Source organism: Nocardioides mangrovi (assembly GCF_020073815.1).
GTDB lineage: Bacteria > Actinomycetota > Actinomycetes > Propionibacteriales > Nocardioidaceae > Nocardioides > Nocardioides mangrovi.
In genome coordinates this window covers 1-55,438 of sequence record NZ_JAIQZJ010000017.1, presented here as the reverse complement: position 1 = coordinate 55,438, position 55,438 = coordinate 1, and the positions used below count along the sequence as shown (strand labels likewise).

Genomic DNA, 55,438 nt, shown 5'->3' with positions numbered 1-55,438 from the left:
TCGACCTGGGACCCGCGGCTGCAGCGGCGCGTGGGCCGGGCGATCGGCGAGGAGGCGCACCAGAAGGGCATCAACGTGATGCTCGGGCCGGGCATGAACATCGCACGGACGCCCTACAACGGCCGCAACTTCGAGTACTTCGGCGAGGACCCCTACCTCACCTCACAGATGACGGTGCCCTTCATCGAGGGCATCCAGGACAACCCGGTCATCGCGGACGCCAAGCACTACGCGCTCAACGACCAGGAGACCGACCGGATGACCGTCGACGTGCGCGCCGACGAGCGCACCATGCGGGAGATCTACCTGCCGCCGTTCGAGGCCGCGGTGAAGAAGGCCGACGTCGGGTCGGTGATGTGCTCCTACAACCAGGTGGGTGGCGCCTACGCGTGCGAGAACCCCGGCCTGCTCACCGGCATCCTGCGCGACGACTGGGGCTTCGACGGCTTCGTCGTCTCCGACTGGGGCGCCGTGCACTCGACCGCGCCGAGCGCGATGGCCGGGCTCGACCTGGAGATGCACGCCGTGCCGTTCTCCGCGCCGAGCACCCCCGTGTACGGCGGGGGCGGGCGCTACTTCGGCGCCTCCGACATGCAGGCCGCGCTCGACGACGGCTCGCTGACCCGAGCGCGCCTCGACGAGATGGTGCGCAACATCGTGCGGCCGATGTTCCGGCTCGGTCTCTTCGACGACCCCGTCGACCCGAGCGCCACGTCGTACCTCTCCGACGCCTCGACGGACGCCCACCTCGCCACCGCCCGCCGGGTCGCGAGCGAGGCGACGGTGCTGCTGAAGAACCGGGACGATCTGCTGCCGCTCGGCGACCCGCCCGGCTCGGTCCCGACGGGCCGCACCATCGCGGTGATCGGCTACGCCGCCAACCCGGTCGGCGCCGCGAGCACGACCGGCGGGGGCGGCTCCTCGCACGGCTCCGGCCTGCCGCCGAGCGTCGTCTCGCCGCTCCAGGGGATGCTCGACGAGGCCGCTGCCCGCGGCGACACGGTCGTCTACACCGAGGGCTCCTCGGTCGCCGACGCGCGGGCCGCCGCGGCCGCGGCCGACGTCGCGATCGTGGTCGCCTCCGACGGCTCCAGCGAGGGCTCGGACCGCACCGACCTGGACATGGAGCCCAACGCCTGCGCCACCCTCCTGTGCACCCGGCTGCCGCTCCAGCAGGAGCAGATGGTCTCCGCGGTGACCGCCGCCAACCCCGACTCGGTGGTCGTCCTCGACGTCGGCGGGCCGGTCCGGATGCCGTGGCTCGACGACGCCGGCGCCGTGCTCGTGACCTGGTACGCCGGCCTCCAGCACGGCGCGTCGCTGGCCCGGATCGTCTACGGCGAGGACGAGCCCAGCGGGCGCCTCCCCCAGACGTTCCCGGTCGACGAGGAGCAGGTCGCGATGAAGCCGGCGCAGTACCCCGGCGTCGACGGCACGGTCACCTACTCCGAGGGACTCGAGGTCGGCTACCGCTGGTACGACGCTCACGGCCAGAAGCCGCTCTTCCCCTTCGGCTTCGGCCTCGGCTACACCACCTTCGACCTCCGCGACCTGGCCGTCCGCCGTACCGGCGCGGGCGCCGTCGTGCGCCTCACCGTGCAGAACACCGGCGACCGCGCCGGCTCGGCCGTTCCCCAGGTCTACGTCGGCGCACCGGCGGCCGCAGGCGAGCCTCCGTGGCAGCTCAAGGGCTTCGACAAGGTCCGCCTGCGCCCCGGCGAGAGCACCCGGGTCACGCTCCGGCTCGACCGCCGCGCCTTCAGCCGGTGGAGCACTGCGCGCCACGGCTGGGTGGTCACGCCGGGCACCTACCGGATCGCGGTCGGCCGGTCCTCGCGCGACCTGCCGCTGCGGGACACCGTGACCATGCGGTGACCATGGGCGGCTGAGCGCCGGAGCCCTATGCTGGCACGGGTGATCAGGACGACGCCGTTCCACCCGCGCCTGAGCGAGCTCAACTCCCAGCAGCTCTACACCCACTGGCAGGGCACCCTGTCGCCGCTGCGCTACAGCCACGCCCCGAAGCACGAGTACTTCGCGGTCCGCAACGGCGTCGGCGTCTTCGACACCTCGCCGCTCTACAAGTACGCCGTACGCGGCCCGGACGCGGAGCGCCTGCTCTCGCGCACGCTCGTGCGCGACGTCCGGACCTGCCGACCGGGCCAGGCCCACTACACCGCGTGGTGCGACGACCGCGGCTACGTCATGCACGACGGCGTCGTCTTCCGGCACTCCGCCGACGAGTTCCTGCTCACCGCTGGCCGGCCGGCGCTGTCGTGGTTCCAGGAGCTCGGTTCGAGCCTGCGGGTGGAGCTCGAGGACGTCACCGACGCCTACGGCATGCTCGCCGTCCAGGGCCCGCGCTCGCGCGCGGTGCTCGCCGCGCTGGCGCCCGAGGCGGAGACGCTCGGCTACTTCGACCACGTGCCCGCCAAGGTCGCGGACGCTGCAGTCACCCTGTCGCGCACCGGCTACACCGGCGACCTCGGCTTCGAGCTGACCGTCGCCGCCGACGACGCCGTCGCGGTCCTCGACGCGGTCCTCGACGCCGGCCGGCCGCACAGCATCCGCCCCTTCGGTGAGGAGGCGCTGATGACGCTGCGCATCGAGGCCGGCCTGCCGCTCGTCGACATCGAGTGGCACGACGCCCGCCTCGCCTTCACCGAGGCCGACTGCGTCACCCCGAAGGAGCTCGGGCTCGGCTGGATGCTCCGCGGCGTCCGCGACGGGTCGCGCCGCTTCGTCGGCTCGGAGGCGATCCGCCGCGAGCTCGTGGACGGCACGTCGCGCTGGGCGACCACTGGCATCGTCGTCGACCCCGACGACTGGGACCGCCTCTACCGCCGGGCCGGCCTCTTCCCGCCGAAGTCCGAGCACCCGCTGCCCTACGAGTCGATGCTGCTCGACGACGACCCCCAGGGCGGGCACACCGAGATCGGCTACTGCACGAGCTTCGTCTACTCCCCCGCGCTCCAGCGCCACATCGGCATCGCCCGGGTCCGCCCCGACCTCGCCGCCCCGGGGACCGGGCTGCGGCTCGAGCTCGCGATCAACCACCACAACACGACGGTCCGGGTCGCGACGACGCCGATGCCGTTCTTCGAGCCCGACAGGAAGAAGTCATGAGCTCCCACGAGTACGACGCGATCGTCGTCGGCGGCGGTCACAACGGCCTCACCCACGCGGCATACCTCGCCAAGGCGGGGCTGCGCACGGTCGTGCTGGAGAAGAACGACCTCGTCGGCGGCGCGGCCATCACCGAGGAGCTCGGTGTCGACGAAGCCGGCCCGGGCTTCTCGTTCACCACGTTCTCCTACGCGCTCAGCCTCCTGCGGCCGGAGATCATCCACGAGCTCGACCTCGTGAAGCACGGCTTCCTGCCGCTGATGATGCCGTCGTCCTTCCACCCCACCGGCGACGGCGACTACCTGCTCTTCGGCGACGACCACGCGCAGAACCTCCAGGAGGTGCGCCGGCACTCGCCGCGCGACGCGGACGCCTACGAGCGCTACCACCACGACCTCGACCGGGTCTGCCAGGCGATCCGGCCGCTCTTCGACAACGCCCCGCCGAACGTCTTCGGCCACGACCCCGACGACGCGGCCGACGTGAAGTGGCTGGTCGACCACCTCGGGGGCGTCGACCGCAAGACGATGCACGACACCGTCCGGCTGCTGACCGGGTCGGCCGCCGACTGGATCGGCGACTACTTCCAGCACCCGGCGATCCAGGGCTACCACGCGTCGTCGTCGGTGATCGGCTCCAAGGTCGGGCCGATGTCGCCCGGCTCCGGGCTGGTGCTGCTCTTCCACAAGATGGGCGAGCACGACGGCCACCTCGGCTCGTGGGCCTTCCACAAGGGCGGCAACGGCGGCTTCACGCAGGTGCTCGCCCGCGCGGCCACGGCGTACGGCGCGGAGATCCGGCTCGGCGCGCCGGTCTCGTCGGTGCTCACCGACAACGGCCGCGCGGTCGGCGTCGTGCTCGAGGACGGCACCGAGCTCCGCGCGCCCACGGTGGTGTCGGCGCTCGACCCCCGGCGTACCTTCCTCGACCTCGTCGACGCCGCCGAGCTGCCGCTGGACCTGGTCGACAACGTCCGGCGGATGAAGTTCCGCGGGGTCTCCGCCAAGGTCAACTTCGCCCTGGACGGGCTGCCGGTCTTCCCGGCGCTGCCCGACTCCGTCGACCACTACGGCGGCTTCCTCAACATCGGCCCGACCATCGAGTACGTCGAACGCGCCTTCGACGCGTCCAAGTACGGCTGGTACAGCGAGCAGCCCTACATCGACGGCGCGATCCAGTCGGTCGTCGACCCCGACATGGCGCCCCCGGGCAAGCACGTCATGTCCTGCTTCGTGCAGTACGCGCCGTACGAGCTGCGCGAGTCGTCGTGGGAGGCCGAGCGGGAGCGTTTCGGCGACAAGGCGCAGGCGGTGCTGGAGTCCCACTTCCCGGGCTTCGGCGACCTGGTGCTGCACCGCGAGGTGGTCACGCCGGTCGACATCGAGACCCGCACCGGGCTGACCGAGGGCAACATCTTCGCGGGCGAGTTCCTGGCCCCGCAGATGTACTTCTTCCGGCCGGCGCCGGGCTGGAGCCAGTACGCCACCCCGATCGACGGCTACTACCAGTGCGGCTCGGGCACCCATCCCGGCGGCTGCGTGATCGGCTCCCCCGGCCGGCTCGCCAGCCAGCGGGTGCTGCGCGACCTGAAGCGCTGACGCAGGCCTGACGCCTGCCGGGCGCCTGCCTGTCGGAGCCCCGTGGCAGGCTCGACACGTGCCCGATCCCGACACCACGGCGGTCTACGCCGCCGAGGACCTCTACGCCGACTGGCTCGACCGCGCCCGCCGCACCCCCGGCGAGCCGCTGCAGGTCCGGGTCGGCGAGGAGGTGCGCTCCTTCGAGCCCGAGGTCGAGCCGCGCTTCACCGACCCCGACCACGTGCAGGCCTACGTGGACCGGGTGCTGGCCCACCTCACGTCGACCGGTGCGACGTACGACGACGCGGAGGGTCGGGACCTGACCGCGATCCCGGTGCGGGTCCGCGCCCGCCGTGGCCGCCGCCAGGCGGAGTACGACGGCGACGGCGTCATCGCGATCCCGCCCCGCGAGGTCGGCGGCGCGTGGTCGCTGCGCGCGGCCGTGGTCCTCCACGAGGTCGCCCACCACCTGACCGGCGCGGGCGGCCACGGCGCCGACTTCCGCGGCACCCACCTGCGCCTGCTCGAGGACCTCGGCCTCCCGGTCCAGGCCGAGCTGCTCCACACCGCCTACCGGCTGCAGTCGCTCGAGACGGGCGTCGACGGCGACGACCGCACCCTGCTACGGATCGGCAAGCTGCTGCGTCAGGCCGAGCGCACCACCAACGCCGCCGAGCGCGACGCGTTCTTCGCCAAGGCGCAGGCGCTGGCCACCCGCCACCAGATCGCGCTGGCGGTCGCTCGGGCCAGCGCGCAGGACGAGGAGCGGCGCGAGGACCCGACGTACGAGACCGTCCAGGTCGGCGAGCGCGGCAAGCGCTCGCTGGCGCGCTTCGTGCGGCTGCTGCTGGAGGTCGCCCGGGCCAACGACCTCAAGGCGGCGATCTACTCCGACAACACCCGGGTCACGCTCTACGGCTTCCCGAGTGACATCACCATCGTGAAGGCGCTCTACGCGACGCTGGTCACGCAGATGGTCGCCGACGGCGACGCGCACCTGCGCTCGGGCGCCCACAAGGCCGACGTCCAGGAGGTCTGGGACGCCCGGCGCCGGCGCTGGGCGTCCCGCCCGGTCCACGGGTCGACGGCCCGGACCGCCTTCTACGAGGCCTGGACGGCCCACGTCGCCGAGCGCCTGACGGAGGCCCGCACCCGCGCCCGTCGGCAGGTCGAGGCCGAGCAGCCTCCCTCGGCGTCGACCGAGGTGGCCCTGCGGGCCAAGGAGATCGAGGTCGTCGACTACTTCGACAAGATGACCACCGAGCACGGCGTCCGCGGCACCTGGCGGGGCGCGGCCTACGCCGGCGCCGCGGCGCCGTCCTCGTGGGGCGCCGGCACGTCGGCGGCGGCCCGGGCCCGGCTCGGCAGCGAGCCGGGACTGCCCTCCGGCGCCTAGCTCCGATCGATCATCGCCTGCATGGCGGCCGGGTAGCGGTCCCCGTCGACGCTCACGCTGTCGGCGGCCGCGGTGAGCTCGGCGACGTCCGCGTCACTGAGCGCGAGATCGGCGGCGCCGAGGTTCTCCTCGAGCCGGGCGAGCCTGCGGGTGCCCGGGATCGGCACGATCCACGGTCGCTGCGCGAGCAGCCACGCGAGCGCGACCTGGCCGGGCGTGGCGCCGAGGCGCTCGGCGATCGCGGTGACCCGGTCGACGAGGTCGAGGTTGGTCGCCAGCGCGTCGGGGGCGAAGCGCGGCAGGTTGGCGCGGATGTCGCCCTCGCCGAACGTCGACTCCCGCGTCACCTGCCCGGTCAGCAGGCCGCGACCCAGCGGGCTGAACGGCACGAACCCGATGCCCAGCTCCTCCAGCGTCCCGAGCACCGACTCCTCCGGCTCGCGCCAGAAGAGGGAGTACTCGCTCTGCAGGGCCGTCACCGGCTGTACGGCGTGCGCGCGGCGGATGGTGGTCGGCCCGGCCTCGGACATGCCGAAGTGCCGGACCTTGCCCTCGGCGATCAGGTCCCGCACGGTGCCGGCGACGTCCTCGATCGGCACGTCGGGGTCGACACGGTGCTGGTAGAGCAGGTCGATGACGTCGGTGCGCAGCCGCCGCAGGGACCCGTCGACCGCCTCCCTGATGTGGTCGGGCCGGCTGTTGACGCCGTGCTGGCGGCCGTCGCCGTCGAGGTCGAAGCCGAACTTCGTGGCGATCACGACCTCGTCGCGCACCGGCTCGAGAGCCTCGCCGACGACCTCCTCGTTGGCGAAGGGGCCGTAGACCTCCGCGGTGTCGAAGAAGGTGACACCGTGCTCGACCGCCTCACGGAGGAAGGCGACCATCTCCGGCCTGTCGGGCGAGGGTCCGAAGGACTGGCTGATCCCCATGCAGCCCAGACCGATCGCGGAGACCTCCAGGCCCTGCCCGAGCGTGCGTGTCGTCATGGTTCGACCCTAGGCCTGGGTCACAACTCCGGTCGGGCACGATGGGCGCATGACGGCGTACTGGATCAGCACCTACGTGGAGGTCACCGACGAGGCGAAGCTGGCGGCGTACGCCGAGCTCGCAGGCCCGGCCCTCACCGGTGCCGGCGGCACCTTCCTCGCCCGCGGCCTCCCCGAGCAGGTCTACGAGGCCGGCCGGACGACGCGCTCGGTGCTCATCGAGTTCGACTCGGTCGAGCAGGCGGTCGCCGCCCACGACAGCGCGGCCTACCAGGAGGCGCTGGCCGCGCTCGACGGCGGCGCCGTCCGTGACCTGCGGATCGTCCCGGGGGCCTAGCCCCGGGACCGGATCAGATCTGGCTCAGGCCGCGGTCGGGCGGTCGTGCGCCGAGATCCGGCACTCGAGCGCCATCGTGATCTCGATCGGCGCCCCGACGATGCCGTGCGCCCGCGCGGCGTGCTGGGTCACCTCCGCGATCAGTCGAGCCCGGTCGGTCCCCTCGAACCGCGCCGCGCACTCCGGCATCACGTCACCGCACACGAGTCGGTACATGGCATCCCCCTCAGGTCGATACCAAGAGGATCGGCCGCACTGCGCGTGACTTGAGACACGTGCGCGCTCGTCGCTTATCGTCAGTCCCCATGAGCAAGCAGCAGCAGGCCGGCGGCACCCTCTTCGGCCTCGCCCTCGGCGCGGTCGTCGTCGCGATCGTCAGCTCGCTCGTGGCCGCGGCCCAGTGGCCCGACGAGGCCGCTGGCACGGGCAACGAGCTCATCGCCTACCTCGCGTACGGCGTCGCCGTCCTGGCCTTCCTCGCGCTGCTGGTCGTCGTGGTCGCCTGCGGCGTCCGCCTCGGCATCGACTGGTCGGGGCTCGCCGACCGGCCGAGCACCACGGCGGACTCGCCCACTGCGACCGGCGTCGTCGGCGCACCACCGGTGCGCCGACGCCGCGCCGACGGACTGGCCGGCGTGGACCCGCTCGACGACGACCGTCCCTGAGATGAAGAAAGGGCCTCTCGCCCACGTCTCCGCAGGCGAGAGGCCCTTCGATCGGTCGGGCTGACAGGATTTGAACCTGCGACCCCTTGGAGGACTTTGGACCCTCGTCAGCGACTACCGAAAAGCACGGCGAAGTGCGGATCATCCTTATTTAGAGCGGGATTCTCTTCCCGCCGTCCTGTGACGATATCCGACCGGTACCGAGAAGTCACGGCCCAAAGTGGACACTAAGTGGACGCATTTCGAGGTCGCGGATCGCGCTCGCAGAAGCGCGCCAAGACCACGCGACCACGTGTTGAAACCGGACAGGGCTTTGAGCCGGTCACCGTGGTCGTCACTCGAACATGCGGGCGGTGATGATCATCCGACGACTCTCAGACTTGCGACGAACATCCCCGTATCACTGCGTGAACCTCGCGAACCCGGGTACGGGCGGCGCATGACGTTCTTCGTCTACACCCTGATGATCGAGCAGAGCGCATCGCGCCAGCAGGTCCGGTACGCCGCCACCGAGGACGTCGGGGTCGACTTCGCGGGCGGTGAGCTACCGCCACTCCCCTGGCGCACCGAGCAGAGGCGCGCGCCGCTCGCCTGGACCAAGCCGGGTGCGGTCCCTCAAGCGACCGAGCGGTTCGTACTGATGACCGACGGGCCCCTGCTCGAACGAGTGCGGGGGGCCGCTGAATGACAGACGCCGTCCTCCTTGACATCGACGGGACACTGATCGACTCGACCTACCACCACGCGCTCGCATGGCACCGCGCGTGGGCAGCGTCGAACGCCGCCGTCCCGCCCCTGTGGCGGATCCACCGCGCCATCGGCATGGGCGGTGACCGGCTTGTCGCGCATGTGACGGACGACGCGACGGAGCAGAGCTATGGCGACCGGCTCCGGCAGCAGTGGCGCCAGGAGTACCTCCCCCTCAGGAAGGAGGTACTCCCGCTCCCCGGCGCCGCGGACCTCGTCCACCGACTGCGCGACCGGGGAAACGTTGTGGCCCTCGCATCGTCGGGCGACCCGCAGTTCGCCCAGGAGGCCGTCGGCCTGCTCGGCATCGCCGACAACCTCGCCGCCCTACTCACCTCGGACGACGTCGACAGTTCCAAGCCCGACCCGGATCTCATCGGCGAGACCCTGAAGGCGGTCGGGCCCGTGGACCGGGCGGTCTTTGTCGGCGACACCGTCCACGACGTCGAGTCCGCCCGTCGCGCCGGCATCGGCTGCATTGCCCTGTTGTCCGGCGGCTATGGCCGCGCCGAGCTCGAGGAGGCCGGTGCCGTACTCGTCGTCGAGACCCCGGGGGATCTCCTGGAGGTCGACCTCCCAGCCCTTCTCAGCGCAGTGCGCTAGCAACTTGACGGACCCGTCAAAGCCTCCCTCCGCGGTGCCCGTACGAAGGCGGCGGGTGGTGTCGGCCAGTCCTCGGCACGTCATGGTGAAGCGGGAGCGGAGCGGCACTCACGCCAGGGTAGGACGGAGCGACTACGGCGCCGACCGTTCGACCGAGTCGACCGCTCGATTGAAGGCCGTCATGCCTCGTAGCACCGCGCTCAACTCTTGCTGAGATAGGTACTCGATCGCGCTGCGGAGATCTCGCCGCCTGGTCGCGGCCACTTCGTGCAGCAGACTCCGCCCAGCATCGGTGAGCACCACCTCGATCGAGCGACGGTCCGACTCTGAGCGGACCCGGTCGACCATGCCCGCACCGTTCAGACGTTGGCAGTGTCGGCCCGCGTTCGACGCGTCCACCCCTAGATGGTCTGCGATCTGATTCACCGTGAGGACGCCGTGGTCGGCGAGGATGACGAGCACTCGGTGCTGAGCGACCGTGATCTCGGTCGATGCGTTCAGGACCGACCGCACGGAGATCGCCATCAAGTTCTTGCTCGCGCGCAGCAGCACGTCGGCCGCACCATCGAGCTCTTGGTCGGCCGCCCGACGCTGATCCCGTTCCACTCCGACCTCCCGGTAAGTGCGAATCCGTCAATAAAAAATTACCTGCGGATACGCATGTATTTGGCGATCACGGTAACTGTCTCATCAGGACGGAGGGAGATCGACATGGCGCAGATGCCGGACCATAACGAAGGCGGGAAGGGCCACCGGGTCCGCCCGCGGTGGACCTGGGGAGCCCTGCTGGTGATGCTCGCCGGTGCAGCAATTGCCGGCTGGGGCGCGTGGGCGATGTCGTGGGCGTGGTCGATCGCGGGGGTGCTTGTGCTGATCGGCGGTACGGCGGCCGCGTGGTACGGCGGACTGTTGTATGACATCCATTCGAGCGCCGGCGCACGGGCCGAGCTCCACGACCTCGTCTCGGGTCAGTCCCACCTCGGCCCAGACCCCCATGCGCGAGTCGACCAGCGGAACGCGAAGGAGATCGCTCGGCGGGAAGCCCAGCAGCTGCGACGACGCCAGGCAGCGACGGCAGCGAGCAAGCCTCGTCTGTTCGGTCGGCGCCATCGCGGCGCCCGATGAGCGAGCCCGGTCACGACATCGCGGTGCTGCCCGAGACGCTGCGGGACTACGCGCTCGTCGCTGACGGGGAGCGGGGCGCCCTGGTCGGCCCACGAGGAGACATCGCTTTCCTGTGCGCACCGCGATGGCACGACGATGCGGTCTTCTGTCAGCTTCTCGGTGGCGCCGGTAGCTATGCGATTCAGCCTGATGATCCGCGCTTCGTCTGGGGAGGTGCCTATGAGGCCGGCACCTTGATCTGGCGCAGCCGATGGCTCGTCGGAGGATCGGTGGTGGAGTGCCGCGATGCCTTGGCGTTCCCTGGCGATCCCGACCGTGTCACGCTGTTGCGGCGCGTCGAGGCCGTGCGCGGCGACGCGTCCATCCGGGTCTTCCTCAGCTGCCGAGCCGGTTTCGGGAGCGAGGCCATGCGTCTGCGCCCGACAACCAACAACTGTTGGAGCGGCAGGACCGGCGATCTGCACCTGCGGTGGACCGGCGCGCCCGTCTCCAGCGCCCGGAGTGGTGCCGCGGATGGCGCGGTCGAGCTCAGCATGGCCGTCGCTGAAGGTACCTCGCACGACCTGGTCCTGGAGATCTCCCGCCAGCGGTTCGAGGATCCTCCGGTCGCGCCTGCTCGGCTGTGGACCCGGACCGAGCGAGCGTGGCGCGACGCGGTTGGTCCCGACCAGGGATCGGTGGCACCTCGAGATGCCACCCACGCCCGGGCGGTGCTTCGGGGCCTCAGCAGTCGAAGCGGAGCTCTCGTGGCAGCGGCGACCACCAGCCTGCCCGAGCGCGCTGATCGGGGCCGTGACTACGACTACCGCTTCGCCTGGATACGCGACCAGTGCATCGTGGGGCAGGCAGCCGCCACGGCCGGCGACGATGGGCTGACGCGCAGTGCCGTTGCCTTCGTCGGCGCCCGACTGCGCGAAGACGGCGACCGGCTGGTGCCGGCATACACCGTCGACGGCGACCCGATCGCGCGGCAGCGACGCCTCGACCTGCCCGGCTACCCCGGAGCACCGCGAGTCCTCTCCGGCAACCGGGTGCGCAGCCAGTTCCAGCTCGACGCCTTCGGTGAGGCGCTGCTGCTGTTCGCGGCGGCCGACCGCCGGGACCTTCTGGACGCGGACGGCTGGCGCGCCGCCGAGCAGGCGGTCGCGGCGATCACGGCGCGGCACCGCGAGCCAGGCGCCGGAATCTGGGAGGTCGAGCCCCGACGATGGGCCCACTCCCGGCTGATCTGCGCCGCGGGGCTGCGAGCAGTCGCCGACCGTCGAGAGACCCGGGCCGACGAGTGGCGCCGGCTCGCGGACCATCTCGTGACCGAGACCGAGCGGGAGTGTGGACATCCCGACGGCCGGTGGCAACGCTCACCCGACGACCGGAACGTCGACGCCGCCCTGCTGCTTCCCGGGCTGCGGGGTGCCGTGCCGGTCGACCACCCGGCCTACGTCGCGACGTGGCGAGCCATCGACGAGGCGCTCAGCGAGGACGGCTACGTCTACCGGTTCCGCCAACAGCCTGGCCCCCTGCACGAGGCCGAGGGCGCGTTCCTGCTCTGTGGCTTCCTGATGGCCCAGGCGACCCACCAGCAGGGCCACCCGTTAGCCGCCGCGCGGTGGTTCGAGCGCTCCCGCGCCGCGGTGGGGCCGCCCGGGCTGTTCACGGAGGAGTTCGACGTCGAGCGGCGCCAGCTGCGCGGCAACCTCCCCCAGGCGTTCGTCCACGCCGCGCTCCTGGAGACGGCCCACGCCCTGACCGACTGACACCTACTCGAGGAGAGTCATCATGAGGACCACCGTCACCGAGAACACCACCGACCGAGCCGCACGCGTGGTCGCGATCACCGGAGCCTCCGGTGGTATCGGGCGGGCGGCCGCCCGCGCCTTCGCCGAACGCGGTGACACCGTCGCCCTGATCGCGCGCGGCGAACGAGGGCTCGACGGCGCTCGGCACGACGTCGAGGAGCTGGGCGGTACAGCACGGGCCTACGCCGTCGACGTCGCCGACGCCACAGCGCTCGACGAGGTCTCCGAGCGCATCGAAGCAGACCTGGGGCCGATCGACGTCTGGGTCAACGTCGCCTTCACCTCGGTTTTCGCCCGCTTCGTCGACATCGAGCCCGAGGAGTTCCGTCGCGTGACCGAAGTGAACTATCTGGGCTACGTCAACGGCACACGTTCCGCGCTGCGACGGATGTCAACCCGTGACCGGGGCACGATCGTGCAGGTCGGATCCACCCTGGCCCACCGCGGAATTCCCCTGCAGAGTGCCTACTGCGGCTCCAAGCACGCGCTCCAGGGATTCCACGAGTCACTGCGCACCGAGCTCCTCCACGATCGCAGCGGGATCCGGACCACGATGGTGCAGATGCCGGCGGTCAACACGCCCCAGTTCTCGTGGGTCCTCTCCCGCCTCCCGGATCAAGCACAACCGGTGCCGCCGATCTATCAGCCCGAGGTCGCTGCGCAAGCGGTGGTCTTCGCCGCCGACCATCCGCGCCGTCGGGAGTACTGGGTCGGCGAAAGCACGATGCTGACCCTGCTCGCCAACGCGGTCGCACCCGGGCTCCTCGACCGCTATCTGGCCCGCACCGGCTTTTCCTCCCAGCAGACCGGCGATCGCAAGCCCTCGGACCAGCCGGCGAATCTGTGGAAGCCGGCCGACGGACCCGCCGGACGCGACTTCGGACCCCATGGGGTCTTCGATGATCGCGCTCTCGCCTCTTCACCGCAGGTGTGGGCCTCCCAGCACCACGCGACGGTCATCGGAGGTGCCGCCATCGCCGCGCTGGCCGGCCTCACCCTCATCGCACGTCGTCGAGGACGCCGGTGACGGCAGCGCGCCTGGCGAGGTTGGCCGTGGGTGCGGCGCTGGTCCTCGCCCCGACTCGAGTTCTCCGCCTCGTCGGCGCGGCTGATGCTTCCGACCTCGTCGTTCGTGCGATCGCGCGCGCCCTGGGTGCCCGCTATCTGGCCCAAGGTACGGCGGGTGCCCCTTCCGGTCGTACCGCAGCCGCCGTTGAGTCCATCCACGCCGCGAGCATGCTGCCGATCGGCGCGTGGAGTTCGCGACACCGTCGCGCTGCACTGACGAGCGCCGGGGTCGCGACCCTGATCGCCGCAGCCGACCTGGTGGAGGGGCACCGATGAGTGCCCTGCACGCCGTGGCCGATGCACTCGCCACGTCAGGCACCATGGCCTGGCAGATCGGGTGGTCCCTCATCCTCGGATTCACGCTCTCGGCGGTGGTTCAAGCCCTGGTGCGCCGCGAGACGATCAGCCGGCTCCTCGGCGACGACCGACCAGCGACCCTCGTCAGGGCGACGGGGCTGGGGGCGGCGTCCTCCTCGTGCTCCTACGCCGCCGTCGCGCTTGCCCGATCGCTGTTCAGGAAGGGCGCGAGCTTCACCGCGGCCATGGTCTTCGAGATCGCCAGCACCAATCTCGTCCTCGAGCTGGGCATCATCCTGGCGCTGCTGCTGGGCTGGCCGTTCGCCCTCGCCGAGTTCGTGGGCGGACCGGTGATCATCGTGCTCGTCGCCCTGGCCTTCCGTGTCGTCGTGCGTCGCAAGCTCGTCGACGCAGCCCGAGAGCAGGCGGAGAAGGGCATCGCGGGATCGATGGAGGGCCACGCGAGCATGGACATGTCGATCGACGTCGACGGCGGCCTGTTCCGGCGTCTCTTCAGCAGGCCCGGCTACACGTCCGTGAGCCACATCTTCGTGATGGAGTGGGCGGCCGTGCTCCGCGACATCGCGGTCGGCCTCCTCGTCGCGGGCGCGGTCGCCTCGTGGGTGCCAGACTCCTTCTGGGAGTCCCTCTTCCTCACCGACCAGCCCACCCTCTCCAAGCTGTGGGGTCCACTGATCGGGCCCGTGATCTCGGTGCTCAGCTTCGTGTGCTCGGTCGGCAACGTTCCGCTTGCGGCGGTCCTGTGGAACGGCGGACTCAGCTTCGGTGGCGTCGTGGCCTTCCTCTACGCGGACCTCATCATCGTCCCGATCCTGCTGATCTACCGGAAGTACTACGGGACCCGCATGATGCTGGCGCTCCTCGGCATCTTCTACATCTCGACGGTCATCGCCGGGTACGTCGTCGAGCTCCTCTTCGGCGCCCTCGGACTCGTTCCCGACCAGGGCGGCGCGCGAGTGGGCGAGGCGGGGATCTCGTGGAACTACACCACGTGGCTCAACCTGGCCTTCGGCGTCCTCGCGATCGCCCTCGTGGTCCGGTTCTTCGCCACCGGCGGTCGAGAGATGCTCGCCATGATGAACGGCACGCCCAACGACGAGAAGTCCTGATCACCCGGCCGGCGTACAACCCATCGGCACGGGTAACGGGCCACCAGACCCCGACGCCGATTGACCAAGGAGGACATCGATGGACATCACCGATCACATTCTCTTCCAGCACCACGAACAACGGCGGATGTTCGCCATCCTCGATGACCTGCGCGGTGAGGACCCCGAGCTCGTCGGCGCCGTGTGGAAGAGGCTCGCCAACCTGCTCGAGGTCCACGCCGCCGCCGAGGAGATGTACTTCTACCCACGTCTGCTCCACATCGGCACCGGAGCGGCGGACGCCGACAGCGTCGCCGAGGAGACCGAGGATGCCGTCAAGGACCACAACGAGATCAGGGACGCCGTGGCCGCGGCGGCGCGACACGACGTCGGCACCGCCCCATGGTGGGATGCGGTGATCGACGCCCGGGTCGCGAACGACGACCACATGGCCGAGGAGGAACGCCAGGACCTGGCCGACTTCCGCGCGCACGCCGACCTGCAGACCCGTCATGAGATCGCCGTGCAGTTCTTGACGTTCAAGGCCCAGCACTACCAAGGCGTCCAGTACCCGGATCAGGATCCGCAGGAGTACGTCGACCGCAACTCCTAGCGCCGTAGCCGGCCACCGCGCGCATGCGGACGCCCGAGGCCGGACCTCAACACGCGCGAGCGCCGAAGCCACAGGCATGGAACTCGGCCCGGAAGGACACCGCGAGCTCATGACCGACACCCAGATCAGCGCACTCGTCCTCGTCTGCACCCTCAAGCCCTCGCCGGCTGACTCCAGCTCCGACCTCCTCGGTCGCCAGGTGCTGGCGGATCTCGCCGATCACGGGGTCAGTGGCGAGCTGGTCAGGGTCGTCGATCACGACGTGAAGTTCGGAGTCACCCTCGACGAGGGCGACGGCGACGAGTGGCCCACCATCCGCGAGAAGATGCTCGCCGCCGACATCCTCGTCATTGCCACTCCCATCTGGATGGGTCAACCGGCGTCGGTCTGCAAGATGGCCCTGGAGCGACTCGACGCTGAGATCGGCGAGACCGATGACGACGGCCTGATGCCCACGGCCGGCAAGGTCGCCATCGTGGCCGTGGTCGGCAACGAGGACGGGGCGCACCACACCGTCGCAGAGGTCCAGCAGGCGCTCAACGACACCGGGTTCAGCTTCGCCGCCAACGCAAGCACCTACTGGGTCGGCGAGGCGATGCAGGGCACCGACTACAACGAGAAGCAGCCGACACCGGAGACGACCGCGGAGACGACGAAGACGGCCGCCCGCAACGCCGCCCACCTGGCACGACTCCTCAGGGAGAGTCGCTACACCGCCTGAGCCTCCGGCCTCCCGCCCGACGGTCGCAGGTCGCGACCTCAGCGACCCACGATCCGACGGCAACGGCCGCCAGCACCCGCGAGGTGAGGAGCGCGCGGCCGTGGCCCGGGTGCCCATCAGGATCTCGTGCCGAGCTGATTGCCGCCCGGACTCGCCCCCAACAGCTCGGTGACCAGCAGGACCAAGACTCCGCCACTCCTGCTGATGGCGACCCCCGACACCACGATCGAGCTCCCTCGTGACCCCCGGGCTCGTCGCGGCGAGCACGATCAGCGGCACCGACTCGAGGACTGGGATGATCCACCGGTTGGTCACCACCACCGAGCTGCGCAGCGCTCTCATCGCCGACCTCAGGACGAGCGCCGATGCCGACCGGGGGCTTGCCACCGAGCTGGTCTCAGAGCCGCGCGCTTCCCGAGGTCGAGGAGTCGCGCTCGGTGTGCTCCGCGAGCACAGCACTCCCGTCGACCGCGCCACCGCGATCGCGGATTCCGAAGTCCTCTGACCCATCCACGCGGCCGCGGCTGTCGCGTTGAGCCGTGTCGCTCGCCGATCGCTGGTCACGTCCCCTGCTTGCGCCGCCGGCGGGCGGGTACTCGCGGCACATGGCAATCAACGCGCGGACGCTCCCCTCGACGCCACCGAGCGACGTATGGGCGGTCATCGAGAATGGCTGGCTGTATCCCCTATGGGTCGTCGGCGCGTCGCGGATGCGCGAGGTCGACGAGTCGTGGCCAGCGGTCGGCGCCAAGCTCCATCACTCGGTCGGCAGCTGGCCCCTGCTCCTGGACGATGAGACCGAAGTCATCGATGTCACCCCCGGCTTGTCCCTCACGCTGCGCGCTCGGGCGCGACCCACAGGGGTGGCTGAGGTGACCATCCGACTGGAGCCCGTCGACGCCGGGACGAGGGTGGTGATCGAGGAGGACGCGGTCGCCGGTCCGGCGCACTTGGTGCCCAAGGTGGCGCGCGACATTCCGCTGCGGTGGCGCAACATCGAGACGCTTCGACGGCTGGCTTACGTCGCCGAGCGAGGTGCGGACGCTGTGCGGCGGTGACCGCCGACCTGGTCTACCTCGTCGCCGGCGGTTGCCTGCTGCTCGCCGTCGTGCTCCCCGAGCTGCTGTCGCGGTGGGCGGTCTCGGCACCGATGGTGCTCGTCGGGGTGGGGATGTTGGTGGGGCCGAGCCCACTCCCCGATGACCTCCCGATCGACCCTCAGACCAACCGCGCGGCCATCGAGCACGTGACCGAGCTCGTCGTGCTGGTGGCCCTCATGGGCGTCGGACTCGCACTCGACCGTCCGTTGTCCCCCACGCGGCCGGCCAGCTGGCGGCGCTGGGGACCGACGTGGGGACTTCTCCTCGTCTGCATGCCGATCACGATCGCTGCCGTCGCACTGCTCGGCTGGCTGGCGGGCCTGGCACCCGCAGCAGCAGTTCTCCTCGGCGCCTGCCTCGCACCGACGGACCCCGTGCTCGCCTCGGACGTCCAGGTCGCCGGGCCGCAGACCGGGGACCTCGAGGTCGACGAGTCCGACGAGCTACGGTTCGCGCTCACCTCGGAAGCCGGGCTCAACGACGGGCTTGCCTTCCCGTTCGTCCACCTCGCGATCCTGCTCGCGGTCGAGGGCGCCGCGTCGCAGTGGGCCCTCACCTGGGTGAGCTACTACCTCGTCGGGATGGTGGCGATCGGCGTCGTCACCGGCATCGTCGTCGGTCGCGCCCTCGCGCTCCTGGCCTTCCGCTCGCCGACTCGCTCGCTCCGGGTCGCGGAGCGAGGCGACTCACTGCTCGCGCTCGCGGCGCTGATCTCGTCGTACGGAGTTGCCGAGGTGCTCGGCGGATACGGCTTCCTGGCGGTCTTTGCGTGTGCGATGACCTTCCGGTCGGCGGAGCGATCCCACGACTACCACGCCGCGATGCATCAGGTCACCGAGCGTCTCGAGCGACTGCTGACACTGTTCGTCCTCCTCGTGCTCGGCATCGCCCTGACCCGAGGCCTGCTCGACGCGCTCGACTGGCGAGGAGTGGCGATCGGCCTCGCGCTGATCCTGCTGATCCGCCCCGTGGCCGTGATGGTGGGGCTGGTGTCTTTCGGGTCGACCCACGGCGACGGCAACGGGCTGAGCCGGCCCCAGCAGTGGGCCACCGCCTTCTTCGGCGTCCGCGGTGTCGGCTCGCTGTACTACCTGGCGCACGCCGCCGGCGAGGCGCCGACCCTGGGACAGGACTGGCTCTGGTCGACGGTCTCCTTCACCATCGTCGCCTCGGTCTTGGTGCACGGAGTCCTCTCGACCCCGATCATGGCGCGACTCGATCCGGACCGCGCCCACTCAGGCGCGCACGAGGGGTGCTGACAGAGAAACCGACGCCTTCGTCGCCTGCGCCCACGAGCACGGCCGACCGCCGGCCCAGCGGAGCCACGACTGGCTCTGGGGAGGGGTCCGTCGCTGCGTGAGGGTGGACCCGTCCCCAGAGCCTCGCGCTCCTTCCTACGAGCTCAGCGCAGCCGGCTGGTCCGACGCCGCGTCGTCGGCTCCGGCGCCGATCTCGATCTTGCGCGGCTTGGCTCGCTCGGCGACCGGCACGACGAGGCGCAGCACGCCGTCCGCGTACCCGGCCTCGATCCGATCGAGGTCGAGGTTGTCGCCCAGCACGAGCTGCCGGCTGAACACTCCCCTCGGCCGCTCGGAGGCGAGGGCCTCCCAGTCGCCGTTGCGCGGAACGCGCTCGGCACGAACGGTGAGCACGTTGCGCTCGACATCGAGGTCGATGCTCTCCTTGGCGACGCCCGGCAGGTCGAACTCGATGACGAAGCGATCACCTTCGCGCCAGGCGTCCATCGGCATCACCGCTGGGCGGTTGGTGGTACCGAGCAGCTGCTGGGTGAGGCGGTCGAAGTCCCGGAAGGGGTCGGTGGTTCGAAGCAACATGACATGTCCTCCTGGTTCGGGCCGACGACCCGATCAAAGGGTCGTACCTGAAACGTGCGTTATAGGTTTTTTCTAACGCACGAGTGAGGCAAAATCAACCCCATGTCAGAGAGAAGTCGGGGCGTGTTCGCCATCTCGGTCGCCGCCGAGATGGTGTCGATGGAGATCCAGAACCTCAGGGTCTACGAGCGCCGCGGTCTCCTCGAGCCCGACCGCACCGCCGGTGGGAATCGGCTCTACAGCGCCGACGACATCGATCGGCTGCACCGCATCCGCGACCTCCTCGCCGACGGTTTGAACCTCGTGGGGATCGCACGGGTGCTGGTGCTCGAGGACAGGGTCAGGGACCTCGAGCGCCAGCTCTCGACCCGCGGCCCGCGGCGAACCGCGCTCGACCACGAGTGAGCACGTCCGGGCCACCCGCTCGGTGCACCCGCAGGGGTGAGGTTCAGCCTGAGCAGACTCCGCGGACTCACCAGATTGAGGTATCCCCGCCGACACGATCTACCCGACGTGACCTATCGCCGCGACGATCGTTGCGAGTCCAGAAGGGTAGGTGCTCTTCGCCGGCTCGACTGCGGGCCGGATTCAGTCAGTGACACGCGGCCTCGGGATCCCCAGGCCGCTCTCGGGGTGGCACAGAGTCGTTGGGGGAACGATGAGCGGCTCACATCAGGTCAAGGTCGTGATCGTCGATCGCCACGCACTCTTCGCCGAGTGCTTCGGGGCGGTGCTCGAGCTTCGGCACTACCGCTTCGAGGCCCTGCCGGTCCTGACCGGCCCCGGGCACGCCGAGCGGATGGTGCAGCGCATCCTCGCGGCCCGCCCGGACGTGGTCGTCATCAACGCCGACCTCGGTCCGCGCTGCCACGCGCCGACGATCGTCGAGGCGCTGGCCCGCGCAGGTGTGCCGGTCGTCGCGGTCACCGAAAGTCCCGACGAGGCACTCTGGGGAGAATGCCTGGCGCACGGCGCCCGCACCGCGGTGCCCAAGACCGACCCGCTCACGGCGCTGGTCTCTGCCGTGAGGCGCGCCGTCAACGGCGAACCCCTGCTGCCCCACGCCGAACGAGCCCGGCTGATCAGCCGCTATCGCCGGCAGGAGGCCGCCACCCGTCAGGGGCGGGAGCGTCTCGGCACCCTCACCCCCACCGAGGGCGAGGTCCTCCGACACCTGATGGCCGGGCACACGGTCCGTGAGATCGCCACCCGCAGGTTCGTCTCCGAGGCCACCGTCCGCGCCCAGGTCAAGTCCATCCTCGCGAAGCTCGACCTCAGCTCCCAGATCGCAGCGGTCGCGGTCGCGCACGTCGGCAACTGGGAGCCTGAAGCGCTGCCCCTGGCGGGGTGAGGAGCCGCGTCTGCCGGCGTGGCCGGGCGCACCCGTGCACGCACCGAGCATCAGGACTCGAGGAACCGGTCGGGCGTGATCGGGATCGACCGGACCCGCATGCCCGTGGCGTGGTAGGTGGCGTTCGCGACCGCAGCGGCCGTGCCGACGATGCCGATCTCACCGATCCCACGCGAGCCCATCGGAGTGAAGACCTCGTCGGACTCCTCGAGCCACTCCGCATCGATATCGAGGACGTCAGCGTGCGAGGCGACGTGGTAGCTCGCGAGGTCCTGGGTGACCATGTGGCCGAAGCGCGCGTCACGGTAGCTCTCCTCGAAGAGCCCTGCCGAGAGGCCCATGACCAAGCCGCCGATGAACTGCGAGCGCGCGGTGGTCGGGTTGATCACCCGGCCCACCGAGTAGACGCCGAGCAGTCGCGGCACCCGGATCTCACCGGTCCAACGGTGCACTCGGGCCTCAGCGAACACCGAGCCGAAGGAGTGGAAGGCGAGCTCATCCGCCTGTGGGTCGTCGGCGGCCGACGCGGTGGTCTCCACCCCGGGGTCGGGGTGCTCACCGTGGTCGGCGCGGAAGCGCTGGGCGGCAGCGACGACTGCGCTGCCCCACGAGCTGGTGCCGGAGGAGCCCCCGGCGACCGAGGCGGGCGGTAGGCGGGTGTCGGCGATGGCGAGGTCGATCGCGCCCGGCTCGACACCGAGAGCATCCGCGGCGATCTGGGTGAGGACGGTCCGGGCGCCGGTGCCGATGTCGACGCTGCCGATCGCGACGGCATACCGGCCGGCCCCGAGCGAGCGGACCCTGGCCGCGTTGCCCGGCATCCTCATCGCCGGGTACGTCGCCGAGGCGACGCCGGTGCCGACCCACCAGTCGCCATCCTGTGTGGCTCGTGCGTGAGCCGGCCTCGACGACCAGCCGAAACGCTCCGCCCCGCGCCGGAAGCAGTCGAGCAGACGGCGGTTGTTGAACGGCTTCTTGGTCTCCGGGTCGAGCTCCGGCTCGTTTCGGATGCGCAGCTCGATCGGGTCGAGACCGCACTCGACGGCCAGCTCGTCCATCGCCACCTCGTGCGCGAACATGCCCGGCATCTCGCCCGGTGCCCGCATCCAGGAGGGAACCGCGACGTCGAGCAGCGCCAGCCGATGGCTGGTCCGACGGTGGGGCGCGGCGTACATCATCCGCGTGGGCGACGCCGTCTGCTCCGCGTACTCCTTGAGCGCGGAGCTCTGCTCCTGCACGCGGTGCTCGATCGCGGCGAGGCGGCCGTCCGCGCCAGCGCCCAGGCGGACATGGGAGATCGTGGCGGTGCGGTAGCCAGTGAGCGCGAACATCTGCTGCCGCGTCACCGCCAGCTTCACCGGACGTCCGCGAACGGTGCGAGCCGCCAGCGCTGTCGCCATCACGTGTGCGTGCGCCTCGCCCTTGCTGCCGAAGCCACCGCCGACGTACGGCGCGCGCACCCGCACCTGGTCGACCTCGAGACCCAGCATCGGCGCAAGCGTCTGCGCGACACCGTGCACTCCCTGACTCGAGTCGAACATCGAGAGGATCTCCCGACCGTCCTCCTCGTCCCACCACGCGACCGTGGCGTGGGGCTCGAGGGGGTTGTTGTGCTCGTACGCCGTGCGGTAGGTCTGCTCGACGACGATGTCGGCCGCGGCGATCGCGGCGTCCACGTCGCCCTCCTCGGTGTCGGTCTCCATGTCGGGGTTGACCGAGTCGGGCCGGTAGCTGGCATTGTCCTCGCGGAGCTCCGCCTCGTGGGGCTCGACGTCGTAGGAGACGTTGACCAGCGCGGCGCCCTCGCGAGCGGCCTCGGACGTCTCCGCGAGCACCAGCGCGACGATCTGACCGCGGAAGTGCACCGTCGGTTCCTGGAGGATCGCGAGCTCTCCGTCGTCAGACTCTGCCAGGCGTGGCGCACTGGCGTGGTCGAGGACCGCGATCACGCCGGGATGGTCGCGGGCGGACTCGGTGTCCACGTCGACGACGACCCCCTTGGCGACGGTGGACTGCACCAGCCAGAGGTGCAGCGGGTCGACGACGCCGTCGGCCTCGCCGTGCTCGACGGCGTACGGCGCACGGCCGGTGACCTTCGCGACGCCGTCCACCCGGTCGAGGTGCGTGCCGATGCTGCGGACCCGCACGGGCGTGGTCTGTTGCTCGACGCTCATCGGGACTCCTCACGGGACTGCGCTGCCAGCTGCAGCAGGGTGTGGGCGGTCGTGCGTCGCAGCATCGGTGGCTTGTAGGCGTTCTGCTCCGAGGTCTCCGCGTGCCGCAGCTCGTCGCCGACGGCCTCTCGGATCGCCTGCTCCGTCAACGCGTGCCCGATCAGTGCCGCCTCGGCGCGGCGGGCGCGCCACGGCACGTGCGCGACGCCGCCCCAGGCGATCCGGACGTCGGTGACGATTCCCTCGGTCAGGTGCAGCGCGGCTGCAACCGAGACCAGGGCGAAGGCGTAGGACGCCCGGTCGCGCACCTTGCGGTAGGTCGACAGCTTCGTCGCCCCGGCGAGAGGGATCTCGACCGCGGTGACCAGGTCTTCAGGTGCGAGCCTCGTGTCGCGAGACGGATCGTCCGCCGGGAGCCGGTGGAGCTCCTCGAGCGGGACCCGCCGCTCGCCATCGGCGCCGAGCACCACCACCGTAGTGTCGAGAGCGACGAGAGCCACCGCGAGGTCGGAGGGGTGGGTGGCGACGCAGTCCGGGCTCGCACCCAAGATCGCGTTGTACCGGCCGTAGCCCTCGATCGCGGAGCACCCGCTCCCTGGCTCACGCTTGTTGCACGGCGTGGTGGGGTCCTGGAAGTAGACGCAGCGTGTGCGTTGGAGCAGGTTGCCGCCGGTGGTGGCCTGGTTGCGGATCTGGCCGGACGCCCCGGCGAGGAGCGCGCGGGCGACCAGAGGAAGCTCCGATCGTACGAGCGGGTGGGCGGCCAGGTCGCTGTTGCGGACGTTGGCACCGACCCGCAGCCCGGCACCGCTGCCGTCGTCGTACGTCTCGACCTCGTCGAGCGGCAGGCGGCTCACATCCACCAGCAGCTCGGGTGCGGCGATGCCGAGCTTGAGGTGGTCGACCAGGTTGGTGCCACCGCCGAGGTAGCGCGCCCCCGGGTGCTCCGCGACGGCGCGGACCGCATCGGCCGGCGTGGCGGGTCGGAGGTACTCCAGCGTCCTCATGCGCCAGCCGCCTGCCGGACCGCAGCCAGGATGCCGGGATAGGCCCCGCAGCGGCAGAGGTTGCCGCTCATCCGCTCGCGGATCTCGTCGTCGGTGAGGTCCGGATCGCCCTCGAGGTCGGCGGTCACGTGACTCGGATGTCCGTTCTTCACCTCGTCGAGGACGCCGACGGCCGAGCAGACCTGCCCCGGGGTGCAGTAGCCACACTGATATCCGTCGTGGTCGAGGAATGCCTGCTGCACCGGGTGCAGCCGGTCGGCGCTCGGGCCGCCCCCTGCCAGGCCGTCGGCGGTCGTGATCTCGGCGCCGTCGTGCGCGACCGCGAGTGCCAGGCACGTCAGGTGGCGTCGTCCGTTCAGGAGCACCGTGCAGGAGCCGCACTGACCGTGGTCGCACCCCTTCTTCGGCGCCGTGACCTCCAGGCGCTCGCGCAAGGCGTCGAGCAACGTGGTTCGCGTATCGACCTCGACCGTACGCTCGGCGCCGTCCACGGTCAGCCGGATGGTCTCGTCCATGGTCAACTCGCTCGGCTCGGTCGACCGGAGGGGCCGTCAGGGATGGTGGTCATGGCGGGGCGGTACCCACAGGCCCGCGATATCCACTCCCCCAGCAGCGCAGATCGTGGCGGTCGCGGGCTGCTCAGGCGCCACGGGCCGGCAACGTCGTCGCGCGACTCCTCCTTGGTGCGGCCGCGAGAGCGTCCCGAGGACCGGCTCGAGCAGCGCGCGTCAGGCATCGCGGCAGAGCCCTCACCGGAAGAGCGGCGATCTCGAGCCGTGCTCGAACGCCCGCGGCAGCAAGGAGCCGGACCCCACCGGGGGCCGTGCACCTCCGGCCCGATCTCACGGCTCCCTGCGAGCCGAGGCCCGGAGGCCAGAACAGGCCCGGCGATCCGTTGATCACCGGGCCTGTTCTCGCAGGTCAGAGGCCATTGCTGGCCACCTGCGTTCGGTCGGGCTGACAGTGTGCTGGCTCAGGACATAGGAAACTCGATGCTGTCCGGTGTCGAAGGCAAGGCTGGTCATCACCGCGGTCGAGATCGAGGGCATCACCCAGGCCGAGGCCGCCCGCCGGTACGGGGTGAGCAAGGGCTGGGTCAGCAAGCTCATCGCCCGCTACCGCACCGAGGGCGACACCGCGTTCGAGCCCAGATCGAAGGCACCCAAGACAAGCCCGACCGCGACACCGGCTCCGACCGTCGACCTGGTGGTCCGGCTCCGCAAGGAGCTGACCGACGCTGGCCTGGACGCCGGCGCAGACACCCTCGACTGGCACCTACGCCACCGACACGACATCGAGCTGTCACGGGCCACGATCAACCGGATCCTGGTCCGCGCCGGCACCGTGACACCCGAGCCGGCCAAGCGACCCAGATCCTCCTACATCCGGTTCCAGGCCGAGCAACCAAACGAGACCTGGCAGTCCGACTTCACTCACTACCGCTTGACCACCGGCCAGGACGCGGAGCTGATCACCTGGCTCGACGACCACTCCCGCTACGCCCTGCACATCTCCGCGCACCCCCGGATCACCGCCCCGATCGTGCTCGCCACGTTCCGAACTGCCGCTGACCTGCACGGATACCCGGCATCGACGCTCACCGACAACGGCATGGTCTACACCGTCCGGTTCGCCGGCGGTCGCGGTGGCCGCACCCAGCTCGAGCACGAGCTACGCCGCCTCGGGATCACCCAGAAGAACTCCCGCCCCAACCACCCGACCACCTGCGGGAAGGTCGAGAGGTTCCAGCAGACCATGAAGAAGTGGCTGCGCGCCCAGGCCAACCAGCCCACGACGCTCACCGAGCTGCAGGCGCTCCTCGACCTCTTCATCGTCGAGTACAACCAGCACCGGCCCCACCGATCGCTGCCGCACCGGGCGACCCCGGCCACCGCCTACACCACCCGCCCGAAGGCCGCGCCCGGTGCCGACCGGACCCGTGACACCCACGACCGGGTCCGCCACGACACCGTCGACAGATCCGGATGCGTGACCCTGCGACACAACGGCCGACTCCACCACATCGGCATCGGTCGAACCCACGCCCGAACCCACGCCCGAACCCACGTCATCCTGCTCATCCAGGACCTCGAGATCCGCGTCGTCAACGCCGCTACCGGCGAGCTCCTCCGCGAGCTGATCCTCGACCCCGACCGCGACTACCAACCCACCGGAGCACCCCAAGGACCCACCCGGAAATGACGAAACCCGGTGAACCTGTCGGTTCACCGGGTTTCCGATGTCCTGAGACATCACACGGTCGGGCTGACAGGATTTGAACCTGCGACCCCTTGACCCCCAGTCAAGTGCGCTACCAAGCTGCGCCACAGCCCGAACGGCCGCCGCCTCGTGAGCAGCGAACCGCGTGAACCCTACCGCAGCAGCTGCCCTCGACTGGAATCGGGTCCCGCGCGTCAGCCCATCGACTTCTGGCCGTCGATGGTCTCGCGGATGATGTCGGCGTGGCCGGCGTGCTGGGCGGTCTCGGCCACGATGTGGGCGAAGGTACGCCGGGCCGACCAGCTCGCGCCGGGCTCGAACCACGGGGCCTCCGGGAGCGGGTGCCGCAGCTCGAGATCGACCGTCCCGACCAGCTCGTCGGTGGCGGCCGCGACCGCGTCGTACGCCGCGAGCAGGCTCTCGAGGGTCTCGCCGTCGACCATCCGGAAGCCGTTCTGGTACTCCACGACCCGGGGCGGCGGGTTGGACCAGTCGACGTTCGCCCAGTCGATGTCCGGCTGCTCGGCCGGTCCGTTGACCACGAACTCGGCCCAGTTCCTCTCGACGGCGGTCACGTGCTTGACCAGCCCGCCCAGGCACAGCGCGCTGGCGGTCGGCGTCGCAGCGGCCTGCTCGTCGGAGAGGCCCTGGACCGTGACGCGGAAGAGGCCGCGGTGCTTGCGGAGGGTGTCGAGGATGTCGTCGCGCTCGGTGGTCTGCTGGGTGGTCTGCTGCGTGGTCATGTCTCCACCCTAGGAACGATAGAGGTCAGGTTCTGTCCTCAATCGGAACGAACTTCGGCGGACCCGTTCGAGACCTTCAGCGAGGAGGTGTCGACCGCGACGAACGCCGACGCGGGGATCCGCTTGAGGTCCTCGATCAACCGCGAGGGCCAGTGCTTGTCCTGCTCGCCCTGGAAGAACCACGGCGACCCGTTGTCGGCGAGCACCAGCCCGTAGGTCTTCATCGCCTTCACCACCGTCTTCGCGTACGCCGAGAAGCCGCGCGGGTGGTAGCCCGCCTTGAGCCGGAAGCGCGCGCCCATCGGTGGGTAGCGCAGCGACGCCCGCGACCCGGCGTCGTGGCGGGCCGGCCAGAGGTGGTGCTTGCTGGTGACGTCGGTGGTGAAGCGGATCGCGTGGTCGACCGTCCCCGTCCTGACCTCCTGCCAGCGCAGCAGCCCCGGCAGGATCGGCAGCCCGGCTGCGTCGGCCGAGGTCCAGCCGTCCGGGCGCAGGTGGTTCGAGCCGAGCGACCACACGGCCCCGGACCCGGCGCGCCAGTGGCCGCCGCGCACGCGGGTGTTCCAGGTCTCGTAGAGCTTGCAGGAGCCGCGGTCGACCACGATGGCGTGCTTGTCGCCCGACGATCCGCGACCGCCCGACGATCCGCGACCGCCCTCGATCCGGGTGTCGCCGCCGAGCGGGTAGCGCACCTTGTCGCTCTCCGAGGCGTAGTCGAAGCGCACCCGCACGCGCGGGTGTGACGCCTTCACGACGGTGACCGGGATGCCGTAGTTCGGCCCGTCGCCGTACGACGGACCGAAGTCGGGGTGCAGGTCGACGCCGGTCGACATGTGGGAGAGCCACTGCCGCGAGCGCGCGGCCACGGGCAGCTCGCTGACGTCGGCGTGCCACCAGTTGTCGGCCGGGAAGACCCGGCAGCCGCCGACCGGGATCGCGGCCGCGGCCACCGGACCCACCGTCGAGGTGACGGCGAGGGCCAGGGCCGCGAGCGCCGCCCGGATCACCGCTTGCGCTTCTCCCGCGGCCGCTGCTGCAGCACGATCGGAGTGCCGGCGAAGCCGAACTCCTCGCGCAGCCTGCGCTCGATGAAGCGCTCGTACGACGCGTCCAGCTTGCCGCTGGTGAAGAGGATGAACGTCGGCGGCGCCGTGGACGGCTGGGTGCCGAAGAGGATCTTCGGCTGCTTGCCGCCGCGCACCGGGTGCGGGTGCTCGGCGACCAGCCGGCCGAGGAAGCCGTTGAGCGCGCCGGTGGTGATCCGGGTCTCCCAGCCCTCGATCGCCTTGTCGAGCGCCGGGACGAGCCGGTCCACGTGCCAACCGGTGCGCGCGGTGATGTTGATCCTCGGCGCCCACTGGACCTGGACGAGCTCGCGCTCGATCTCGCGCTCGAGGTAGTAGCGGCGCTCCTCGTCGACGAGGTCCCACTTGTTGAAGGCGATGACGAGGGCGCGGCCGGCCTCGCGGACGGTCTGGAGGATCCGGACGTCCTGCTCGGAGATCGTCTCGTCGGCGTTGAGTACGAGCACGGCGACCTCGGCGCGGTCGATCGCGGTCGACGTACGCAGCGAGGCGTAGTACTCGTGACCCGACGCCTCCTTGACCCGCTTGCGGAGGCCGGCGGTGTCGATGAAGCGCCAGGTGCGGCCGCCGAGCTCGATCAGCTCGTCGACCGGGTCGACCGTGGTGCCGGCGACGTTGTCGACGACGACGCGGTCCTCGCCCGCGAGCTTGTTGAGCAGGGAGGACTTGCCGACGTTGGGCTTGCCGACGATCGCGATCCTGCGGGGTCCCCCGACCTCTTCGCCGATGGTCTCGGGTGGGGTGTCCGGCAGCGCGGCGAGGACGGCGTCGAGCATGTCGCCCGAGCCGCGGCCGTGCAGCGCGGAGACCGGGAAGGGCTCGCCGAGACCGAGGTTCCACAGCGCGTAGGCCTCGGCCTCGGTGCGGTGGTCGTCGACCTTGTTGGCGGCGAGCACGACCGGCTTGCCGGAGGAGCGGAGGATCTTCACGACCGCCTCGTCGTGGTCGGTGATCCCCACGGTCGCGTCGACCACGAAGAGCACGGCGTCCGCGAGGGTCACGGCGATCTCGGCCTGGGCGGCGATGGAGGCGGCCATCCCGCGGGCGTCGGGGTCCCAGCCGCCGGTGTCGACGACGGTGAAGGCGCGGCCGTTCCAGTTGGCGTCGTAGGAGACCCGGTCGCGGGTCACGCCCGGGACGTCCTCGACGACGGCCTCGCGGCGGCCGATGATCCGGTTGACCAGCGTGGACTTGCCGACGTTGGGGCGGCCGACGACCGCCAGCACCGGGACCGGGCCGAGCGACTCGTCACCGAACCCGTCGGTCGGCGCGTCGGCGGGGTCGTGCTCGGTCATGGTGCTCCTTCATCGGTGACCCCGGTGGCGGGGTCTGGATCTACGTCGGTCGGCGGCAGCGGACCAGGGAGCTCTCTCCCGGTCGACGCGCGCGCCCGGTCCAGCTGGACCAGCATGTGCTCACGGAGGAACAACGAGGCCTTCTCGACTTGTTCCCGGGTCCGCGGCCAGGGCACCGGCTCGGCCCGCCACATCTCCCCGAAGACCATGTCGATGGCGGCGCCGCGGCGCGGGAGCGACCCGCTCGTGCCGCCGGGCTCCCGACTCCCGAGCATCGTCACCGGTACGACGGGCGCGCCGCTGACCAGGGCGAGGTAGGCCGCGCCGCGGTGGAAGCGCTCGAGGTCGCCGGGGCCGCGCGAGCCCTCGGGGTAGATCCCGATCGCTCGGCCGTCGCGCAACGCTCGCAGGCACACCTTCACGGCGTACGGGTCGGTGTGGAAGCGGTCGAGCGGGATCTGGCCGGAGTGCCACAGGAAGCGGCCGAGGAAGCCCCTGAACATCTCGATCTTGGTCAGCGCGTGGGCGGGCCGGGGCGCGAAGATCGCCAGCAGCGGCCCGTCGATCACGCCGACGTGGTTGGAGGCGTAGATGATCGGGCCGGAAGCGGGCACGTTGCCCGGGTCGGTCACGCGCACGGCGTACCGACGCCGGATGAGCCAGCGGGCGAGCGGGCGCAGCGGCGAGTAGAGCAGGTAGCGCGGGGCGGCCTTGACCTGGTCGCTCCGCGGTGGGTCGAGGTGCACGGGGCTCATGTGCGTGCCTCGGCGTCCTCCACCAGCGCGACCACCTGGCCGATGACCTCGTCGAGGGTGTAGGCCGTGGTGTCGATGTGGACGGCGCCGTCGGCCATCACGAGCGGCGCGGTGGCGCGGCCGGAGTCGATCTGGTCGCGAGCCAGGAGCGACTCGCGGGTCGCGGCGACGTCGGCGCCGCCCTGCTCGGCGGCGCGGCGGGCGGCCCGGGCGCCGGGGTCGGCGCTGAGGTAGAGCTTGACCGGCGCGTCCGGCGCGACCACGGAGCCGATGTCGCGACCCTCGACGACGATCCCGCCCTCCGCGGTCTCAGCTGCGATGACGGCGCGCTGGAGGTCGAGGAGCCGGGCCCGGACCTCGGGCACCGCGCTGACCGGCGACACGGCGGCGTTGACGGCGTCGCTGCGGATCGCCACGCCCACGTCGGTGCCGTCGACCGTGATCGTCGGAGCGAGCGGGTCGGTGCCGCTCACGATCTGCGGCTCAGCGCAGCGCGCGGCGACCGCGGCGGGGTCGTGGACGTCCACGCCCTGGTCGAGCAGCCACCAGGTCATCGCCCGGAACATCGCCCCGGTGTCGAGGTAGCGCAGCCCCAGCCGGTCGGCCGCACCGCGCGAGGTGCTCGACTTGCCCGACCCGGAGGTGCCGTCGATGGCGACGACGAGGCCGGACAGGTGCGGTCGGGAGGAGCTGCTCACGGGCCCGCAGCCTACCGGTGAGTCGCCCAACCCCGGGATTCCAGCGACTCCCGGAGGTGCTCGTCACGCCCCTCCTCGACCAGGAGCTCGACCAGGCCGACGGCCCGACCGAGGTCGTGGTCGATGCGCACGTCCTCGATGTTGACGCCGGCCTCGCCCGCTGCAGCGAAGAGCCGGGCGAGCACTCCGGGCTCGTCGGGCACCGAGACGAAGACGGTCGCCGTGGGCCGCACCGGGCCGCCGTGCTTGCCCGGGATCGCCCGGGTGCCGGCCACGCCCTGCTCGAGGAGCGACGCCAGCGCGCCACCGTCCGCGGCCGCGATCGCGGCGATGAGGGCGTCCAGCTCGCCGCGGACCTCGCCGAGCAGGCCGAGCACCGCGTCGGCGTTGGCCGCGACGATCTGCCCGTAGAGCTCGGGGCTGCCGGCGGCGACCCGGGTGACGTCGCGGACACCCTGGCCGGAGAGCCGCAGGTGGTCGGCCGGCGCGTCGGCCAGGCGGCCGGCGGCCAGGGAGGCCAGCAGGTGCGGGACGTGGGAGGTGCGGGCCACCGCCCGGTCGTGGTCCTCCGGGGTCAGCCGCACCGCCACGGCGGCGCAGATGGCGACGAGCTGCTCGACCAGCGCCACGGCGTCCGGGTGCGAGCCGGGGTGCGGGACGACCGCCCACGGGCGGCCCTCGAAGAGGTCGGCCGAGGCGGCCAACGGACCGGACCGCTCGCTGCCGGCCATCGGGTGCCCGCCGACGTAGCGGGACGCGCCGGGGTGGGCCGCGACCGCGGCGTACGGCCCGGCCTTGACGCTGCCGACGTCGGTGACGACGGCGTCGCCGTCGTCGAGCGCGCGGGCGATCGTGACGCCCAGGTGGTCGGGCGGTACGGCGACCACGACGAGCTGCGGCCGGTCCTCGGCCGCGCGGGCCCGCCCGGCGCCCAGGGCGGAGGCGGTGCGCACGTGCTCGGCGGACACGTCGGTGAGCAGCACGTCGAGCCCCGCGCGGCGACAGGCCAGGGCGACCGAGGTGCCGAGCAGGCCGGTGCCGATGACCTCGACGGGACCGGTCAGGCGGTCACTCATCGTCGGGGACCGCGCGCACCCGGGTGAGGTCGCGGCGCAGCGCGGCCGCGCCGTGGAGGTAGACGTGGGTGATGTCGGACTTCGGCAGGTCGGTCTCGACGTGCGCCATCATCCGCACCACCCGCGGCATCGAGCCCTCGATCTCGAGCTCACGGGCGCAGATCAGCGGCACCTCGCCGAAGCCGAGCTGGCGGGCGGCGTACGCCGGGAACTCCGAGTGCAGGTCCGAGGTCGCGGTGAAGATCACCGAGATGAAGTCGTCGACGTCGAGGCCGTTGGCCGACATCACGTCGGTCACCATCTCCGCGACCCGGTCGAGCATGTGCTCGCGGACGTCCTCGTCGAGCTGCGTCGCTCCTCGTACTGCCCTCACTGCCACGCGGTCAGGCTATCGAGCCCCGCGCGGCGGCCGGAGAGCAGTCTCACGAGGGCTGGTAGCTCCCGAAGGACCAGTGGTTGCCCTCCGGGTCCTCGACGCTGCCGCCTCGCCCGCCGTAGTCCTCGTCGCGCATCGGGCGGAGGACCGTCGCGCCCGCGGCGACCGCGCGGTCGAAGACGGCGTCGGGCTCGTCGGTGACGAGGTACGCCGCCGACCGGCCGGTGTTGCTGACGGCGCCGTCCTCGCGCTCGCTGCCGAACATCAGCCCGCCGCCGCCCGGCCAGATCCACTCCGCGTGGACGACCACGGTCGGGTCGGACTCGTCACGGTAGGTCGCGTGCTCGACGAACCCGATCGCGCTCAGCCAGGCGATCATCGGGTCGGCGTCGCGCACGGACATGGTGTGCCAGAGGCGGATCTCTGCTGCGTCGCTCATGTGCTCACCCTGCTGCTCCGTCGTCGCCGACGTCTTGAAGGAACGGGAACTCCTCACGCAGCCACGTGGTCGGCGGGCAACCGGCCAGCGCGACCCACTCGCGCGTGAGGTGGGCCTGGTCGGCGTACCCGCACCGCTGCGCGACCTCGACCAGCGGCATCCGCCCGAGCACCGTCCGGGAGCGGGAGAAGCGTCCGACCCGGCGCAGCTCCTGCGGGGTCAGCCCGCACTCGCGGCGCACCACCGTCGCGAGGTGACGTCGGCTGTAGCCGACCTCGTCCGCCACGTCCTGGACCCGCGCGCCGCGAGTGAGCCGGGCCAGTGCCTGGCCGACGGCTGGTGCCGTCCGGACCTCGGCCAGCCGGAGGAGCAGCGCCTCCTGGACCAGCGACTCCCACCGCTCCGGCGTCGCCTCCGCGAGCGCCTCGGGCAGCAGCCGCAGCGCGGGCGCGACGTCGTCGAGCTCGACCAGCTCCCCGGCCAGGGTGGCCGCTGGTACGCCGAACAGCGCCCGCGCCCCCGCCGTCGTGAGCCCGAGCTGGACGCCGGCCTGGTGCCCGTCGTGGTGGATCTCCGCTGGCCCGGCGTGCAGCCCCGACACCGTCGACCAGCGCCGAGCCCGGCTCGCGGGCGCGCCGCGCCACCCCACGTCCAGCGGCTCCCCCACGGGCAGCACGAACGTCAGCTCCGGCGACGGCAGCCCGCGGTGCACCCCCGGCGCGCCGAGGTCGACGTCGTACGCCGTCAGCGACGCGACGTACGGCGCCAGCGCGGGGTGGATCGTGGCCACCCGCTCACGGTAGCGGTGGTTTCGAGGCTCGTCCCTGACGCTCCTCGCACCTCAACCACCGACGTCGGTGGTTGAGGTGCGAAGGCGTCGCACGCCTGAGCCTCGAAACTCCCGAAGCCCAGCAGGTCAGAGCTGCGCCGCCTCCAGCAGCTCGCCGAGCTCCTCGCGGGTGAGGTCGCGCAGCTGGCCGACGGGGAGCCGGCCGAGGACGACCGGGCCGATGGCGGTGCGCGTCAGCCGCTTGACCGGGTGACCGACGTGGTCGAGCAGGCGCCGCACGATCCGGTTGCGCCCCTCGTGGATGGTGAGCTCGACGATCGACTTGGTCGCGGACGCCTCGACCACGCGGGCCTTCTTCACCGTCACCGGGCCGTCCTCGAGCGTCACGCCCTCGAGCAGCCGCTTGACGACGTTGCGGTAGACCTCGCCCTCGACCTCGGCGACGTACGTCTTGTCCACCTCGTACGACGGGTGCGCCATCCGCTGGGCGAAGTCGCCGTCGTTGGTGAGCAGCAGCAGCCCGGACGTGTCGGTGTCGAGGCGGCCGACGTGGAAGAGCCGCTCGGGGCGGTCGGCCACGACGTCGGACAGGGTCTTGCGCCCCTCGGGGTCCGACATCGTCGACACGACCCCGCGGGGCTTGTTGAGGACCAGGTAGACCTTCTCCGAGATCGGCGGCAGCCGCTTGCCGTCGACCTTGATCACCGCGGTGCGCGGGTCGACCTTGGTGCCGAGCCGGGTGACGACCTCGCCGTCGACCTCGACCAGCCCGTCGAGCATCAGCTCCTCGCACTTGCGGCGCGAGGCGACCCCGGACTGGGCGAGCAGCTTCTGCAGCCGGATCAGTCCGTCGTCGTCGGTCTCGATGTCAGCACCGCTCACGTGGGCTCGGTCCCGCCGTCGGGCTCGGTGCCGTCACCGGAGTGCGGCGAGTGGGGAACGTGCGGCGGTTCGTCCTCGGGCGCGGACTCGGTCGTGGACTCGGTCGCGACCGGCGCGGGCGCCACCATCTCGGCCAGCTCGTCCTCGAGGTCCTCCATGTCGGGGAGGTACGGCGCGAGCTCGGGCAGCTCGTCGAGGGAGGTGACGCCGATCCGCTCGAGGAAGTAGCCGGTCGTCGCGTAGAGGTTGGCACCGGTCTCGTGGTCCTGGCCGACCTCCTCGACCAGGCCGCGGGTCAGCAGCGTGCGCATCACGCCGTCGACGTTGACCCCGCGGATCGCGGAGACGCGGGCGCGCGAGACCGGCTGCTTGTAGGCGACCACCGCGAGCGTCTCCAGCGCGGCCTGCGTCAGCCGGGCCTGCTGCCCGTCGAGCACGTAGCCCTCGACGACCGCGGCGTACTCGTCGCGGGTGTAGTAGCGCCACCCGCCGCCGACGTTGCGCAGCTCGAAGCCGCGCCCCTGCTCGGTGTACTCGGCCGCCAGCCCGTCCAGGGCCAGCGTCACCTCGTCGACCGGGTAGCCCACGGCGGTCGCGAGCGTCACGGTCTCCAGCGGCTGGTCGGCCACCATGAGCAGCGCCTCGAGCGACGGCCGCAGCTCCGCGACGGGTACGGCGAGGGTCTCCTGGTCCTCAGTCGTCGTCTCGGTCATCGTCCACTCCCTCTGCTGGCTCTGCTGGCTCTGCTGGCTCTGCTGGCTCTGCTGGCTCTGCTGGCTCTGCTGGCTCTGCTGGCTCTGCTTGCTCGGCCTCCGGCTCTGCCGCGGCCTCCGGCTCGGGCGGCGCGCCGTCGAACTCGTCGGTGATCAGGTCGTCCACGTCGGCGTCGTCGTCGCCGGTCCACCGCACGGTCAGCTCGCCGAGCGGCGTCACCTGCTCGAAGCCGACCGCGCCCTCGCGGAAGAGCTCGAGCAGCGACAGGAAGCGCGCGACCGTCGTCAGCTTGTCCGGCGAGTCGCCGCACAGGGCCCGGAAGGTCATCGTGCCGCTGCGCCGCAGCCGGTCGACGACGATCGCGGCCTGCTCCCGGACGCTCACCTTGGCGGCATGGATGTGGTGGAGGGTCAGCTCCAGCACCGGCTTCGGCTCGAGCGCCTTGGCCGCCAGCTGCGCGAACTGGTCGAGGCCGATGCCGATCAGCACCTCCGGCAGCAGTCCGGCGAAGCGCTCCTCCAGGCCGACCGCGCGCGGGTGGCGCCGCGACTCGGCCGCGAGCCGCTGCTCGAGCACGCCCGCCACCTGCTTGAACGCCTTGTACTGCAGCAGCCGCGCGAAGAGCAGGTCGCGGGCCTCGAGCAGCGCGAGGTCCTCCTCGTCCTCGACGTCGCCCTGCGGGAGCAGCCGCGCCGCCTTCAGGTCGAGCAGGGTCGAGGCGACGAGCAGGAACGACGTCGTCTGCTCGAGGTCCCACACCGCGCCCATCGCCTTGACGTGCGCGATGAACTCGACGGTCACCTTCGACAGCGACACCTCGGTGATGTCGAGCTTGTGCTTGGCGATCAGGTTGAGCAGCAGGTCGAAGGGACCCTCGAAGTTGTCCAGCCGCACCTCGAAGCCGGGCGTGGTCTCCCCCGCCGTCTGGTCGACGGCGCCGGCATCCAGGTCCGCGGTCATTCCTCGGTCAACCGTCGGACCAGGGCGCTGGCGTCGCCGTTCGCCTCGAAGTCGGCCAGCACCAGGGCGATCGCCTCGCGCACCAGTCGCCCGCGGTCCACGGCGAGGCCGTGGCTGCGACGCAGCAGCAGTCGGGCGTGCTCGAGGTCGAGCAGCTCGTCGGAGGTGACGTAGACCGTCATCTTCTCGTCGTGCCGGACCCGGCCGCTGGGCTTCTTCGGGCCCGTCGCCGCGTCGGCGGTCGGCTCAGCTGTCTGCTCCGACGCGCCGGCGGCGCCCTCGTCGGGGGGCGCGGTCGGGCGGAAGAGGTCGTCGGCTGCCGGAAGACTCACCCGTCGGGCCACCGGGCGAGCACCTCCTTGGCGAGCTGGCGGTAGGAGTCGGCGCCGGTCGAGCTCGAGGCGTACGTCGTGATCGGCTCACCCGCGACCGTCGAGTCGGAGAACTTCACGGTGCGCCGGATGACGGTGTGGAAGACCGTGTCTCCCCAGGCCTGCACGAGCCGCTCCATGACCTCGCGGCTGTGCAGCGTGCGGCCGTCGTACATGGTGCCGAGCACGCCGTCGATCGACAGCTTGGGGTTGAGCCGCTCCCGCACCTTGTCGATGGTCGTCTTGAGCAGCGCCACGCCGCGCAGCGCGAAGTACTCGCACTCCAGCGGCACGATCACGCCGTCGGAGGCGGTGAGCGCGTTGACGGTCAGCAGGCCGAGGGACGGCTGGCAGTCGATGAGGATCACGTCGTACTGCTCGATCGCCGGAGCGAGCACCCGCTGCAGCGTCTGCTCGCGGGCGACCTCGTGGACCAGCTGCACCTCGGCGGCCGAGAGGTCGATGTTGGAGGGCAGCAGGTCCATGCCTGGCACGCCGGTGGGGACGACGACCTCGTCGAGCCGCGTCTCGCGGTCCATGAGGAGGTTGTAGATCGTCAGCTCCATCTCGTGCGGGTTGAGACCGAGGCCGACCGAGAGCGAGCCCTGGGGGTCGAAGTCGACGAGCAGGACCTTGCGGCCGTACTCCGCCAGCGACGCGCCTAGGTTGATCGTCGTGGTGGTCTTGCCGACGCCGCCCTTCTGGTTGCACATCGAGATGACCCGCGCGTGGCCGTGCTGGGTCAGCTGGCGCGGCTCGGGGAGGTCGGGCATCGGGCGGCCGGTCGGGCCGAGCTTCTGCTCGGACCCTCCGGGGCGCTCGAAGGGGAGGGCGTCGGCCACAGGCGGGTCTCCGAGATCAGGGGAAGGTGGGGAAGCGGGGGACGGAGCAGGGGAAGGGTGGGGCGCGGTGACGAGCGACGGCATCGCACCGGCGGCGCTCCCCGTGGACGGTACTCCGCTCATCCGACGCTCCCCTCACCCACATGTCGACACAACGACTTGTGGCCGACTTCCGGGCGACTCTAGGACCGCCCCCCGACAGCGACAAGCCGAGGGCGGAAACCCCCAAGCGGACAGGGAAATCTGTTGATGGACTGTGCACGGCGCCGACGCTGGATGCACAGGTGACCCGGCCCCTGTGCACAGTCCTGTGGAGGGACGGTCAGTCCGCCACGAGGTCGACGTAGTCCGGGTGCCGGCCGATCCAGCCCTTGATGAAGGGGCACAGCGGCATCACCTTCCGGGACCCGTCGGCCCGCACGTCGTCGAGGGCGTAGCGGGCGATCGCCGACCCGACGCCCATCCCCTCGAACCGCTCGTCGACCTCGGTGTGGGTGAAGACGATCATCGCGTCGGTGAGCTGGTACTCCGCGAAGCCGGCGAGCTCGCCGTCGATGTGCGCCTCGTAGCGGTGCTCGGCGGGATTGTGTGAAGTGACCACGTCAGGCATGACGCAACCCTAGACTCGAGGTGTGCGACCACGGGGGGCCGTGACGGTCTTGCTGGCGGGGTTGCTCACGGGGGGATTGATCGTGTCCGGGGCGACCCCTGCTCTCGCGCGCCCGCAGACCGCCGCCGTCCGCGCCGCGAGCGTCGCCGTCCGGCTGGCGCCGCCCCTGGTGATGACCGGCGAGCCCGCCTCCCTGGTGGCCACCACCGCGCCGGCCGCCGCTGGCCGCACGGTCACCGTCCAGCGCCTGCTCGACGGCACCTGGACGACCGTCGCCACCGCCACCACTGCTGCCGACGGGCAGGTGACCGCCGCCCTCGACACCAGCATCGCCGGGTCGCAGACGCTGCGGGCCGTGACGGGCGCCGTGACGTCCGGCACCACGATGCTGACCGTCTCCGACGGCACCACGTGCCTGCCGAGGACCGCGCCGGTCGACCCCGAGGCGACCCCCGCGACCGTCTGCCTGGCCGCGCGCCTGGACCGGTGGCGGAAGGCCGGACTGATGGGCGTCGGGCAGCAGCTGAACATGTCCAACGACCAGTTCTCCTCCCCGCTCACCGCGCTCGGCGATCGGCGGGTGTCGGTGGTCGGCTTCGACCTGATGGAGCTGGACAAGTCAAAGCACTACGACTTCCCGTTCTTCGACCAGGGCTTCGCCTCCCTCGTCTCGCTGGCGCAGTCCGGGGCCGTGCTGACCGCGTCCTGGCACGCACCCAACCCGCACACGGGCGCCACGGACAGCTACGGCGACCGGAGCTGGCACTCCCTGGGAGCGCTGCTCCGGGACACCCCGGAGGCGGCGACGTTCTGGGCGGCGTACGACGAGCAGCTGGCCGTGCTGGCCGACTTCCAGGCGGCCGGGGTGCCGGTGATCTTCCGACCGCTCCACGAGGCCAACGGCGACTGGTTCTGGTGGGGCAGGCCCAAGGCCGCGACGTACAAGAAGCTCTGGGCCGCGATGCAGCAGCGTGCCTGGGCGTCCGGGGTCCACAACCTGCTGTGGTCCTACGGCTTCGCCGCTGACACCCGCAAGGGCATCAGCGACCCGACCACCCTGATGCCCGGCGCGGTCGACGTCGCCGGGATCGACAGCTACTACCCCGCCACCGGCGCCCACCGCGGCGGCAGCAGCGCGCCCCCGATGAGTGGCTACGCCGCCGTGGCCAAGCTGGCGCCCCGGATGGCCTTCACCGAGGTCGGCCCTGCTGCCGACAGCGACGGCAGCTGGTCCCCCGCGGTCATCTCGACCGTGGCGAAGGCGCAGAAGCGCAGACCCGCGTGGTCGATGCTCTGGGTCGACGACGGCTCCGGTCTCAAGCAGATCGCCTCGCTCTCCGGCGGCCTGAGCTGGCTCGACACCTGCACCAACGGCTTCTGTCGACTTTCCTAGACATATTGTCGAGGTTCTCGGGGAACAACCTGGACATGACGTTGAAGCCGCTTCGCCGCCAGACCCCGCTGACCCTGGTCGCGCCGCCGGCGCGTCCGACCGCGGAGTCGTTCTACGACGACACCATCGCCGAGGCCTGGCGACTGGCGCTCGCCCTCCACGACGGCGACGTCGACGCCGCCTCGGACGCGACCGTCCGCGCGTACGTCGCGGTCTGGCGCGCGGGCTCGGTCGACCGCACCTCGCTCCTGGGCGAGCTGGTCGGCACCTCCCGGTCACCCCGCGCAGGCAGGCCGACGACGCTGGTGCCGCTCCCCCGGCTCCCGCGGTCGGTTCCTCCCCCGGTGCCTGCCTGACCCGTCGGGACCTCAGCCGCCCAGCCGCTGCATCGAGGTCGTCAGCAGCACGAGCTCGCCGGCCTCGTCGGAGGCGTCGAGGTCGGCGACGCCCTCGACGATCCAGTCGTGGTGGCCCTCGGGGTCGTGGATCGTCTGCCGGACCTCCCAGCGACGCCCCGACTCGGTCACCGCGAGCAGCGACGGACCACGCGCGTCGGCGTCGAGCAGCACCCGGTCGTGCTCGGCGTAGTAGTCCTCGATCGCCTCGTCCCACGCCGACCGCGTCATCACCACCTCGGCCGGCGGGTCGGTCCGGTCGGCGGCGGCCCGCTCCAGCCGCATCAGACCGTCCAGGTCGTCGCGCGCGACCAGCTCCACCCGGCGCCACATCGCGTTGCGGATCATCACCGCGAACGCGCGCGACTGCTTGGAGATCGGACGCGGGGACGGCGGTGGCTCGTGCGAGCCCCCGAAGCTGTGCAGAGCGTCCCGGCTCACGTGCGCGGGGTCGGCCAACGCCTCCCACTCGTCGAGCAGCGAGGAGTCGGTCTGCCGGATCGTCTCCCCCAGCCACTCGGCCAGGTCGTCGAGCTCGGGCGTCCGGTGCTGCTCGGGCACCGTCTGCCGCAGCGTCCGGTAGGCGTCGGTGAGGTAGCGCAGCACCAGCCCCTCCGACCGCGCGAGCTGGTAGCGCGACACCACGTCGGTGAAGCTCATCCCCTGCTCGTACATCTCGCGCACGATCGACTTCGGCTGCAGGGCGTCCTCGGGCAGCCAGGGGTGTCGCTGCCGGTAGATCTCGTACGTCGCGCCCAGGAGCTCGGCCAGCGGCTGGGGCCAGGTGACCTCCTCGAGGAGCGCCATCCGCTCCTCGTACTCCAGCCCGTCCGCCTTCATCTCCGCAACCGCCTCGCCGCGCGCGACGAACTGCTGCTGCAGGAGCACCTGCCGCGGCCCCTCCAGCACCGACTCGATGACCGAGACGATGTCGAGCGTGTGCTCCTCGGCCTCGGGGTCGAGCACGTCCAGCGCGGCCAGGGCGAAGTGCGCGAGCGGCTGGTTGAGCGCGAAGTCGTCGGGTACGTCGTCGCTCAGCGCGTAGCGACGGCCGAACTCGTCCGGTGGCTCGTGCCGGACCAGCACGCCGGAGTGCACCAGCGAGCGGGCCAGGCGCAGGGCCCGTCGGGACAGCCGGAGCTGCTGGCGCCGGTCCTCGTGGTTGTCGGTGAGCAGCCGCCGCATCACCGGGAAGGCGTCCTCGTCGCGGCTGACGACGTTGATCAGCATGGCGTTGTCGACCTTCATCCGCGACACCAGCGGCTCGGGCACACCTGCGACGAGCTTGTCGTAGGTCTGCTCGGTCCAGACGACGGTTCCCTCGGGCGGCTTCTTCAGCTGTGCCTTGGAGTTCTTCTTGCCGGCCGCCCGCCGCTCCTCCGACTTGGCCTTGAGCCGCTCGTTCTCGATGACGTGCTCGGGCGCCTGGACGACGACGTACCCCGCCGTGTCGAAGCCCGCCCGCCCCGCCCGGCCGGCGATCTGGAGGAACTCCCGGGTCCGCAGGATCCGCTGGCGGCTGCCGTCGAACTTCGCCAGGCCGGTGAAGAGCACCGTCCGGATCGGCACGTTGATCCCGACCCCGAGGGTGTCCGTGCCGCAGATGACCGGCAGCAGGCCCGCCTGCGCGAGCTGCTCGACCAGGCGCCGGTAGCGCGGCAGCATCCCCGCGTGGTGGACCCCGATCCCTCGGCGCAGCAGCTTGGAGAGCGTCTTGCCGAAGCCCGCGCCGAAGCGCACCTGGTCCAGGCGCTCGCCGAGGTCGGGCTTGGGGACCCACGACGCCTTCAGCAGCGCGGTCGCGTGCTCGACGGCGTCCTTCTGCGTGAAGTGGACGACGTAGACCGGTCCCTGCCCGGTCGTCACCAGCTCCTCGAGGGTGTCGTCGAGCGGCGTCGTCGACCACGAGAACGTCAACGGCACCGGTCGTACGGCGTCGTCGACCACGGTCGTCTCTCGCCCGTTGCGCCGGGTCAGGTCCGCGGCCAGCTCGGTCATGTCGCCCAAGGTCGCCGACATCAGCAGGAACTGCGCCTGCGGCAGCTCCAGGAGCGGCACCTGCCACGCCCACCCGCGGTCGGGCTCGGCGTAGAAGTGGAACTCGTCCATCACCACGAGCCCGACGTCGGCCCGCGACCCCTCGCGCAGCGCGATGTTGGCCAGCACCTCCGCGGTGCAGCAGATGATCGGCGCGTCCGGGTTCACCGACGCGTCGCCGGTCAGCATCCCGACGTCGTCCGCACCGAACGTCTCCACCAGCGCGAAGAACTTCTCGCTCACCAGCGCCTTGATCGGCGCCGTGTAGAACGACACCCGGTCCTCGGCCAGCGCGGCCCGGTGCGCCGCCTCCGCGACCAGCGACTTCCCCGACCCGGTCGGCGTCGCCAGCACCACGTTGTCCCCCGACAGCAGCGCCAGGATCGCCTCCTCCTGGTGCTCGTAGAGCGACAGCCCGCGCTCGGCAGCCGCCGCGGTGATGTCGTCGAGGAGGTCGGTCACCCCACCATCCTGTCAAGGTCGCCGATGTCGGGTATCGACGGGCCGCCGCACAGAGGAGGATCCTGACGAACCATGACGACAGGGCTGGTGGTCGTGCTCTTCGTTGCCGGCGGGATCGTCGTCGGCCTCACCACCGTCGGCGGGTTCAGGGCCGCGGCGCTGGGCGCGGTGACCGGCGTGGCCGTCTGGTTGATCGTGTGGGGCCTCTACGAGGTCTTCGTCAGCGGCGTCAGCGACAACTGCGACCCGAGCCTGAGCGAGGTCTCCAAGCACTGCACGCGCTAGTGTCCTGAATCAGAAGTTCGTGTGCGCTTCGCGCACACATCGCACGCACCTCGCTGCGTTGCCGTCGCTCGCTGGACGAACGAGTAGAGCCGCGCTCCGGCGCCTTGCGATGCACGCACGCTGAGCACGCGCAGTGCGCATGAACTTCCGACTCAGGACACTAGTCGCGCGCCCGCGGGTGCGCGGTCGCGAAGACCTCGCGCAGGTTGTCGACCGTGACCAGCGTGTAGACCTGCGTGGTGGTGACCGAGGCGTGGCCCAAGAGCTCCTGCACGACGCGTACGTCGGCGCCGCCGTCGAGCAGGTGGGTCGCGAAGGAGTGCCGCAGCGTGTGCGGCGAGACGTCCTTCGTCACCCCGGCGCGCTCCGCCGCCTTCACCAGCACCGCCCACGCCGACTGCCGCGAGAGCCGGCCGCCGCGCGCGTTGAGGAAGAGCGCGCCCCCGGTCGTGGGACCGGTCGCGACCGACGCGAGCTCGGGCCGGCCGCGCACCAGGTAGGCCTCGACCGCCTCGCGGGCGAAGGAGCCGACCGGCACGATCCGCTGCTTGCCGCCCTTGCCGCGCAGCAGCACGGTTCCGTCGACGGCATCGAGGTCGTCGACGTCCAGCCCGACGGCCTCCGAGATCCGCGCCCCCGTGCCGTAGAGCACCTCCAGGAGCGCGCGGTCCCGCAGCGCGAGCGTGGTGCCCGGCGCGCCCGCGGCGTCCAGGATCGCCTCGACGTCCGCCAGCGGCAGCGCCTTGGGCAGCCGCTTGGCCGGGGACGGCGGCTTGACGGCGCTCGCGGGGTCGAGGGTCGCCAGCCCGTCGGCGACGGCGAACTTGTGGAAGCCGCGCACCGCGACCACCGTGCGTGCCGCCGACGTCGACGTCAGCGGCGGGTGCTCCGCGTCGCCCTCCCGCAGCCGCACCAGGAACGCCGTCACCGTCGCCTCGCTGACCCCGTCGAGGTCCTCGATCCCGGTGCTGGCCAGGAAGTCGGCGTACCGCCGCAGGTCCCGCCGGTACGACGTCAGCGTGTTGGCCGCGAGCCCGCGCTCGACCGACAGGTGGTCGAGGTAGGTCCGGACCGCACGGGAGATCTCAGCCAAGTGCTCCCTCGAGACTCACGGCCTCGATGCCGACGGCCGCGCCGACCGGCGCGTTGGTGAGCTCGCCGGCGTGGGTGTTGAGGCCCAGGGCCAGCGACCGGTCGTCCCGGCAGGCCCGCTGCCAGCCCTTGTCGGCCAGCGCAACGGCATAGGGCAGCGTCGCGTTGGTCAGCGCGTACGTCGACGTGTTCGGCACCGCGCCCGGCATGTTCGCGACGCAGTAGAACGTCGAGCCGTGGACCTGGTACGTCGGGTCCGCGTGCGTGGTCGCGTGCGAGTCCTCGAAGCAGCCGCCCTGGTCGATCGCGATGTCGACCAGCACCGAACCGGGCTTCATCCGCGAGACGAGGTCGTTGGTCACCAGCTTCGGCGCGGCCGCACCCGGGATCAGCACGGCGCCGATCACGAGATCGGCCTCCATCACCTGCTGCTCGATCGCGAGCTTGGACGAGGCGAGCCCGTGCACGCGGTTGTTGTAGCGCCAGAACGACATCCGCAGCTTGTCCAGGTCGGTGTCCAGCAACGTCACGTCGGCACCCATGCCGAGCGCGATGTTGGCGGCGTTCTGGCCCGACACCCCGGCGCCGATGATGACGACCTTGGCGTTGGCGACGCCGCCGACGCCGCCCATCAGCACGCCGCGGCCGCCCTGGGCCTTGAGCAGCGAGTAGGCGCCGACCTGCGGCGCCAGGCAGCCCGCGACCTCCGACATCGGGTAGAGCAGCGGCAGCCCACCGGACGGGAGCTGGACGGTCTCGTAGGCGATGCCGGTGACCTTCCGCTTCAGCAGCTCCTCGGTCAGCGGCTTGTCCGCGGCCAGGTGCAGGTAGGTGAAGAGGGTCAGGCCCTCGCGCATCCGGTCGTACTCCTCCGCGACCGGCTCCTTGACCTTGAGCACCAGGTCGATGCCGCCGTCGGTCCCCCACGCCTCCTCGGCCGTGCCGACGATCGTGGCACCGGCGGCGACGTACTCCTCGTCGGGGATCGACGACCCGACCCCCGCGCCGCGCTCGATCGCGACCGAGTGCCCGTGGGCGACCAGCTCGTGGACCCCGATCGGGGTGATCGCCACCCGGTACTCGTGGTTCTTGACTTCCTTCGGAACGCCGATCCTCATGCGCTCGACCCTACTGTCCGCGGGCCTCGGCGGTCAGCAGGGCGAGCGCCAGGTGCGCGTCGTGCACGCGCCCGTCGAGGACGGCCGCGCGGAGCTCGGTGCGCGGCACCCAGCCGATCTCCATCTCGGCCTCCTCGTGCTCGGGCTCGAAGTCGCCGCGCCCGACCTCGGTGAGACCGCGGGCCAGGAAGTAGTGGGAGATCTCGCCGATGATCCCGGGCGAGGAGTACGCCGAGATGAGGTGGGTCCACTCGGCCGCCTCGTAGCCGGCCTCCTCGACCAGCTCGCGGCGCGCCACCTCGACCGGCTCCTCGCCCTCGACGTCGAGCAGGCCGGCCGGCAGCTGCACGAGCCGCTGTCCGACGGCGTGGCGGTACTGCGACAGGCAGAGCACCCGGTCCCGTTCGTCGACCGCGAGCACGACCGCCGCGCCGGGGTGCTCGACGACCAGGCGGTCGAAGGGCTCCTCGTCGGGATGCCCGGGCCGGCGTACGGCGTCCCGGCGCAGCTTCACGACCCAGCCGCCGCCGTCGTAGGGGTACGACGAGTCGGCAACCGGCCACTCCTGCGGGACGTCGGTCGGCTCCGGCATCCCGGTCACTCCTCGTCGGCGCGGCGCAGCTTGCTCTCGTCGATCGGGAAGCGCAGCTCCTTCTGCCGCTCGATCGCCGCACCGACCAGACCCTTGAAGAGCGGGTGCGGCCGGGTCGGCCGCGAGCGCAGCTCGGGGTGGGCCTGCGTGGCGATGTAGTAGGGGTGCACGTCGCGGGGCAGCTCGACGAACTCGACCAGGTTGTTGTCGGGCGAGGTGCCGGAGAAGACGATGCCGGCCTCCTCGAGCTGGTCGCGGTAGGCGTTGTTGACCTCGTAGCGGTGACGGTGCCGCTCGTCGATCAGCGCCGTGCCGTAGACCTCGCGGGCGATCGAGCCCTCCTTGAGCGCGGCCGGGTAGAGACCCAGGCGCATGGTGCCGCCGAGGTCGCCCGCACCCTCGACGAAGGCCAGCTGCTCGGCCATCGTCGCGATCACCGGCTCCGGGGTGTCGGGGTCGAACTCGGTCGAGCCGGCCTTCTCCAGGCCGAGCACGCTGCGGGCGTACTCGATGACCATGCACTGCAGGCCCAGGCACAGGCCGAGCGTCGGGATGCCGTGGGTGCGCGCGTAGGTCAGCGCGCCGAGCTTGCCCTCGAGGCCACGGATGCCGAAGCCACCGGGCACGCAGATCGCGTCGACGTCCTGGAGGTTCTTCGCTGCGCCCGCCGGGGTCTGGCACTCGTCGGAGGCGATCCAGCGGATGTTGACCTTCGCCTCGTGCGCGAAGCCGCCGGCCCGCAGCGCCTCCCCGACCGAGAGGTAGGCGTCGGGCAGGTCGATGTACTTGCCGACCAGCGCGACGGTCACTTCCTCCTTCGGGTGGTGCACGCGGCGCAGCAGGTCGTCCCACACCGTCCAGTCGACGTCGCGGAAGGGCAGGTCGAGGCGGCGTACGACGTACGCGTCGAGGCCCTCGCGGTGCAGCACCTTCGGGATGTCGTAGATCGAGGGCGCGTCGGCGGCCGTGACGACGGCGTCCTGGTCGACGTCGCACATCAGCGAGATCTTCCTCTTGATCGACGCCGGGAGCTCGCGGTCGGCGCGGCACACGACGGCGTCGGGCTGGATGCCGACCTGGCGGAGCGCGGCGACGGAGTGCTGGGTGGGCTTGGTCTTCAGCTCACCGGACGGGCCGATGTAGGGCACCAGCGAGACGTGCAGGAAGAAGCAGTTGTCGCGGCCGATCTCGTGGCGCACCTGGCGCGCGGCCTCGAGGAAGGGCAGCGACTCGATGTCGCCGACCGTGCCGCCGATCTCGGTGATGACCACGTCGACCCGCTGGCCGTCGACCTCCATCGCGTCCATCGCGAGGATCCGGTCCTTGATCTCGTTGGTGATGTGCGGGATCACCTGGACCGTGTCGCCGAGGTAGTCGCCGCGGCGCTCCTTGGCGATCACGTGCGAGTAGACCTGCCCCGTGGTGACGTTGGCGATCTGGTTGAGGTCGGTGTCGAGGAAGCGCTCGTAGTGGCCGATGTCGAGGTCGGTCTCGGCCCCGTCGTTGGTCACGAAGACCTCGCCGTGCTGGAAGGGGTTCATCGTCCCCGGGTCCACGTTGAGGTAGGGGTCGAGCTTCTGCATCGTCACCCGCAGACCGCGGGAGCGGAGAAGACTGCCGAGGCTGGACGCCGTCAGGCCCTTCCCGAGCGAGGAGGCGACGCCTCCGGTCACGAAAACGTGCTTGGTGTGCGTCGCGATGTTCACGGACCTCAATGCTACTTCAGAGGGACCGCTCCGTCCGAACCCGACGCACCGAAGGATCCGCCGGGTGCGGTCTGGGAGCGGATCAGGGCGAGGACGGTGGTCACCTGGCCCAGCGCGGTGTCGGCGCCGTCCACGGTCGCGACCTGCTCGGCGGCCGGCTCCTCGCGGAGGGCAGTGAGGCTGCCCTTCGCCGTCGCGGAGGCGGTGTTGCCGGCCACGACCACCCCGGTCGCCTTGTCGGCCAGGCCGGAGAGGATGCCGGAGAGGATCGCCGGGTCCACGTCGTCGCCGAGCACGACCAGCACCAGCGAGCCGCGGCTCGCGCCGTCCGGCGCGGTCATCAGCTCCGCACCGTCCAGGCTCTGGCGCACCGACTGGGCGTCGGACATCGGCACCTCGTCACCGGCGATGCCGAGGCCGACGAGCTGGCCGATCCGGTCGTACGTCGGTGCGTCCTTGGTCACCGCGCCCGACCCGAGCTGCGTCATCAGCTGGCTGCCGAGCGTGTCGACCAGCGACTTCTGGCTGGCCTCCACGAGGGCCGGCTGCGCGGCGTACGTGCTCGCGACCCGGCCGCCCGCCGCCTCGACCTGCGACGCCAGCGCGCTGACCTCGTCGCCGTCGGCGCCGGGAAGCGTGAGGATCGAGACCGAGGTCCCGGCCAGCTTCCCGGCGTAGAGCCGGTCGGCGGTCGCCGTCGCGAACGTGTCGCCGTACGACGCGTCCTGGGCGGCCGCCCGGTGCTGCTTGGTGGTCGCCGACGCGGGGCTGTCGTCGCGACCCAGGTCGCTGAGCGGGCCGCCGCCCAGGACGACGCCGACGGCCAGGGCCAGGAAGACGGCGACGAGGGAGACGATGTGGTGGCGGTAGGAGATCACGTGAAGAGTCCCGAGAGGTCGTGGCGGAGGTCGGAGAGGGCGCCGGGCAGCTGGTCGAGCCAGTCCTGCCCGACCGGCGTCACCGCGATGGCGGCGGCCAGGGCGACCAGGCCGGCGAGCATGACCAGCAGCAGGTGCCACGGACGGACCCGGCCGGAGTAGAGGTGCGGCACGGCGGCCGCGTCGACGAGCCGCGAGCCGACGCGGAGCCGGGCCAGGTAGGCACCGGCCAGCCCGGGCCGCTGGCTGTCGAGGAGCTCGCTCAGCCCGGCGTGCATGCCCACCGCGACCACGACGGTGGGGTCGGCCGCGTCGGCGAGCACGAGGGCCGCGTCCTCCGCGGCGGCGCCGGTCTCCAGGCGCAGCGGACGTACGCCGAGGCGCTCGATCCGCTCGAGCCCGGCCCGGCCGGCACCGGGTGGGATGCGGACCACGACGTCCCGTGCCGCCTTGAGCGTGGCGGCCCGCGGCAGCTCGTGGTCCGCGGCGTCGGCCTCGAGCACGATCACGTGCGGCTTGAGGTGGGCGGCGTGCAGCGCCTCCGCGCCGGCCCCGACCGCGATCAGCACCGGGTGCTGCTCGCGAGCGAAGGTGCGCACGGCCTCGATCTCGGAGCCGAGGTCCTCTCCCCCGCCGACCACGACCACCGGGCGGCCCACGATCCGCGTGGACAGCCGCGGCAGGCCGGTGCCGTGCAGGAGGAGGTCCTGCTCGCGCCGGAGGAACTCGCTGCTGTTGTGGGTGAAGGCCTGCAGCTGGGTCACCAGGCCGCCGCGCGCGAGCTCCATCTCCGCAGCGACGGCGTCGTCGTCCAGGGCCCTGCCCGAGGCGAGCTCGGTCTCCCCGTCGTACACGACGCCGTCGTGGACGCGGACCCGTCGGCCGTCGGCGATCGCGGCGAGGCCGGCGGGACCGACCGAGTCGACCAGGACGATGCCCGCGGCGGCCAGCACGGCCGGTCCGAGGTTCGGGTAGCGCCCGGAGATCAGCGGCGAGGCGTCGACGACGGCGACCACGCCCGCGGCGATCAGGGCCTGGGCGGTCGCGCGGTCCAGGTCGAGCTGGTCGAGCACGGCGACGTCGCCCGGGCGCAGCCGCGGCAGCAGCTGGCGGACGCGCCGCTCCACGCGCGCGGTGCCCTCGGCACCGGGGAGCAGGACGGACAGGGAACGTTGCCGGACCGGTGACCTCATGACCGTTCCATGGTCACAAACGCGGAGCCGCGATCGCGGCACCTCCCGACGCCGGGCGCGTCGCCGTGACCGGCGTCACGGATCAGGACCCGCGGGCCTCCTGGGCGACCTCGAGCAGCTCCCGCGCATGGGCCAGCGCCGTGTCCGAGTCGGCCAGGCCGGCCAGCATCCGGGAGAGCTCGCGCTCCCGCTGGGCGTCGTCGAGCACGGTGAGCCCCGAGCTCGTGATGGAGCCGTCCGAGGACTTCTCGACCACGACGTGGCGGTCGGCGTAGGCCGCCACCTGCGGCAGGTGCGTGACCACGAGGACCTGCGCCGAGCGAGCCAGCTGGGCGAGCCGGCGGCCGACCTCGACGGCGGCCGCGCCGCCGACCCCCGCGTCGACCTCGTCGAAGACGAACGTCGGCACCGGGCTGGTCCCGGCGAGCGCCACCTCGAGGGCGAGCATCACCCGGGACAGCTCGCCACCCGAGGCGCCCTTCGACAGCGGCCGCGGCTCGGAGCCCGTGTTGGCGGCGAGCATCAGCTCGACGGCGTCGGCTCCGGAGGCGGTGAACTGCCCCTGCGGGCGTACGTCGACGCTCAGCCGGGCGTGCGGCATCGCCAGGAGGGTCAGCTCGGCGGTGACCTGCTCGGCGAGCCGTCCGGCAGCCTCGGTGCGCGCCTCGGAGAGCGCGGCGGCGGCCGCGTCGCGCTCGCCGCGCAGCACCTCCTGCTCGGCCCGGAGCACCTCGATGCGCTCGTCGGTGCCGTCCAGGTCCAGCAGCCGCGTCGCCGAGCGCTCGGACCAGGCGAGCACCTCGTCGATGGTGTCGCCGTACTTGCGGGTGAGCGCGGTGAGCGCCGCGCGACGCTCGGAGACCGCCGCGAGCCGGGCCGGGTCGGTGTCGATCCGGGCGGCGTACGACGCGACGTCGGCGGCGAGGTCGGAGAGCAGGTAGGTGATCTCGGCGAGCCGGTCGGCCAGCTCCCCGGCCTCGGCGTCGTGCTCGCGGACGCCGTCGAGGAGGGAGCGCGCGGCCGAGGTGGTCGCGAGCGCGTCCGGGTCGCCCTGCTCGCTGGAGAGCGCCTCGCGCGCCTGCTCGGCCGCGGTGCGCAGCGTGTCGGCGAACCCGAGCCGTGACTCCTCGGCCGCGAGCGTGGCGTCCTCTCCGGGCTCGGGCGACACCGCCTCCACCTCGCCCAGGCCGAAGCGCAGCAGGTCGGCCTCCTGGGCCCGCTCCCGAGCGGTGGTGACCACCTCGTCGAGCTCCCGCTCGACCGCGTCGAGCCGGTGGTAGACGTCCGCGTAGGTCGTGAGCAGCGCGGCGATGCGCTCGCCCCCGAAGCGGTCGAGCGCCTCGCGCTGCGCACGGGCCTGGAGCAGACGGTGCTGGTCGGACTGACCGTGCACCGCCACGAGCGGCTCGGCGACCCCGGCCAGGGCGGACACCGGAACCGAGGCGCCGCCGACGTAGGCGCGGGACCGGCCCTCGGCCGACACGTTGCGGGCGAGCACGACGCGCTCGTCCTCGACCTCGCCACCCGCCTCCTCGACCGCCTCGGCGAATCCGGGCGCACCAGCCAGCACGACGCCCTCGACCCGGGCGCTCCTGGCCCCGGTGCGCACGGCGCCGGCGTCGGCACGCCCGCCGAGCAGCAGGCCGAGCGCGGTCACGATCATCGTCTTGCCGGCGCCGGTCTCACCGGTGATGACGGTGAGACCCGGACCGAGCTCGAGCGTGGACGACTCGATCACCCCGAGGGAGGCGATCCGGATCTCCTCAAGCATCGGTCTCCTCGTGCCGGCCGTCGCCGAGCCGGCGTCGCCGCTCGGTCGACCCGCGCCAGCCCTCGACGGGCAGCCCGAACTTGGCGACGAGTCGGTCGGTGAAGGGCGCCTCGTGCAGCCGGACCAGCCGGACCGGCCGCGCGCCCCGGCGTACCTCGATGCGAGCGCCCGGCGGCAGGTCGAAGGCCCGCCGGCCGTCGGCCCACAGCACCCCGAAGCCGTCGGTGCGGGCCAGCACCTCCACTGCGAGCACCGACGCCGGCGAGACCACCAGCGGGCGGGCGAAGAGCGCGTGGGCGCTGATCGGGACCATCAGCAGGGCCTCCACGCCGGGCCACACGATCGGGCCGCCGGCGCTGAAGTTGTACGCCGTCGAGCCGGTCGGCGTCGCACACACGACGCCGTCGCAGCCCCAGCGCGAGAGCGGCCGGCCGTCGACCTCGACGACGACCTCGATCATGCGCTCGCGGGCGGCCTTCTCGACGCTCGCCTCGTTGAGCGCCCAGGTCTGCGCGACCACCTCGCCGTCGCGGTGGACGGTGACGTCCAAGGTGAAGCGGTCCTCGATGGCGTAGCGGCCACCGACGATCGCGTCGATCGTCGACTCGAGGTCCTCGTACTCCGCCTCGGCCAGGAAGCCGACGTGGCCCAGGTTGACGCCGAGCAGCGGGGTGCCGGCGTCGTGCGTGAGCTCGGCCGCCCGCAGGATCGTGCCGTCGCCCCCGATCACCAGCACCAGCTCGCACCCGGCGCTGGCGTCCTGGTCGGGGGCCGGCTCGATGCCGTCGCCTGCGGTGTCGAGGCCGAGGTCGGCGGCCTCGTCGGGGATGACGCGGACGACCAGACCGTGCGCGACCAGCGCCTTGGTGAGGGCGCGCGCGACCTCGCGCGCGTCGTCACGCCCGGTGTGGGCGACGAGCAGCACGCGTCGGAGGCCGCCGGTGTCGGTCACGGGTCCACCCTCTCACCCGGCACCCCCGACGTGGTCGCTCCCACGACCGCGCGGTGGATATCCGCGTCGCTCAGCGTCGGCGCCCCGCGGCGCAGCCACAGGAAGAACTCCACGTTGCCCGACGGGCCCGGTAGCGGGCTCGTCGCGACCATGCGGGCGCCCCAGCCACGGCGGGCGGCCGCCGCGGCGATGGCGAGGACGGTCTCCGCCCGCTGCTCGGGGTCGCGGACCACGCCGCCCTTCCCCAGCCGCTCCTTGCCGATCTCGAACTGCGGCTTGACCATCAGCGCCAGGTCGGCGTCCGGGGCCGCGACCCCGATCAGCGCGTCGAGGACCAGCTCGAGCGAGATGAAGGACAGGTCGCCGACGACCACGTCCACGGGGCCGGCGATCAGCTCGGGGGTCAGGTCCCGCACGTTGGTGCGGTCGTGGACGTCGACCCGCTCGTCCTGCTGCAGCCGCCACGCCAGCTGTCCGTAGCCCACGTCGACGGCGACCACCTGCCGCGCCCCGTGCCGCAGCAGCACGTCGGTGAAGCCGCCCGTCGACGCACCGGCGTCGAGGCAGCGACGGCCCTCGACCGTGAGGCCTCCCGGCTCGAACGCCGCCAGCGCGCCCGCCAGCTTGTGGCCGCCGCGCGACACGAAGTCGGGGCGATCGGGGTCCTCCGCGACGACGATCGCGACGTCGGTGGTGACGCCGGTGGCGGGCTTGGTGGCGACCACCCCGGTCACCTTGACCCGCCCCTGGGCGATCAGCTCGCTGGCGTGCTCCCGCGACCGGGCGAGGCCGCGGCGGACCAGCTCGGCGTCGAGGCGCAGGCGTCGGGGAGGCACGGACGTACCGCCCCGGTCAGGCCGGGTCGGACGGGGTGTCCAGCGCCCGGCGCAGCTCGTGGTGGGCGGTCTCGAAGACGCCGACGTGCTCCTCGATCGGGCGCTCCTCGAGCTCCTCGACCGCGGCGATGACCTCGTCGACGTCGGCCACGCCGGTGCGCACCTTCTCCGGGGCGGGCGGCGTGTGGTCCGGCTCCTCGGGCACGGCCACGTCGGGGTCCTCACTCATGGGTGCAGGCTACCCCGCCGGCGCCTCGACCCCGGACAGGTCCACCGCCTCACCGGCCTCGTCGAGGTGGGTCCAGGACGCGACCGCGGCCACCCGCCACCAGTCCCCCGCCGCGCCCTGCCCGTCCACGACCAGCCGGCCGTCGACGACCCGCGCCGTCCAGCCGCCGAGCGTCCATCCGGCACCGTCGGCAACGGGCCCCTCCTGCGGCTCGAGGAGGCCCGCCAGGTCGGGTGCGACGTACGTCGGCCGCAGGTGCGGCTCGGCCGCGGTCAGCACCCGGAGGTCGGTCACGCCGGTGAGCACCAGCAGCGAGTCGCACCCGGCCACGCGCGCACCCTCGATGTCGGTGTCGAGCCGGTCGCCCACCATCAGCGGCCGCTCCCCGCCGACCCGGCGGACGGTCTCGTCGAGCAACGGACGGGCGGGCTTGCCGGCCACCTCGGGCTCGACCTCGGCGAACCGGCGCAGCATGTCGACCTGCACGCCGTGCCCGGGTGCGATGCCGAACGCCGTCGGGATCGTCATGTCGGTGTTGCTCGCGACCCACGGCAGTCCGTCGTGGATGCGCACCGCTGCCTGCATCAGGTCCGACCACACCACGTCGGGTCCGTAGCCGGTGACCAGCGCCACGGCCTCGTCGGCGACCCCGACGGGCTCCAGCCCGACCGCGCGCAGCGAGTCGATGAGCCCGTCGGCCCCGACCGCCACCACGCGCGCGCCCTCGCCGTAACGATCGACGAGCAGCCGCGCGGCCGCCTGAGCCGAGGTCACGACGTCCTCCGGACCCGCCTCGACGCCCAGCTCCCGGAGCCGCTCCGCCACTCGGGCGGCGGGCCGGGAGGCGTTGTTGGTGATGAACGCCAACCGCGCGCCCTCGGACCGTGCGGCCGCCAAGGACTCCGCGGCTCGCGGGATCGCCGCGCCGTCGACGTACACGACGCCGTCGAGGTCCAGCATCACCAGGTCGTACGCCCGGCACAGGGGCTGGTCCGACGCACCGAGCACGACGTCTCCTTCGCTTCCGACGGCTGACCGCACCCTACGATGCTGCGATGGACGCCGAGGACGTGGTCACCCCTCCTCACGTCGCCCGGCCACTCCGGCTCCGGCCGTTCCCGGCGCTGCGGCTCGCGCCCAGCCGCGTGGGTGGAGGCGCGTCGGCCCGTGCCTTCGCCCGGCCCTACCGCGACATCGCCGACCGCTTCGTGCGCTGGGAGGAGAGCGGGCAGGTCCGGCGCGACGCCGACGCCGCGCTCTACCTCCACGAGTACACCGCCACCGGCCTCACGATCCGCGGCCTCGTCGGCGCCCTCGACATCTCCCACTCCACGACCGGGCTCTCCGACGCGGCCGTGCTCCCCCACGAGGGGATCCACCCCGAGCAGGTCGCCGACCTCGCCGACCGGATGTCGGAGATGCAGATGAACCCGGCGCCGATCCTCCTCGTGCACCGCGGTACCGCCCGACTCCGCACGATCCTCCGCGAGGTACGGGCGGCCGAGCCCGAGCACCGGTTCACGGACCGGTCCGGCCAGTACCACCGGGTCTGGGCGATCACCGGCACCGGGCGGCTCGCGAGGATCGCCCACGAGCTCGAGGAGGCACGCGCGGTCCTGGCCGACGGCCACCACCGCTACGCCGCGTACCTCCGGCTGCGCGCCCAGGGCGGAGGCAACCGCGCCCTGGACGCCGGCCTCGCGATGCTCGTCGACCAGGGGGACACCCCGCTCTTCCTGGGCGCCATCCATCGCCTGCTGCGCGGCGTCACGCTGGCCGACCTCGAGCGGCTGCCCGGGACCGCCGGGACCACGCGGGTCGAGCCGGCCGAGGCGGTCGCCGCCCTCGGGTCCGACACCCTGGTCGCCACCGACGGGCACGCCTGGGCCACGCTCCACCTGCCGGCCATGGACGACCGGCTGGCCGTCGAGGTCCTCCAGGACCTGCTCCCGGCCCTCCGGCGTCCGCCGTCGAGCATCGGCTACGCCCACTCGGTCGACGAGGCCCTCCAGGGCGTGGCGCGCCGCCGCGGGACGGCGGTGCTCATGCCGGCGCCGGAGTTCGACGACGTGCTCCGCCTGGCTCAGGCCGGCCGACTGCTCCCGGAGAAGGCCACCTCCTTCCAGCCCAAGCCGAGCGTCGGCGTCCTCATCCGCTCGCTGCGCGCCGGATGACCCGCCCGGAGGTCATCTCGACCTCCACGCGGGACGCCGCGCCCGCACCGCTGCGGAAGAACCGCCGGCGGATCGCCCCGCAGACCTCGACCACGTCGTCGGGGCGCCAGCTCGCGACCGACCGCCGCGCTCGCGCCGTCCAGGCCGCGCACTCGAGCGCGTCCACCGTCGTCCGCCCCGCCCCCGGCGGCCGCGGCACGACCACCCGGAACGTCCACACGACGTCGCCCGACGGCAGGACCCGCTCCTCGGGAGCCTGGGACACCCGCCCGACCAGGCGCACCTCGTTGACGGCCTCCTGGGCCGTCTCCGTCGCTCGTGCTGCTTCTCGTGCCGACATCGGCATCACCTCCGACCCCGACGATGCCGTCGCGAACCGACGGTCGTGAGAACCGTCGACGGAACCGGTGGACAACCGCGTCTGAAGCGCGGCTGTGGACGGAAAGTGGCCCTGAAATGCGAAACAGGGCCACCCCCGAAGGGGTGACCCTGTTTGCAAAGTATGTCCGGCGGCGTCCTACTCTCCCACAGCCTCTCGGTTGCAGTACCATCGGCGCTGAAAGGCTTAACTTCCGGGTTCGGGATGGGACCGGGTGTTTCCCTTTCGCTATGGCCGCCGTAACTCTATGTGGCGTCCACTCACCGGGGTGTTCACGGTGGTGGGCCAAGCTTCGTTGTTCTGTTGTTGATCCAGTTGTTGATCCAGTTGTGTGCTGGATGGTGTGCTGGATGGTGTGTTGGTTCTTGTGTAGTGGACGCGAACATGTTGTTCGTCTTTACGCGTAGTCGATGGCTTTGTGGTTTTGGTTGAGGGTTTGTGTGACAAGCCCTCG

General features: G+C 71.7%; 60 protein-coding genes, 1 tRNA gene and 1 rRNA gene (1 of these 62 cut by a window edge). 25 read left to right on the top strand and 37 right to left on the bottom strand.

Annotation, left to right across the window (positions count from 1 at the left end):
* The 4 genes in view from K8U61_RS21645 to K8U61_RS25585 are tightly spaced (at most 58 nt apart) and all read left to right on the top strand, a layout consistent with a single transcriptional unit that may run on beyond the window.
* Positions 1-1,875, top strand: the 3' portion of a protein-coding gene (locus K8U61_RS21645) for a glycoside hydrolase family 3 C-terminal domain-containing protein (RefSeq protein WP_224124397.1). Its footprint begins 369 nt before the window's first position; 1,875 of the gene's 2,244 nt are visible here — the last part of the coding sequence; its start codon lies off the left edge, out of view; the stop codon is at positions 1,873-1,875.
* A 39-nt stretch (positions 1,876-1,914) separates the two neighbouring features.
* Entirely contained in the window at positions 1,915-3,126 is a 1,212-nt protein-coding gene (locus K8U61_RS21640; RefSeq protein ID WP_224124398.1) for an aminomethyl transferase family protein, read from the top strand.
* Positions 3,123-4,724: a phytoene desaturase family protein gene (locus K8U61_RS21635; RefSeq protein WP_224124399.1), complete on the top strand. Its 1,602-nt coding sequence runs from the start codon at positions 3,123-3,125 to the stop codon at positions 4,722-4,724. Before K8U61_RS21640 ends, K8U61_RS21635 begins: the two co-directional genes overlap by 4 nt.
* 58 nt (positions 4,725-4,782) lie before the next feature.
* Positions 4,783-6,102: a DUF2786 domain-containing protein gene (locus K8U61_RS25585; protein WP_224124400.1), complete on the top strand. Its 1,320-nt coding sequence runs from the start codon at positions 4,783-4,785 to the stop codon at positions 6,100-6,102.
* Here K8U61_RS25585 and K8U61_RS21625 read toward each other — a convergent pair.
* The gene (locus tag K8U61_RS21625; RefSeq protein ID WP_224124401.1) at positions 6,099-7,088 is read right to left on the bottom strand and encodes an aldo/keto reductase; all 990 of its coding nucleotides are present in this window, start codon (positions 7,086-7,088) and stop codon (positions 6,099-6,101) included. The genes K8U61_RS25585 and K8U61_RS21625 overlap by 4 nt on opposite strands.
* A gap of 49 nt (positions 7,089-7,137) precedes the next feature.
* Between K8U61_RS21625 and K8U61_RS21620 the strand changes: the two genes are divergently transcribed.
* Positions 7,138-7,425 (top strand): DUF1330 domain-containing protein, encoded by a 288-nt coding sequence (locus K8U61_RS21620; RefSeq protein WP_224124402.1) that lies wholly within the window; start codon positions 7,138-7,140, stop codon positions 7,423-7,425.
* A gap of 24 nt (positions 7,426-7,449) precedes the next feature.
* On the opposite strand, the gene K8U61_RS21615 is transcribed toward K8U61_RS21620, so the two are convergent.
* Positions 7,450-7,641 carry a DUF1059 domain-containing protein gene (locus K8U61_RS21615; protein ID WP_224124403.1) on the bottom strand — a complete coding sequence of 64 codons (192 nt, stop codon included), beginning with the start codon at positions 7,639-7,641 and terminating at the stop codon, positions 7,450-7,452.
* 89 nt (positions 7,642-7,730) lie between these two features.
* Here K8U61_RS21615 and K8U61_RS21610 point away from each other — a divergent pair, with 89 nt between their 5' ends.
* From K8U61_RS21610 to K8U61_RS21600, 3 genes are all read left to right on the top strand, one after another.
* A complete protein-coding gene (locus K8U61_RS21610; RefSeq protein ID WP_224125139.1) occupies positions 7,731-8,090 on the top strand; it encodes a hypothetical protein in 360 nt (119 codons plus the stop codon).
* Positions 8,091-8,529: 439 nt separating this feature from the next.
* Positions 8,530-8,778, top strand: coding sequence for a hypothetical protein (locus tag K8U61_RS21605; RefSeq protein WP_224125138.1), 249 nt, complete (start codon positions 8,530-8,532; stop codon positions 8,776-8,778).
* On the top strand, positions 8,775-9,440 hold the full coding sequence (locus tag K8U61_RS21600) for an HAD family hydrolase (protein WP_224125137.1): 666 nt from the start codon (positions 8,775-8,777) through the stop codon (positions 9,438-9,440). The genes K8U61_RS21605 and K8U61_RS21600 overlap by 4 nt, the downstream gene beginning before the upstream one ends.
* A gap of 132 nt (positions 9,441-9,572) precedes the next feature.
* On the opposite strand, the gene K8U61_RS21595 is transcribed toward K8U61_RS21600, so the two are convergent.
* Positions 9,573-10,046 carry a MarR family winged helix-turn-helix transcriptional regulator gene (locus K8U61_RS21595; protein WP_224125136.1) on the bottom strand — a complete coding sequence of 158 codons (474 nt, stop codon included), beginning with the start codon at positions 10,044-10,046 and terminating at the stop codon, positions 9,573-9,575.
* A gap of 105 nt (positions 10,047-10,151) precedes the next feature.
* On the opposite strand from K8U61_RS21595, the gene K8U61_RS21590 reads away from it, so the two are divergent.
* The 10 genes from K8U61_RS21590 (at position 10,152) to K8U61_RS21545 (ending at position 18,528) form a co-directional block, all read left to right on the top strand.
* Positions 10,152-10,565 (top strand): hypothetical protein, encoded by a 414-nt coding sequence (locus K8U61_RS21590; RefSeq protein ID WP_224125135.1) that lies wholly within the window; start codon positions 10,152-10,154, stop codon positions 10,563-10,565.
* On the top strand, positions 10,562-12,319 hold the full coding sequence (locus K8U61_RS21585) for a glycoside hydrolase family 15 protein (protein ID WP_224125134.1): 1,758 nt from the start codon (positions 10,562-10,564) through the stop codon (positions 12,317-12,319). Before K8U61_RS21590 ends, K8U61_RS21585 begins: the two co-directional genes overlap by 4 nt.
* A 22-nt stretch (positions 12,320-12,341) precedes the next feature.
* Complete coding sequence (locus tag K8U61_RS21580) at positions 12,342-13,388, top strand: SDR family oxidoreductase (RefSeq protein WP_224125133.1); 1,047 nt, start codon at positions 12,342-12,344, stop codon at positions 13,386-13,388.
* 26 nt (positions 13,389-13,414) lie between these two features.
* Positions 13,415-13,705 carry a hypothetical protein gene (locus K8U61_RS21575; protein ID WP_224125132.1) on the top strand — a complete coding sequence of 97 codons (291 nt, stop codon included), beginning with the start codon at positions 13,415-13,417 and terminating at the stop codon, positions 13,703-13,705.
* Positions 13,702-14,856 (top strand): permease, encoded by a 1,155-nt coding sequence (locus K8U61_RS21570; RefSeq protein ID WP_224125131.1) that lies wholly within the window; start codon positions 13,702-13,704, stop codon positions 14,854-14,856. The genes K8U61_RS21575 and K8U61_RS21570 overlap by 4 nt, the downstream gene beginning before the upstream one ends.
* A 79-nt stretch (positions 14,857-14,935) precedes the next feature.
* Positions 14,936-15,448 (top strand): hemerythrin domain-containing protein, encoded by a 513-nt coding sequence (locus K8U61_RS21565; protein WP_224125130.1) that lies wholly within the window; start codon positions 14,936-14,938, stop codon positions 15,446-15,448.
* Positions 15,449-15,557: 109 nt separating this feature from the next.
* Entirely contained in the window at positions 15,558-16,169 is a 612-nt protein-coding gene (locus K8U61_RS21560) for a flavodoxin family protein (protein WP_224125129.1), read from the top strand.
* A gap of 238 nt (positions 16,170-16,407) precedes the next feature.
* Positions 16,408-16,674, top strand: a complete 267-nt coding sequence (locus K8U61_RS21555; RefSeq protein WP_224125128.1) for a hypothetical protein — start codon at positions 16,408-16,410, stop codon at positions 16,672-16,674.
* 100 nt (positions 16,675-16,774) lie between these two features.
* Positions 16,775-17,227 carry an SRPBCC family protein gene (locus K8U61_RS21550; protein WP_224125127.1) on the top strand — a complete coding sequence of 151 codons (453 nt, stop codon included), beginning with the start codon at positions 16,775-16,777 and terminating at the stop codon, positions 17,225-17,227.
* The gene (locus tag K8U61_RS21545) at positions 17,224-18,528 is read left to right on the top strand and encodes a cation:proton antiporter (protein WP_224125126.1); all 1,305 of its coding nucleotides are present in this window, start codon (positions 17,224-17,226) and stop codon (positions 18,526-18,528) included. The genes K8U61_RS21550 and K8U61_RS21545 overlap by 4 nt, the downstream gene beginning before the upstream one ends.
* A 135-nt stretch (positions 18,529-18,663) precedes the next feature.
* On the opposite strand, the gene K8U61_RS21540 is transcribed toward K8U61_RS21545, so the two are convergent.
* Entirely contained in the window at positions 18,664-19,104 is a 441-nt protein-coding gene (locus K8U61_RS21540; RefSeq protein WP_224125125.1) for an Hsp20/alpha crystallin family protein, read from the bottom strand.
* Between the two features lie 123 nt (positions 19,105-19,227).
* On the opposite strand from K8U61_RS21540, the gene K8U61_RS21535 reads away from it, so the two are divergent.
* Together K8U61_RS21535 and K8U61_RS21530 are read left to right on the top strand one after the other, a co-directional pair.
* Positions 19,228-19,509, top strand: a complete 282-nt coding sequence (locus tag K8U61_RS21535) for a MerR family transcriptional regulator (protein ID WP_224125124.1) — start codon at positions 19,228-19,230, stop codon at positions 19,507-19,509.
* Positions 19,510-19,762: 253 nt separating this feature from the next.
* Entirely contained in the window at positions 19,763-20,455 is a 693-nt protein-coding gene (locus tag K8U61_RS21530; protein WP_224125123.1) for a LuxR family transcriptional regulator, read from the top strand.
* 50 nt (positions 20,456-20,505) lie between these two features.
* Here K8U61_RS21530 and K8U61_RS21525 read toward each other — a convergent pair whose 3' ends face one another.
* Genes K8U61_RS21525 through K8U61_RS21515 form a run of 3 tightly spaced genes read right to left on the bottom strand, consistent with a single transcriptional unit; the run spans position 20,506 to position 24,151 of the window.
* The gene (locus K8U61_RS21525; RefSeq protein WP_224125122.1) at positions 20,506-22,629 is read right to left on the bottom strand and encodes a xanthine dehydrogenase family protein molybdopterin-binding subunit; all 2,124 of its coding nucleotides are present in this window, start codon (positions 22,627-22,629) and stop codon (positions 20,506-20,508) included.
* The gene (locus K8U61_RS21520) at positions 22,626-23,636 is read right to left on the bottom strand and encodes an FAD binding domain-containing protein (RefSeq protein WP_224125121.1); all 1,011 of its coding nucleotides are present in this window, start codon (positions 23,634-23,636) and stop codon (positions 22,626-22,628) included. Before K8U61_RS21520 ends, K8U61_RS21525 begins: the two co-directional genes overlap by 4 nt.
* Positions 23,633-24,151: a 2Fe-2S iron-sulfur cluster-binding protein gene (locus tag K8U61_RS21515; RefSeq protein ID WP_224125120.1), complete on the bottom strand. Its 519-nt coding sequence runs from the start codon at positions 24,149-24,151 to the stop codon at positions 23,633-23,635. The genes K8U61_RS21520 and K8U61_RS21515 overlap by 4 nt, the downstream gene beginning before the upstream one ends.
* Positions 24,152-24,638: 487 nt before the next feature.
* Between K8U61_RS21515 and K8U61_RS21510 the strand changes: the two genes are divergently transcribed.
* The gene (locus tag K8U61_RS21510) at positions 24,639-25,838 is read left to right on the top strand and encodes an IS481 family transposase (RefSeq protein WP_224125119.1); all 1,200 of its coding nucleotides are present in this window, start codon (positions 24,639-24,641) and stop codon (positions 25,836-25,838) included.
* Between the two features lie 58 nt (positions 25,839-25,896).
* On the opposite strand, the gene K8U61_RS21505 is transcribed toward K8U61_RS21510, so the two are convergent.
* The 16 genes from K8U61_RS21505 to K8U61_RS21430 form a co-directional block, all read right to left on the bottom strand.
* Positions 25,897-25,970 (bottom strand) — tRNA-Pro (locus K8U61_RS21505).
* A gap of 80 nt (positions 25,971-26,050) precedes the next feature.
* Positions 26,051-26,599 (bottom strand): DinB family protein, encoded by a 549-nt coding sequence (locus K8U61_RS21500; RefSeq protein WP_224125118.1) that lies wholly within the window; start codon positions 26,597-26,599, stop codon positions 26,051-26,053.
* A gap of 38 nt (positions 26,600-26,637) precedes the next feature.
* Complete coding sequence (locus K8U61_RS21495; protein ID WP_224125117.1) at positions 26,638-27,606, bottom strand: hypothetical protein; 969 nt, start codon at positions 27,604-27,606, stop codon at positions 26,638-26,640.
* Complete coding sequence (der, locus tag K8U61_RS21490) at positions 27,603-28,979, bottom strand: ribosome biogenesis GTPase Der (RefSeq protein WP_224125116.1); 1,377 nt, start codon at positions 28,977-28,979, stop codon at positions 27,603-27,605. The genes K8U61_RS21495 and der overlap by 4 nt, the downstream gene beginning before the upstream one ends.
* Entirely contained in the window at positions 28,976-29,734 is a 759-nt protein-coding gene (locus tag K8U61_RS21485; RefSeq protein ID WP_224125115.1) for a lysophospholipid acyltransferase family protein, read from the bottom strand. The genes der and K8U61_RS21485 overlap by 4 nt, the downstream gene beginning before the upstream one ends.
* A complete protein-coding gene (gene cmk / locus K8U61_RS21480) occupies positions 29,731-30,432 on the bottom strand; it encodes a (d)CMP kinase (protein ID WP_224125114.1) in 702 nt (233 codons plus the stop codon). Before cmk ends, K8U61_RS21485 begins: the two co-directional genes overlap by 4 nt.
* Positions 30,433-30,443: 11 nt before the next feature.
* Positions 30,444-31,508 carry a prephenate dehydrogenase gene (locus K8U61_RS21475; protein WP_224125113.1) on the bottom strand — a complete coding sequence of 355 codons (1,065 nt, stop codon included), beginning with the start codon at positions 31,506-31,508 and terminating at the stop codon, positions 30,444-30,446.
* Positions 31,501-31,887: a chorismate mutase gene (aroH, locus tag K8U61_RS21470; protein WP_224125112.1), complete on the bottom strand. Its 387-nt coding sequence runs from the start codon at positions 31,885-31,887 to the stop codon at positions 31,501-31,503. Before aroH ends, K8U61_RS21475 begins: the two co-directional genes overlap by 8 nt.
* Positions 31,888-31,930: 43 nt before the next feature.
* Complete coding sequence (locus K8U61_RS21465) at positions 31,931-32,323, bottom strand: VOC family protein (RefSeq protein ID WP_224125111.1); 393 nt, start codon at positions 32,321-32,323, stop codon at positions 31,931-31,933.
* 4 nt (positions 32,324-32,327) lie between these two features.
* Positions 32,328-33,113, bottom strand: coding sequence for a helix-turn-helix domain-containing protein (locus tag K8U61_RS21460; RefSeq protein ID WP_224125110.1), 786 nt, complete (start codon positions 33,111-33,113; stop codon positions 32,328-32,330).
* Positions 33,114-33,239: 126 nt separating this feature from the next.
* Positions 33,240-33,995 (bottom strand): pseudouridine synthase, encoded by a 756-nt coding sequence (locus tag K8U61_RS21455; protein WP_224125109.1) that lies wholly within the window; start codon positions 33,993-33,995, stop codon positions 33,240-33,242.
* Complete coding sequence (scpB, locus tag K8U61_RS21450; protein ID WP_224125108.1) at positions 33,992-34,708, bottom strand: SMC-Scp complex subunit ScpB; 717 nt, start codon at positions 34,706-34,708, stop codon at positions 33,992-33,994. Before scpB ends, K8U61_RS21455 begins: the two co-directional genes overlap by 4 nt.
* Positions 34,689-35,669 (bottom strand): segregation and condensation protein A, encoded by a 981-nt coding sequence (locus K8U61_RS21445; protein ID WP_224125107.1) that lies wholly within the window; start codon positions 35,667-35,669, stop codon positions 34,689-34,691. The genes scpB and K8U61_RS21445 overlap by 20 nt, the downstream gene beginning before the upstream one ends.
* Entirely contained in the window at positions 35,666-36,013 is a 348-nt protein-coding gene (locus K8U61_RS21440; protein ID WP_224125106.1) for a hypothetical protein, read from the bottom strand. Before K8U61_RS21440 ends, K8U61_RS21445 begins: the two co-directional genes overlap by 4 nt.
* Positions 35,998-36,882: a ParA family protein gene (locus tag K8U61_RS21435; RefSeq protein WP_443680436.1), complete on the bottom strand. Its 885-nt coding sequence runs from the start codon at positions 36,880-36,882 to the stop codon at positions 35,998-36,000. The genes K8U61_RS21440 and K8U61_RS21435 overlap by 16 nt, the downstream gene beginning before the upstream one ends.
* A 322-nt stretch (positions 36,883-37,204) precedes the next feature.
* A complete protein-coding gene (locus tag K8U61_RS21430; protein ID WP_224125105.1) occupies positions 37,205-37,492 on the bottom strand; it encodes a GNAT family N-acetyltransferase in 288 nt (95 codons plus the stop codon).
* 82 nt (positions 37,493-37,574) lie between these two features.
* Here K8U61_RS21430 and K8U61_RS21425 point away from each other — a divergent pair, with 82 nt between their 5' ends.
* Complete coding sequence (locus K8U61_RS21425; protein ID WP_224125104.1) at positions 37,575-38,885, top strand: glycosyl hydrolase; 1,311 nt, start codon at positions 37,575-37,577, stop codon at positions 38,883-38,885.
* 35 nt (positions 38,886-38,920) lie between these two features.
* A complete protein-coding gene (locus K8U61_RS21420) occupies positions 38,921-39,241 on the top strand; it encodes a hypothetical protein (protein ID WP_224125103.1) in 321 nt (106 codons plus the stop codon).
* Between the two features lie 12 nt (positions 39,242-39,253).
* Here K8U61_RS21420 and K8U61_RS21415 read toward each other — a convergent pair whose 3' ends face one another.
* A complete protein-coding gene (locus K8U61_RS21415; RefSeq protein ID WP_224125102.1) occupies positions 39,254-41,779 on the bottom strand; it encodes a DEAD/DEAH box helicase in 2,526 nt (841 codons plus the stop codon).
* Positions 41,780-41,851: 72 nt separating this feature from the next.
* On the opposite strand from K8U61_RS21415, the gene K8U61_RS21410 reads away from it, so the two are divergent.
* The gene (locus tag K8U61_RS21410; RefSeq protein ID WP_224125101.1) at positions 41,852-42,064 is read left to right on the top strand and encodes a hypothetical protein; all 213 of its coding nucleotides are present in this window, start codon (positions 41,852-41,854) and stop codon (positions 42,062-42,064) included.
* A gap of 160 nt (positions 42,065-42,224) precedes the next feature.
* On the opposite strand, the gene xerD is transcribed toward K8U61_RS21410, so the two are convergent.
* The 11 genes from xerD to K8U61_RS21355 all read right to left on the bottom strand — a co-directional run bounded on the left by xerD (position 42,225) and on the right by K8U61_RS21355 (position 53,439).
* On the bottom strand, positions 42,225-43,157 hold the full coding sequence (xerD, locus tag K8U61_RS21405) for a site-specific tyrosine recombinase XerD (RefSeq protein WP_224125100.1): 933 nt from the start codon (positions 43,155-43,157) through the stop codon (positions 42,225-42,227).
* Positions 43,150-44,274, bottom strand: a complete 1,125-nt coding sequence (gene ald / locus K8U61_RS21400) for an alanine dehydrogenase (RefSeq protein ID WP_224125099.1) — start codon at positions 44,272-44,274, stop codon at positions 43,150-43,152. Before ald ends, xerD begins: the two co-directional genes overlap by 8 nt.
* A 10-nt stretch (positions 44,275-44,284) precedes the next feature.
* Positions 44,285-44,866, bottom strand: coding sequence for an NUDIX domain-containing protein (locus K8U61_RS21395; RefSeq protein WP_224125098.1), 582 nt, complete (start codon positions 44,864-44,866; stop codon positions 44,285-44,287).
* Positions 44,867-44,871: 5 nt separating this feature from the next.
* Positions 44,872-46,572, bottom strand: a complete 1,701-nt coding sequence (gene pyrG / locus K8U61_RS21390) for a CTP synthase (RefSeq protein WP_224125097.1) — start codon at positions 46,570-46,572, stop codon at positions 44,872-44,874.
* Between the two features lie 11 nt (positions 46,573-46,583).
* Positions 46,584-47,450, bottom strand: coding sequence for a copper transporter (locus K8U61_RS21385; RefSeq protein WP_224125096.1), 867 nt, complete (start codon positions 47,448-47,450; stop codon positions 46,584-46,586).
* The gene (steA, locus tag K8U61_RS21380) at positions 47,447-48,643 is read right to left on the bottom strand and encodes a putative cytokinetic ring protein SteA (protein ID WP_224125095.1); all 1,197 of its coding nucleotides are present in this window, start codon (positions 48,641-48,643) and stop codon (positions 47,447-47,449) included. Before steA ends, K8U61_RS21385 begins: the two co-directional genes overlap by 4 nt.
* 82 nt (positions 48,644-48,725) lie before the next feature.
* Complete coding sequence (gene recN, locus K8U61_RS21375) at positions 48,726-50,414, bottom strand: DNA repair protein RecN (RefSeq protein WP_224125094.1); 1,689 nt, start codon at positions 50,412-50,414, stop codon at positions 48,726-48,728.
* Positions 50,407-51,366, bottom strand: a complete 960-nt coding sequence (locus K8U61_RS21370) for an NAD kinase (protein WP_224125093.1) — start codon at positions 51,364-51,366, stop codon at positions 50,407-50,409. Before K8U61_RS21370 ends, recN begins: the two co-directional genes overlap by 8 nt.
* Complete coding sequence (locus K8U61_RS21365; RefSeq protein WP_224125092.1) at positions 51,363-52,202, bottom strand: TlyA family RNA methyltransferase; 840 nt, start codon at positions 52,200-52,202, stop codon at positions 51,363-51,365. Before K8U61_RS21365 ends, K8U61_RS21370 begins: the two co-directional genes overlap by 4 nt.
* A gap of 16 nt (positions 52,203-52,218) precedes the next feature.
* Positions 52,219-52,431: a hypothetical protein gene (locus K8U61_RS21360; protein WP_224125091.1), complete on the bottom strand. Its 213-nt coding sequence runs from the start codon at positions 52,429-52,431 to the stop codon at positions 52,219-52,221.
* A 9-nt stretch (positions 52,432-52,440) separates the two neighbouring features.
* Positions 52,441-53,439, bottom strand: a complete 999-nt coding sequence (locus K8U61_RS21355; protein WP_224125090.1) for an HAD-IIA family hydrolase — start codon at positions 53,437-53,439, stop codon at positions 52,441-52,443.
* 47 nt (positions 53,440-53,486) lie between these two features.
* Between K8U61_RS21355 and K8U61_RS21350 the strand changes: the two genes are divergently transcribed.
* Positions 53,487-54,605, top strand: coding sequence for a DUF1015 family protein (locus K8U61_RS21350; RefSeq protein WP_224125089.1), 1,119 nt, complete (start codon positions 53,487-53,489; stop codon positions 54,603-54,605).
* On the opposite strand, the gene K8U61_RS21345 is transcribed toward K8U61_RS21350, so the two are convergent.
* Together K8U61_RS21345 and rrf are read right to left on the bottom strand one after the other, a co-directional pair.
* Positions 54,580-54,945, bottom strand: a complete 366-nt coding sequence (locus K8U61_RS21345) for a single-stranded DNA-binding protein (RefSeq protein ID WP_224125088.1) — start codon at positions 54,943-54,945, stop codon at positions 54,580-54,582. The two genes, K8U61_RS21350 and K8U61_RS21345, sit on opposite strands and share 26 nt — an antisense overlap.
* 164 nt (positions 54,946-55,109) lie before the next feature.
* Positions 55,110-55,226 (bottom strand): 5S ribosomal RNA (rrf, locus tag K8U61_RS21340).
* Between the last annotated feature and the right edge of the window lie 212 nt (positions 55,227-55,438).

Excerpts from the sequence above, each read along its gene's own strand:
- K8U61_RS21635 (WP_224124399.1), top strand. The coding sequence starts at position 3,123 with ATGAGCTCCCACGAGTACGACGCGATCGTCGTCGGCGGCGGTCACAAC.
- K8U61_RS21625 (WP_224124401.1), bottom strand. The coding sequence starts at position 7,088 with ATGACGACACGCACGCTCGGGCAGGGCCTGGAGGTCTCCGCGATCGGT.
- K8U61_RS21620 (WP_224124402.1), top strand. The coding sequence starts at position 7,138 with ATGACGGCGTACTGGATCAGCACCTACGTGGAGGTCACCGACGAGGCG.
- K8U61_RS21615 (WP_224124403.1), bottom strand. The coding sequence starts at position 7,641 with ATGTACCGACTCGTGTGCGGTGACGTGATGCCGGAGTGCGCGGCGCGG.
- K8U61_RS21610 (WP_224125139.1), top strand. The coding sequence starts at position 7,731 with ATGAGCAAGCAGCAGCAGGCCGGCGGCACCCTCTTCGGCCTCGCCCTC.
- K8U61_RS21605 (WP_224125138.1), top strand. The coding sequence starts at position 8,530 with ATGACGTTCTTCGTCTACACCCTGATGATCGAGCAGAGCGCATCGCGC.
- K8U61_RS21600 (WP_224125137.1), top strand. The coding sequence starts at position 8,775 with ATGACAGACGCCGTCCTCCTTGACATCGACGGGACACTGATCGACTCG.
- K8U61_RS21590 (WP_224125135.1), top strand. The coding sequence starts at position 10,152 with ATGGCGCAGATGCCGGACCATAACGAAGGCGGGAAGGGCCACCGGGTC.
- K8U61_RS21585 (WP_224125134.1), top strand. The coding sequence starts at position 10,562 with ATGAGCGAGCCCGGTCACGACATCGCGGTGCTGCCCGAGACGCTGCGG.
- K8U61_RS21580 (WP_224125133.1), top strand. The coding sequence starts at position 12,342 with ATGAGGACCACCGTCACCGAGAACACCACCGACCGAGCCGCACGCGTG.
- K8U61_RS21570 (WP_224125131.1), top strand. The coding sequence starts at position 13,702 with ATGAGTGCCCTGCACGCCGTGGCCGATGCACTCGCCACGTCAGGCACC.
- K8U61_RS21565 (WP_224125130.1), top strand. The coding sequence starts at position 14,936 with ATGGACATCACCGATCACATTCTCTTCCAGCACCACGAACAACGGCGG.
- K8U61_RS21560 (WP_224125129.1), top strand. The coding sequence starts at position 15,558 with ATGACCGACACCCAGATCAGCGCACTCGTCCTCGTCTGCACCCTCAAG.
- K8U61_RS21550 (WP_224125127.1), top strand. The coding sequence starts at position 16,775 with ATGGCAATCAACGCGCGGACGCTCCCCTCGACGCCACCGAGCGACGTA.
- K8U61_RS21540 (WP_224125125.1), bottom strand. The coding sequence starts at position 19,104 with ATGTTGCTTCGAACCACCGACCCCTTCCGGGACTTCGACCGCCTCACC.
- K8U61_RS21530 (WP_224125123.1), top strand. The coding sequence starts at position 19,763 with ATGAGCGGCTCACATCAGGTCAAGGTCGTGATCGTCGATCGCCACGCA.
- K8U61_RS21525 (WP_224125122.1), bottom strand. The coding sequence starts at position 22,629 with ATGAGCGTCGAGCAACAGACCACGCCCGTGCGGGTCCGCAGCATCGGC.
- K8U61_RS21520 (WP_224125121.1), bottom strand. The coding sequence starts at position 23,636 with ATGAGGACGCTGGAGTACCTCCGACCCGCCACGCCGGCCGATGCGGTC.
- K8U61_RS21515 (WP_224125120.1), bottom strand. The coding sequence starts at position 24,151 with ATGGACGAGACCATCCGGCTGACCGTGGACGGCGCCGAGCGTACGGTC.
- K8U61_RS21500 (WP_224125118.1), bottom strand. The coding sequence starts at position 26,599 with ATGACCACGCAGCAGACCACCCAGCAGACCACCGAGCGCGACGACATC.
- der (WP_224125116.1), bottom strand. The coding sequence starts at position 28,979 with ATGACCGAGCACGACCCCGCCGACGCGCCGACCGACGGGTTCGGTGAC.
- K8U61_RS21485 (WP_224125115.1), bottom strand. The coding sequence starts at position 29,734 with ATGAGCCCCGTGCACCTCGACCCACCGCGGAGCGACCAGGTCAAGGCC.
- K8U61_RS21475 (WP_224125113.1), bottom strand. The coding sequence starts at position 31,508 with ATGAGTGACCGCCTGACCGGTCCCGTCGAGGTCATCGGCACCGGCCTG.
- K8U61_RS21465 (WP_224125111.1), bottom strand. The coding sequence starts at position 32,323 with ATGAGCGACGCAGCAGAGATCCGCCTCTGGCACACCATGTCCGTGCGC.
- scpB (WP_224125108.1), bottom strand. The coding sequence starts at position 34,708 with ATGACCGAGACGACGACTGAGGACCAGGAGACCCTCGCCGTACCCGTC.
- K8U61_RS21445 (WP_224125107.1), bottom strand. The coding sequence starts at position 35,669 with ATGACCGCGGACCTGGATGCCGGCGCCGTCGACCAGACGGCGGGGGAG.
- K8U61_RS21430 (WP_224125105.1), bottom strand. The coding sequence starts at position 37,492 with ATGCCTGACGTGGTCACTTCACACAATCCCGCCGAGCACCGCTACGAG.
- K8U61_RS21420 (WP_224125103.1), top strand. The coding sequence starts at position 38,921 with ATGACGTTGAAGCCGCTTCGCCGCCAGACCCCGCTGACCCTGGTCGCG.
- K8U61_RS21410 (WP_224125101.1), top strand. The coding sequence starts at position 41,852 with ATGACGACAGGGCTGGTGGTCGTGCTCTTCGTTGCCGGCGGGATCGTC.
- ald (WP_224125099.1), bottom strand. The coding sequence starts at position 44,274 with ATGAGGATCGGCGTTCCGAAGGAAGTCAAGAACCACGAGTACCGGGTG.
- K8U61_RS21395 (WP_224125098.1), bottom strand. The coding sequence starts at position 44,866 with ATGCCGGAGCCGACCGACGTCCCGCAGGAGTGGCCGGTTGCCGACTCG.
- steA (WP_224125095.1), bottom strand. The coding sequence starts at position 48,643 with ATGAGGTCACCGGTCCGGCAACGTTCCCTGTCCGTCCTGCTCCCCGGT.
- recN (WP_224125094.1), bottom strand. The coding sequence starts at position 50,414 with ATGCTTGAGGAGATCCGGATCGCCTCCCTCGGGGTGATCGAGTCGTCC.
- K8U61_RS21360 (WP_224125091.1), bottom strand. The coding sequence starts at position 52,431 with ATGAGTGAGGACCCCGACGTGGCCGTGCCCGAGGAGCCGGACCACACG.
- K8U61_RS21350 (WP_224125089.1), top strand. The coding sequence starts at position 53,487 with ATGGACGCCGAGGACGTGGTCACCCCTCCTCACGTCGCCCGGCCACTC.
- K8U61_RS21345 (WP_224125088.1), bottom strand. The coding sequence starts at position 54,945 with ATGTCGGCACGAGAAGCAGCACGAGCGACGGAGACGGCCCAGGAGGCC.